This is a genomic window from Flavobacterium sp. UBA7680 (genome assembly GCF_002482975.1).
Classification (GTDB): Bacteria; Bacteroidota; Bacteroidia; order Flavobacteriales; family Flavobacteriaceae; genus Flavobacterium.
Map to the genome: position 1 here is coordinate 1 of NZ_DLHA01000015.1, position 42320 is coordinate 42320.

Here is a 42320-nt window from a genome sequence, read left to right on the forward strand (position 1 = left end):
ATCTTTTATAATCTGGTTTCTGCTATTTGTATCGTCAAGTTCTAACTTCGCTCCTATCTGTTTATAATTAAATGGCTTATTGGCATTTTGCGATAAAATCTTAAGGATCTTCCCAGAGAAATCTTTCTCTTTTTTTATCGGCTTTCTAATTTTCTTACTCATATATCTTTTCTTATAAGGTTTAAAATTACAAATAAGAAATCAGATAATTCTTTTTAACAAATAGAATTATTAAAAATATAACTTTTCGTATATTTACAAAAAGACCTCATATGGAAAGCTTTAAGACGATCGCCGTATTCAATTATCTGCACGAAACAGTGGTTCTCAAACACTTACTAGAACAAGAAGAAATCCCATATTTTTTTGAAAACGAAATGACACTTTCTGTTATGCCGCTTTACTCAAATGCCGTGGGCGGAATCAAACTCAAAGTTCATCCAAACGATTTCGAAGAAGTTCAGCAAATTCTGGACAACCTAAACAATCCTCTTAAAATCGTTTAAATCTCTTCTTTTTTCAAACTCAAAAATTTTTTTTTCCTTTTCAACTTTAATAGTTTTCAACATATATTAAATACAACAAAAAAGAAATTTTAAATTTAATTAATTTTTGATGGTTATTATAGCTTGTTAATATGTCGAATAAATTTATTTTTAAAAGTATTGAAATGAAGTTTCTCTTAGTTATTGGGAGTTATCAACATAGTTATATTTAGCTAAAAGATTAATTTATAAGACTTTTTGTATTTTAATTAACAACGGTTGACAACCAAAAATGAATTCATTTTGTAGATAAGTTCATATGCTGCTATTTGTTGAAAATGGCATTTTTTATATTGATAACTTTTCCAAAAATTACTGAAACTTTATTAGGATTTTTAATTCCAGTTTTGGATTAGGCTTTTTTTTGACACAACCAAAAAAAACTTCTAATTTTCTATCTCAACTTATTAACAAATAATGTTAACTTAAAGTTAATTGAATATCAACGAATTACGATTTGGTATTAACATTCTAAAATTTTAACAAATATTCTGTTTATTCTTTATTGATTATGAGATAGTTATGTAGTTGGTAAAAATGTTGATAAGTGTTAAGGTTTTGATATGATGTGAGTTATAAATAAGCCAGTATTTAGTGGATTTACCACAAAGCACACAAAGTTTTTACGCAAAATTTATAAGTTGAAATTTGGATAATCTTGACTAAATTGTTGCTGCAAAAGAACACAAAGTTTAGTTTTAAAGGATTAAATTATTGTAAACAAACTCAATTTTTATTTTTTAAAACACAGTAAAATGTTAGTAAGCAAAAAATTAGTGAAAATTAATGAAATTCGTGGCGAACATTTATTTATTAAGTAAATTTGCATAACACAACTTAATAGTATAGAAAAATGAAAATTTCGATAGGAAACGACCACGCAGGACCAGAATATAAAAAAGCAATTGTGGCAATGCTTGAAGCAAAAGGATATGAAGTAACGAATTATGGAACAGATACTGATGCTTCTGTTGATTATCCAGATTTTGGGCATCCGGTTGCAAATGATGTATCTGAAGGTAAAGCTGATTTTGGAATCGTTATCTGCGGAAGTGGAAACGGAATTGCAATGACGGTTAATAAGCACCCAAAAGTGAGAGCTGGATTATGCTGGACTAAAGAAATTGCGTATTTAACTCGTTTACATAACGATGCTAATATTGTGAGTATTCCGGCGCGTTTTACTTCTATTCCGCAAGCGGTTGAAATCGTTGAAACTTTTTTAACGACTGCATTTGAAGGCGGAAGACACCAAAATAGAGTTAATAAAATAGCTTGTTAATAAAAGTCACAAAAAAATCGGGTGCTTCGCACCAAATAAATAGAAACACACCGGGCGGATTTTTAAAATCCATCCGGTTTTTTATTTAATTATCTAAAATACAGTTAATTAAGTTAGATGTAATCATCAAAATTTAGGTTATTAACAATGTTAATATCTATCTTTTGTTAGTTAAGTAGAGATAAACTAAACCAGCCTGTATCAAAAAAATTAGCGAGAATTTGACAATAAATGAAGTTTTACTCGTTTTATGTCTGTAGAAAAACATCGCTGTTAATAAACCTGGTGTTCCTCCAATTGCTTCAAGAAAAAACAAAGTATTTTCGGGGATTCTTCGTTTATTTTTTCGGGCTAGATATTTATCATAGCCGGCAAGAATAAAAACGATGATATTTATAAATAAAAAATAGAGTAAAAAAATTTCCATTGGCATAATATTCAAAACAAAGATATTATTTTAGCCGAATCATTGATTAATTTTCAAATTAATTTTAACAAGTAAATTATATCAATTTATAATTAAGAATTTATTTCATTAAAGTATGACTAATATTCAATTCATTGCAAAGTCTGTTCAGGCACCTGCAGTTAGTATTCAAAACACTGTAAAATTATTAGAGGAAGATTGTACGATTCCGTTCATTTCGCGTTACCGAAAAGACGTTACCGGAAATCTTGATGAAGTTGTAATTGAGCAGATTGCAAAATTACAAAAAGATTATGATACACTTGTAAAACGTAAAGAAGCCGTTCTAAAATCTATTGAAGAACAAAAAGCGCTTACGCCAGATTTGAAGAAAAAAATTGAAGAAAGTTTTGATTTACAAGAAATAGAAGATTTTTACCTTCCGTACAAAAAGAAGAAAAAAACAAAAGCCGATGTTGCCCGCGAATTTGGTTTAGAACCTTTAGCGAAATTGATTATATCTGAAAGTGACGTTGATATTGATTTCCTTTCTACACAATATATCAATGATAATGTTATTAATGAAGAAGCAGCAATTCAGGGCGCAAGAGATATTGTAGCGGAATGGATTAACGAAAATATTTATGTTCGTAAACAGCTTCGTAGATTGTTTCAGCGAAAAGCAGTTATTGGAACTAAAGTCGTAAAAAAGAAAGCCGAAGAAGAAGGTGCGCAAAAATTCAGTCAATATTTTGATTGGGAAGAGTCTTTGACAAAAGCGCCAGCGCATCGTTTACTAGCAATGCTTCGTGCAGAAAATGAAGGTTACATCAAAATGAAAATTGATGTTGATATCGATGATGCTTACGATGTTATTGATGAAATTATCATTAAAAAACAAAATAATACAACGGCTCATTTGCAATTAGCAATTGAGGATAGTTACAAACGTTTATTGAATCCGGCAATTGGAAATGAAACTTTGCAGGAAGCAAAGGCAAAAGCCGATGCTAATTCGATTCAGGTATTTGCTAACAATTTAGGACAGTTGTTATTGGCTCCGCCTTTAGGAGAAAAACGAATTTTGGCAATCGATCCAGGATTCAGAAGTGGTTGTAAAGTAGTGTGTCTGGACGAAAAAGGCGATTTATTATACAACGAAACGATTTATCCGCATGCGCCTCAAAATGAGGAATCGATGGCTATCAAGAAAATCCGTTCGATGGTAAACGCTTATCAAATTGATGCGATTTCTATTGGAAACGGAACGGCTTCAAGAGAAACGGAATTTTTCATAAAAAAAATCGCGTTTGACAAACCAGTGCAGGTTTTTATTGTTTCTGAGGCTGGAGCTTCGGTATATTCGGCTTCAAAAATTGCGAGAGAAGAATTTCCAAATTATGATGTAACGGTTCGTGGTTCGGTTTCTATCGGAAGAAGACTTTCAGATCCGTTGGCCGAATTGGTAAAAATTGACCCAAAAGCAATTGGAGTTGGACAATATCAACACGATGTTGACCAAACTAAATTAAAAGAAGAATTAGATAGCACGGTAATTCGCTGCGTAAACTCGGTTGGAATTAATATCAATACGGCAAGTAAACATTTACTAAGTTATGTGAGTGGAATAGGAGAGAAGCTTGCTGAAAATATTGTGCAATACCGCTCTGAAAATGGTCCTTTTGAAGACAGAAAACAGTTGAAAAAAGTGCCGCGTTTGGGTGATAAAGCGTATCAACAAGGAGCTGCATTTATTAGAATTACAAATGCTAAAAATCCGTTGGATAATTCGGCGGTACATCCTGAGGCTTATCCGGTTGTAGAAAAAATGGCAAAGGATTTGAATCTTTCGTTAAATGACTTAATTGCGAATAAAGAGAAAACGGCGCTTATTAAGCCCGAAAAATATGTAACGCCTGAAATTGGTTTACTTACGCTGAAAGATATCATAAAAGAGCTTGAAAAGCCTGGATTAGATCCAAGAAAGTCGGCGAAGGTTTTTGAATTTGATGCAAATGTAAAATCGATCAAAGATTTGAGAACTGGAATGATTCTCCCGGGAATTGTTAATAACATTACCAACTTTGGCTGTTTTGTTGATATCGGAATCAAAGAAAGCGGATTGGTTCACATTTCGCAGTTAAAAGCTGGTTTTGTAAGCGACGTAAACGAAGTGGTAAAATTACATCAGCATGTTGATGTTAAGGTTACTGAGGTTGATGAGGATAGAAAGAGAATTCAGTTGACGATGGTACTTTAAAAATTTCAAAAAAGAAATTTCAAATTCCAATTGGAGATAAAACAAAAAAATCCCAGACTACAATTTGTAATCTGGGATTTTTAATAACTTTTACGTTATTATTTTGTTTCTTCCTCTTCTTTTTTAGCAGGAGCAGGTTGATCGTCTTTAGCAGCGTTTTTAAATTCCTTAATTCCACTTCCTAAACCTTTCATTAATTCTGGAATTTTTTTACCTCCAAAAAGTAATATCACAATACCTACGATAACAAGGATTTCTGTAAGACCTAATCTTCCCATGACTATTATATTTAATGCCGAAGCAAATTGATTTTTTATTTTCACCGCAAAGGTATATAGAATATACGAACAAGAATGGTTTTTGGATTAAAAAATTTCTTTTTAAGTGCGTTAAATATTTTATAAAATCATTATATTACTGCAAATGCTCATTTTTCGCAAGCATTAACAATGCGATTAATTACTATATTTGCTCATATAAATAACCAAAATGGCTAAGAAAAAAAGGAATTTTAGGAAAAAATTATTCATCAAAAACCGACTGGTAATTTTGAATGAAGATACTTTTGAAGAAATTTTTTCCTTCAGACTTACGCTAATGAATGTGTTTGTAATGTTTACTTTAGGTGGAATATTTCTTATTCTGGTTACTACTTTCATTATTGCTTTTACACCTTTGCGTGAATTTATTCCCGGTTATTCTTCTTCTCAATTAAAAAGAAATGCGACAGAATTGGCCATAAAATCAGATTCATTAGAAACGGCGCTCAAAAAAAATGAAGCTTATATAAAAGGAGTTCAAAAAGTTTTAAGCGGTCAGCTTGAATATGCAAAATTTAATAAAGACTCTATTATAGGTGAAGCTGATGAACCTTCAGATTTAAATATGAAAGCTTCTGAAGAAGAAATTAAGCTAAGAGAAGAAGTGGCAAAAACAGAGAAGGAGACAAGCCAGCAAAAGGGCAAGAAAAACAAAAGTGACAAAAAATAATACCACAAAAAATGTCAATTAAATCGATAGCAGCAAAAATATTTGCGCGCAAAATATACAACCAAACACTTTTCTGGGCCAATAAGCCAGTTGAAACTCAACTAGAAGTTTTTAAAAGCCTGATCGAAAATGCGAAGGAAACCGAATTTGGAAAAGACCACCATTTTGATAAGATAAAAACATTTGAAGATTTTCAAAAAAATGTTCCCATTCGCGATTACGAAGATTTAAAAAATTATATCGAAAAAGTTAAGGTTGGTGAAGAAAATATTTTGTGGAAAGGAAAACCCATTTATTTTGCCAAAACATCCGGAACAACTTCTGGTGCCAAATATATTCCACTTACAAAAGAATCAATGCCTACGCACGTCAATGCCGCGCGTAATGCAATTCTACATTATATAAACGAAACCGGAAATGCGGATTTTGTTGATGGTAAAATGATCTTTTTACAGGGAAGCCCCATTTTGACTGAAAAACACGGAATTAAATTTGGAAGACTTTCTGGTATTGTAGCACATTTTGTTCCGAAATATTTGCAAAAAAACCGAATGCCGTCTTGGGAAACCAATTGTATTGATGACTGGGAAACCAAAGTAAATACAATTGTAGGCGAAACGATTAATGAAAATATGTCTGTGATTTCCGGAATTCCGTCCTGGGTACAAATGTACTTTGAGCGTTTACAAGAAAACAGCGGCGGAAAAAAGATAAGCGAAATTTTTAAAAACTTTAATTTGTTCATTTACGGGGGTGTTAATTACGAACCTTACCGCGCGAAGTTTGAGCAAATGATAGGTAAAAAAGTAGACAGTATTGAGTTGTTTCCAGCTTCTGAAGGATTTTTTGCGTATCAGGATTCCCAAAAAGAAAAAGGAATGCTTTTATTGTTGAATTCCGGAATTTTCTATGAATTCATTAAAGCCGATGAATTCTTTACTGAAAACCCAAAACGTTATACAATTGGCGAAGTAGAACTGGAAGTAAATTATGCTTTAATAGTTTCGACGAATGCCGGACTTTGGGGTTATAATATTGGCGATACTATTCAGTTCACCTCTTTAGCTCCGTATCGTGTCATAGTTTCAGGACGTATTAAACATTATATTTCTGCTTTTGGCGAACACGTAATTGCAAACGAAGTCGAAAACGCAATGAAAGAAGCAACGGCCGGAACTAATATTGTAATAAACGAATTTACTGTCGCACCTCAAATCACGCCAGCAAACGGATTGCCATATCACGAATGGTTAATTGAATTTGAAAAAGAGCCGGAAAACATAGAAACTTTTGCAGAAGCGATCGATGATTCGATGCGAAAACAAAATATTTATTATGACGATTTAATTACCGGAAACGTTTTGCGAAAGGTCGTTATCAGTAAAGTTTCAAAAAACGGATTTCAGGAATACATGAAATCGCAAGGCAAATTAGGCGGACAAAATAAAATTCCGAGATTGTCGAATGACAGAAAGATTGCGGATAATTTGAAGTAGATTTGTTAGTTTGAATTAAGATAGGATGAATTTAAAAATAAAAGCAAAATATTTATCATTGTATTTAATATTAAATGCAATAGGTATCTTATTAGCTATCAGATATTGGTGGACTGATCCATTAATTCTCTCAGGTTTAAATAAATATACTATCATTTTGTTACTTTCTGTTGGAATATGCTGGATAGGAATTTTATTTCTCAGCATAATGTTAATTAGGCTTTTAATAGTTAAAATTGATAATTATAAGTTTATTTCTCCATTAGATTTAACAAACAACAAATATTATGCTTCAGAAATAGGGGTAGATAAAGCTAAAAGATTCGAGAAAGCAATTACTTTTATTGGATTTCCAATGTTGTTTTTAACAATTTTTTCATTTAGATTTTTAATAGAAATTTATGAAAATAATGAACTGAAAACCAATGGAGTGATCGAAAAAATTGTTGTAAAAAAATTAAATAAAGACATAAAAAATAATAGTTATGTTTTTATTGAATATGAAAATAAAAAGCATTCAGTAAATCTTCGATCGGATTATTTAAGATTGAATGATACAATTACGATTATTTATTCGAATAGAAATCCAGAAATTGTAAAAATTTTTAATGAATATAAAGAAAACCAATGAGATATGTTTTCTAACAATTTTTTAAATTAAAATTCATTAAAGTATTAAGTATAGTTTCTACTTTCGTTTATCGAAATATTCTTACCTTCTTTAAAAATGAAGAAGATTTTTTTTAATTAAAAGAACATGAAAGAAACCAAACATATATCAAGATCAAGAGCTCAGGAATCATCTGCAGCAATAGAAAAAATGTACATTACAATGCGCCATTTATTCAACCGTGGTTTTTACAAACCAATGGGAGTTTCTGGTGACAGCTTACGCGAATCATTGTTGGCTTTACGTCCGGAAATCTACGGAAATATTGCTGAAGAAAAAGTAGAACTAAACGGGCTTTTGTACGTTATAGAACGTCTTCCGATAGGAATTGAACAATGTCGATTCATCAACTTAACTTCAGACGAAGGATATTCTAAATCGCATTTCCAGCCAATTGTTCCTCCAAAAAGAAGGAGAAATTGCTACAGAATTGACGAAGAACAAATGAATGTTGAAATCACGCGCGGACGTTCAGATATTTATGATATCCTGACGCATTTGACTTTTATTTTCATCGAATCTCATAAAATTAAAAATAGAGTTTTAATTGACGACGGCGGAGAAGTTTCACGTGATTGGTTAAAATTAGAACAAGCCGTTACGCAGACAAAAAAGCTTTCGCAGATTGAAAAAGAAAAAGCAATTTCGCACGTTGCCAATATTTTAGCCAGAACTTTTGAAGAAGTTTTAGATATATACGACGCCTTTGGTTCAGAAAATGCACCAGATCGTTTCCTGCATGTTATCTATTGGTTAGGAAAATTAGCGATTGAAGAAATTGTAGAAAACAATAAACGAACGATAACTTTTAGTCCGGTTTTACGTGAACGTCTTGGACATCATATTCACGGAGAAATCTGGGCAACAAATATCAAGGAAGTTTTAAAAGCAAATGATCTTTTAAAACGTCCAATTCACGTAATAAGTGCCAATATGCACAGCGTGATGAACTCGATTTTTGCAACGCCGCTGTTAACATCAAAGTACAAAGGCAAAACAGATTTCTTTATTTATGAAGAATTAAGCGGCTCGGGTTCAAAAGAAATAAGAAATCAGGTTGAAGAACTAGCATTGAAAAACGGAATGATTTCGCTTCCAGATACATCGGGAACAAATATCGACGTTCAAATTTTTGATACAGCCAAAATTGACTGGTCAAAAACGGCATTTTCATACGCTAATATCGACGAAGATAAACCGGTAATTATTGTAATGGATTATGCTTTTGGAGAACAGGCTTATGAAACAATCGACGAGCTTTTAAAACCATTTAAAAAAGAAACATTACTAAATGTAAGATCGGTTTCTATTATGGGTAAAGCCGGAATTTTGGAAGGAGGAAAAGGTGATATCATGATTCCTTCGGCACATATAAATGAAGGAACGGCGGATAACTATTTCTTCGAAAATGAATTGACAGGCGCAATGTTCGAAGGAAACGACATCGACGTTTACGAAGGTGCAATGGTTACTGTTTTAGGAACTTCATTACAAAACAGAGATTTGTTGAAATTTTTCCACGAATCGACTTGGGGTGTAATTGGTCTTGAAATGGAAGGATCCTATTATCAAAAAGCAATTCAGTCGGCATCAAAAATTAGAAAAAGCGTACCGCACGATATAAAGGTTCGTTATGCATATTATGCATCAGATAATCCATTAGAAACAGGAAGTACATTAGCTTCGGGCGGATTGGGAACAACAGGTGTAAAACCAACTTATTTGATCACAATTAAGATTTTAGAGCAGATTTTCAACATCAAATAAAAACCAAAAATGAGTACAAACGTACCACAAAATAATACAGATCAAGAAATTGATCTGTTTCTGATTTCAAAAAGTATCGGTAGATTTTTCGATAGAATAAACACGGCTATTTTTAGATCGATTCAGTTTTTAATTCGAAATAGGATCATTGTTGTAACATTACTTTTATTCGGATTTGGATTGGGGTGGTATTTGGATTCAAGCAAGAAATCATTTCAAAATGAGATTATTGTAACACCAAATTTTGGAAGCGTTGATTATTTGTATTCGAAAATTGATTTAATTGATGCAAAAATTAATGCAGGTGATACCGTTTTTCTAAAAAAAGTTGTTGGAATTTCTCATCCTAAAGCCATTAAAAAAATTGAAATTAAACCTATTTCTGATGCTTTTAAATTTGTAGAAGATAGAGAACAAAACTTTGAACTTATAAAGTTAATGACTGATGATGGTGATGTTAACAAGGTTTTAATTGATAATGTTGTAAGTAAAAATTATACTTATCATACAATATCTTTTATTTCAAGTGAATTAGTTGATGAAAAAGATTTTATAGAACCGTTATTAAAATATTTAAATTCTTCAGAATATTTTGATTCTGCCCAAAAAATAGGGTTTAAGAGTATGAAACAGCAAATTGCTCAAAATGATACTATTATTGCTCAAATAGATAATGTTTTAAGCGGTTTTTCGAATACAGTAAAAAACACGAATAAAAATGATAAATTGGTTTATTACAATGAAAATACCCAATTGAATGATCTTATTAAAACCAAACAATATTTAGTTGTTGAACAAGGAAGAAACAGACTAAAATTATTAAGTTTTGATAAAACGATTAAAGAAATCAATTCTACTTTAAATATAAAAAACACAAAATCACTTAACGGAAAATTAAAATTTATATTCCCTGTTTTGTTTCTTTTCTTGTTTCTTTTCTTAAATTTTCTTTTTAAATTTTATAAGAAGCAGTTATTAAAGGAGAAATTAATTGAACCATAAAATAAGTTAGTTTAATGATTTACTTATGAATAAGTTGAACTGATAAGAAAAAGAATAGATTCTATTATTGGTTATTAATTGTATTTATAGACCAATTTGCTAATAATGAAAAAAAATACAATAATAGATTATCTAACGTATGGTTCAGGTCAGTTAATAAACTTAATTGCACCATTATTAGTTGCTCCAAAAGTCATTTCTGTATGTGGCATTGAAAATTGGGGAAAGATTGGCGTTGCATTATCTGTCTTTACATTACTGGGATTGTTTATTGATTTTGGCTCCAATATTCTTGGAGTTAAAGAAGTCAGTATTAATAAAGATAATTTTCGCAAAATTCAGGAATATTTAAACACTTCGTTTGCGATTAAAATCATCAACTTTTTTATACTATTTCTAGGTATATTTTTGATAAGTTTGATTTTTAATAATATTGATAAAAAGCTTTATTTACTAGCTCTAACACTTTTATCTGGTCAGTTTTTTAATATTACATGGATTTATCAAGGACTAGAGAAATTTGGCATTATAAATAGACTTATATTCTTTTCAAAAATAATTTACGTCTTAATAGTTTATCTTTTAATTCGAGAGAAGGAAGATTATTTTCTAGTTTTATTTATACTAGGAACATCAAATACATTAGTTTATTTGTTTTTTTTTATAAAAATATGGAAATCATATCAGCTGTCTCTTTTCGATGTTAAAGTAGATACAGTTATAAAACAATTTAAAAATGAATATCCCATACTAATATCTAACTTTTCTATTGCCGCATATGTACAAAGCCCCATTTTAATAATTCAATATTTACTTGGTGATTATTACGCCGGAATTTACAAAATTGGCGATATGATTCTCAATATTTTTAGAAGCTATTTATCGGTTTTCTTTAATGTTAGTTTTCCTAAATTTTGTGAGAGTTACAGTAAAAGCAGGAAAGAAGGAATTTTATTTTTAAAAAAAATAAACAGCATTAATATTTCACTATTAATTTTTGGAGTTGTAGTGATTATAACTGGCGGTGTTATTTTTATAAATAACTATGCAATAGAGGATAAAATTTATAACCTTCTGGGTTTTTATTCAGGTTTTATAATAGTGCCAATTATTACGGCTTTAAATATTCCTTTTTATCAATATTTAATTTACAAAAATGAACAGAAGTTATTATCTAAAATTTTATCTTTCGGCTGTGTAATGATGTTGATTTTAGGTTATTTTTTGACCTTATTTTTTAAATTACAGGGAAGTTTGACTGCCGTTTTTTTGATAGAAGGATTGATCACAACTTTGATAATATTATTTTGTATCCAGAAATACAAAATTAAAGACAATTAAAATTAGCGGGTAAGCAATATGCAAGAATCTTATTTAGATAAAGAAAAAGGATATTTTTCAAATATTAGAAAAGATATTATTTCTTTTATAGGTACATCAAAAGATCAAACGATATTAGAAATTGGTGCCGGCACCGGCGCGACTTTATTAGAATTAAAAAATAAAGGCGTTGCAAAAATAATAATGGGATTTGATATCGTTGATGTTAACCAGAATAAAGAAAAATTTGATTCTTTTATTATTGGAAATATCGAGCAGGATAATGTTCCTTTCGAATTAGATTTTTTTGATAGTATACTATTGCCAGATGTCTTAGAACATTTAGTAGAACCACAAAAAACAATTCAAAAACTAATTCCACATCTAAAAAAAGGAGGACATTTTTACATCAGTTTACCTAACATAAGAAATTTTGAAGTTTTTTATAAAATCTTTATCAAAGGAAGTTTTGAGTATACAGACGAAGGAATTTTTGACAAAACACATATTCGTTTTTTTTGCAAAAAAGACATGCTAAAACTAATCACTTTATTTCCTGAATTAGAAGTGCAAAAAATAGAATCAAATTTAAAACACCTTTCTTCAATGAAATCAACTTTGAACAAAATTACTTTAGGTGTTTTTGAGCCATTTTTAAGTACACAATACTTTTTGAAAGTTAGGCGAAATTAAAACATACAACTCTGTTAATGAATAAGAAGGTATATATTGTTCTTTTAAATTATAACAACTCTGAGGATTCTATTGAATGCTTAGAAAGTATTTTGAAATTACATTATATCAATTATCAAATTATTATTATTGATAATAGTAAAACATTACAATATTTTGAAGAGTTGCAATCATGGGCAGAAGGGCAATCTTCATCCTTTTTAAGTATTGATGAAAAGGATTTTTTATTAGAAAGTAAAAAAGAAAAAATACTTTTTGTAAAAGCTAAAGAGAACAAAGGTTTTGCTGCAGGAAATAATTTAGCATTACAATATATTTTAAACCAAAAAGAACAAGATTCCTATATTTGGCTCTTAAACAATGATACTGTTTTAGAAAAAAACAGCCTTGCAGATATTGTTTCTGAAATTGACAAGCAAGACATTTCAAACTCAAAAGTTATTTATGGAACAGCTTTATTAGAATATGTTGATCCAACAAAAGTTCAATCTTTAGGGGGTTTGTATCATCCAAAAACAGGTTTGACATCACATTTGGGAGAAGGAATTTCGATTAATGAAGCAATTTTAAATTTTGAAAAAATAGTTGAAAAAGCAAGTTATCCCATCGGGGCTTCTATGATAATTAAGTATCATGATCTGGAATCAATAGGATTATTATCAGAAGATTACTTTTTATTTTATGAAGAACTTGACTGGGTTTATCGAGCAAAACAAAATGGCGGAAGTTTAAAAATATTACCGGTTTTTGGAATTTATCACAAACAAGGAAATAGTACAAAGTCAAAAATTAACGAACAAAAATCTGAATTTATAGACTTGGTTTCAATGAATAGCCGCATTACTTTTGCTAAAAAGTATAATCGAAAAAACCTTGGATTTATTTATCTATCGATTTTAACTTTAACCATTGGAAATAGAATTTGGCAGAGAAATTTTAAAATAATTCCAAAGATTTTAAAAATGGTTTTTAGTAAAAGCAAAAAATTAAAGCAATCAAATGAAAATTGATATTAGAAAAGTTTTTTTAGTGTTTCTGCCTTTTACTCAGGCACTAACATTGAATATTTTTTTTCCACTCAAAATATCTGAAATTGCTCTTGTAATTTTGCTGCTGTTCTATATTAATAAAAAAACGATCTCAAGAGACACTATTTGGTTTTTTAACAACAATCTTATCATTGTATTAGTAGCAATTTTAGTCACGTTATCGTTTATCGTAAATATATATTGGAATTATCCTTATCCACCAAAAGAATTTCCGTTTCGAATAAATAGGGTTGGAGATAGTTTTATTAGAGTTTGTTATTTTTATTTGTGTCTGGCAGCTTATTTTGTATCTTATAGATTATTCACAAAAGATATAAAAATTTTAGAAATATGGATTTTTGGAGCCATAATAGCAGCAGTTTACGGATGGTATTTATTTTTATCATCAAAATTAAACATACCTTATTTTAAGCTTCCGGGAATCGAGGAACCACAAATGTTAGAAGGTTTTATCAGATCCAGTACTTTCAAAGAAGGTAATTATTTCGGATTGTTTTTATTACTATCGGCATCCATTGCATTTTATTTAAAAAAAATGACTCATGGCTGGTTTTTACTTTTTAGTGTGATTGTTTCAATGTCTACGATTTCAATACTTTCGGTATTTATCTTTATTTTCTTTTTTTATAAAAAAAAGCTTCTGCGATTAAACTTTCTTCTTAAAGTTATTCCAGTTGTAATCATAGGTATATTAATATTTATTCAAACGGAATTCTATCAAAAATATGTATATGGAAAACTGTTTGATCCAACAAAAACACTTACTCAAAATAATTTTTCAAAAGCAGACAGGATTATTACCGCAAATGTTGCTTTTTATTCTGGAATAGACAATCCTTTTTTTGGAGTTGGCCCTGCAAATTATGGACTTCATTATGATCATTATAATAAGTATAAAAAAATTGTGGTGAATAGAAATGCATATTTTGACCATTTTGCACAACGAAAAAATGAACGAGCGATACCCAATAATGTATATTTAGAGGTTTTCTCAGAATATGGTTTAATAGCTTCGGTGCTATTTCTACTGTTTCTGTTTTTAATTTTAACGAAAGCATATTATTTAAAAGAAGATTCTATTACAGCAGGCATAATTTGCATCATTTTATCTTTTAATGCATTTCCGTCCTTTATTATGCTTTTTATTTGGGTTTTTCTGGCGATACCTTTTGCTATTCATAGAAATAAATTAAATCAACAAAAACTGATAACAAATTAATTTTGTCCATCAAAAAAACAGATTATTATGATTCAAGATATCTTTAAGAAATTTAAAATAGAATTAGTTTGTTTATTTTTCATAGCATTCTCTTTTGTGTTTAAAATTTCTTTGGCCACACCAGCTATTTTGCTATTATTACTTTTGAATGTTTCAAAAATGAAAAAGCAGGATAATAATTTAACAGTTAAGTTATTGAGCTTATTGTTTGGATCAATTTATGTTTTATACATTTTATCTTTCCTTTTCAATTTTGACTCTTCCTCCAAATTAATTGTCAGATCGCTTGGTTTTATATTTATTTCGGGAATGTTTTTAGTTAAAAAATTTAGTTTTGAGGAAATTAAATTTTTTATTTTTTCCTTTTTATTTTTTCAGTTAATACATTTATTATACGTTGATTTTATTGTATTACAATATCAATTTTTTTCGGACTCTAAAAGCTTTGAGAATTTTACAGCTTTAGTAGAAAACAAGTTCATATTAGAAAGACCCTATTTCTCTTTAAATTGTCTATTATCTATTTTTTGTATTAAGTTTTTATTAGACAATACAACTATTAAAAAAGGACTTCTTTATATATTTATTGGTTTAATAATATTTACGTTGTTTATTATTGCGGCAAGACTTGCAATGGGAGTTTCAGTTTTGCTTTGCTTTTTTATCTTTTTAAAACAAATAAAAATTGTTTACGTTGTAGGATTTGTAAGTGTCTTGTTTATTATTGTATTTACTAATCAATACATAATGCAAAGATTAACTGTTGAAAAAGGAGAACCAAGAATTGTAATTTGGAAATGCGCTAAAGGAATAGTCGATGAAAAAGCGTTTAATTATTTTGTTGGAACTTTTAGCAGTGAGCAGGTTGATCAAAAATTAATAGATTGTTATAATTCAAAAGAAGTATTGAGCGGTCCATATTGGTGGATTGGAAAAAAGAATTTTAAATACAATACCCACAATCAATACATTTGGTACTTTGTTACGTATGGTTTCTTGGGGCTTACTTTATTTTTAGGGATTTTTGGTGTTCAATTTTGGAACTTTATAAAAAATAAAAATGTTTATTCATTTTTTTTCATTTTCATTTTTTCATCCCAAAGTTTATTTGAAAACCTTTTAAGCAGACAACTCGGAATATATTTGTTCTTATGGTTTTGTTATCTCTTCGTAATTCGAACTGAAAACACTATTCAAGATGCGTAATAAAATAGTAGTCAATGGTCGTTTTTTAACTCAAAAAGTTACTGGGGTTCAGAGAGTAGCTACAGAAATAAGTAAAAATCTGCAGCAGCATTATAATAAAGAAATAGTTTTTCTTTGTCCAAATAAACCCTTCTTAAACCCAGTTTCAGAATCATTAAATTGTAAAAAAATAGGCTACTTTTCAGGTTATTTTTGGGAACAAGTTGAATTACCTCTTTTTTTATTTCGGAATAAAGTTTCCTTATTAATTAATTTTTGCAATACAGCTCCCATTCTTTTTAAAAAGAACGTGATAGTTGTTCATGACATGGCTGTAAAAGAAAATAAAGATTGGTTTAATTGGAAATTTGCCTTTGTTTACAACATATTGTTTTATTTCAATTTAAAAAAAGCTTTAAAAATAATTACGGTTAGTAATTTTTCTAAAAATGAAATTTTAAAATTTTATCCAAAGATTGAGCCATCAAAAATAGACGTTGTTTATCTTGCAAGTTTTTTTAGCCCAAATGAAGACGCAAATCAAAAACACGATTATTTTATTGCCGTAAATTCATTAAATCCCAGAAAAAATATTAAAGTAATTTTAGAAGCTTTTAAAACATTAGATCTACATCAATTTAAATTAAAAATTATTGGCGGTTCATTTAATACTATATTTAAAAATGATCTTTTAGAATCAGATAGTTTAAATGTTGAATTTTTAAATGATGTTTCAGATGTTGAATTAAAAAAAGAAATGGAAGGAGCAAAGGCACTTATTAACGGTTCTTTTTACGAAGGATTTGGGCTTTCTGCACTTGAAGCAATGAGCGTTTCTACTCCATGTATTTTGTCAAATATTCCGGTATATAAAGAATTATATAATGAAACAGCATTATTTTTTGATCCTTATAAACCTTTAGAATTAGTGCAAAAAATAAAAGATTTAATTGATTTAGAAAACTATACCGATCTTTGTAAAAGGTCATTTGAACTATCTCAAAAATTTAACTGGGAAATAACGTCACAGCGTTATATTTCCATAATTGAAAATTTGAAAAACAAATAAGAACAACTTTGAAAAAAGCACTAATTAACGATTGGTATTATGTAAATGGAGGTGCCGAAAAAGTAATTCATTCCATTAACTCAATTTGGAATAATTTTGATCATTTTGCTTTAATAGATTTTCTGAATGATGAAGATCGAAACTTCATTCTTAATGGAAAAAAAGCCAAAACGAGCTTCATTCAAAAATTACCAACAGCAAAGAAAAACCACCGTAAATTTTTGCAGTTATTTCCAATTGCAATAGAACAATTTGATTTAAGCAATTATGATTTAATCATTAGTTCATCATCAGCTGTAGCAAAAGGTGTTGTAACAAAACAAGAACAATTACATATTTGCTACTGTCATTCGCCTATGCGTTATGTGTGGGATTTACAAGAAGAATATTTACAAGACGCCAATTTAAATAAGGGCATAAAAGGGATTTATGCTAAACATGTTTTAAATAAAATAAAAAAATGGGACGTTGCAAATTCTAAGAATGTTGATTTTTTTATTGCAAATTCAAATCATATTGCCAAAAGAATAAAAAGGATTTATAATAGGGAATCAATTGTGATTTATCCGCCTGTTGATGTTGATTTTTTCCAATTAGAAGAACAAAAACAAGATTATTATTTTACGGCATCGCGTTTAGTTTCCTATAAAAAAGTTAGATTAATTGTAGAAGCGTTTAATGAACTGCCTCATTTAAAATTAATTGTTGCAGGAGATGGACCGGAATTTAAAAAACTGCAAAAAATAGCAAAAAGCAACATTAAACTTGTTGGTTTTGTTGATTATGAAATGCTTAAAAATTATATGCAAAAGGCAAAGGCATTCGTTTTTGCTGCTCAGGAAGATTTTGGAATAATTCCTGTTGAAGCACAAGCTTGCGGAACTCCTGTTATTGCTTTTGCAAAAGGAGGAGCTTTAGAAACTGTTGTTGAAAATGAGACAGGGATTTTCTTTAATGATCAATCATGTAAAAAGATTAAAGAAGCTGTAATTGCTTTTGAAAAGACAGAATTTGATCCCAAAAGAATTCGAGAACATGCAATGAAATTCTCTAAGCAGCGATTTGAAAATGAAATGAAAACTTTTGTTGAAACAAAGTTTAAAGAACACACTAAGCTTTTATAAAAAAACATTTTATAATTTTTTCTTTAAAAAGAAATATCCTTCAAACTACTGATAGTCAAAAAATAAATTTTTAAACACTTCAACAATTCATTTAATTTAGAAGTTTAGCTTAAAAACTAAACAATAAAAATTATGTTAAATATTAAGTTAAAAATATTTTCTAAAAAGACTAATTTTAATAGTAAAACGATTATTTTTAAAAAAAATTAATCTTAAAATTTTAAGCATGAAAAAAATATTTTCAATATTAACATTTTTTATTTCTGTAATGTGTTTTTCACAAATCTATGTGCCTTATGGTACTATATATCCTACTACTAATTCCAGTACAACAAGTAATATAGGAATTGCTGTCGCTGATCCAAACGAAAAATTAACAATTGATGGAAATATAAATCTTATAAATCCGGTAAATGTGTATCGAAAAATTGGATTTACAACAACAGATAGTTTTTCAAATTCTCAAACAAACAATATACCAATAGCAAATTATGGTATGACGATGAGTAGATTTGATAGTTCTAGCCCATCGCCAACAGTCTCATTCTCTGGATGGAATGGAATTAATTTTTATACAAATACTGCAGAAAGAATGAAAATAAGCAGTTCTGGAAAAGTAGGAATTGATGTAACTACTTTTCCAACAAATCCACTTTATACCAACTATAAACTTTTTGTAAAAGGAGGTATTTTAACAGATGAAATCCGTGTTAGTTTAAGTGCAAATGGAACTTGGGCTGATTATGTGTTTTTTGATAATTATAAATTAAAACCTTTATCTGAAGTAGAAGCTTTTATAGCTGCTAATAAACACTTACCAAATGTTCCTTCTGCCAAGGAAGTGAAAGAAGATGGAATTAACGTATCAGATATGCTTAGAATTCAGCAAGAAAAAATAGAAGAGTTAACGCTTTATATGATTGCTCAAAATAAAAAAATTGAAGCTTTAGAGAAAAAATTAAATGCAAAATAACAATTCATTTAATATACTTAACAATAATTTTCAAACCAATGAAAAACGTATTTTTTGCAATCACTTTATTTGCTACTAGTTTGTCTTTTGGACAAATTTATACACAAAATGGGATTATACTAGCAACAACAACTCCTAATAATAATGTTGGTGTTGGAATTATAGATCCGGCTTCTAAATTTCAGGTAATTGGAGATATCTGCAGCTCAGGAGCTAATCAAAAAATTGGGTTTGACACAAATGATAAATTTACTGTTACATCTGGTACGGTTGCCCGTTATGGTATGTCTATTTCAAAAAATCAGTTTAATGAACCAATAGTATCGCATTCCGGTTACTTTGGAATTAATTTTTTTACAAATGATGTAGCAAGAATAAAAATTGATATAGGTGGAAATGTGGGAATTGGTTCAGTAAGCCCGGATGAAAAGTTAACTGTAAAAGGTAAAATTCATGCTGAAGAAGTTAGAGTAGATTTACTAGTGCCTGCAGATTATGTTTTCGAAAAGTATTATAGCGGATCATCAGTTTTAAAAGCAGATTATACAATGCCAACACTAGCTGAAATAGAAAAATACACAAAAGAAAACAATCATTTACCAAATGTACCTTCAGCCCGGGAAATTAAAGAGAAAGGATTACAATTAGGGGAAATGAGTAATATTTTGCTTCAAAAAATAGAAGAACTAACGCTTTATATTATAGAACAGAATAAAAAAATAGAAGCACTTGAAGTGATAGTAAATTCTAAAAAATAGTATAAAAATCGATCTCTTTTTGAAGATCGATTTGATTATAAAAAATAGCTTTTATATATTAAATAACTGCCTAATTAATTTTAGGCAGTTTTGTTTTTTATAATAGTCCTATAATTTTCAAAACGCTTACATTTGCGTTGTATAAATAATCATTATGAAAAGAATACTTATTACCGGAGCAGCGGGTTTTTTAGGATCACATTTGTGCGATCGATTTATCAAGGAAGGTTATTTTGTTATCGGAATGGATAATTTGATTACCGGAGATCTTAAAAACATTGAGCATTTATTCAAATTAGAACATTTTGAATTTTACCATCACGATATTACAAAATTTGTCCACATACCGGGCGATTTAGATTATATTTTACATTTTGCTTCACCGGCAAGTCCTATAGATTACTTAAAAATTCCAATTCAAACTTTAAAAGTTGGTTCTTTGGGAACCCACAATTTGCTCGGATTGGCAAGAGTTAAAAATGCAAGAATTTTGATCGCTTCAACTTCTGAAGTGTACGGAGATCCTTTAGTACATCCTCAAACAGAAGAATACTACGGAAACGTAAATACAATTGGACCTAGAGGAGTTTATGATGAAGCCAAACGCTTTCAGGAATCTATAACAATGGCATATCATACATTTCATGGTGTAGAAACCAGAATCGTGCGTATTTTTAATACTTACGGTCCGAGAATGCGTCTGAATGACGGACGTGTTATTCCAGCGTTTATTGGTCAGGCACTTCGCGGAGAAGATTTGACGATTTTTGGAGATGGTATGCAAACTCGTTCGTTTTGTTATGTAGACGATCAGGTTGAAGGTATTTTCAGATTATTACACTCAGATTATGTATATCCTGTAAATATTGGAAATCCCGATGAAATTACAATTAAAGATTTTGCAGAAGAAATCATAAAACTTACTGGAACAAATCAAAAAGTAGTATACCATCCTTTACCAATAAATGATCCGTTGCAGCGTCAGCCGGATACAACAAAAGCAAAAGAATTATTGGGCTGGGAAGCAAAAGTAAGCCGTTCAGAAGGAATGAAAATTACATACGATTATTTTAGATCACTTTCTAAAGAAGAACTTTCTAAAGAAGAACATAAGGACTTTTCGAATTACATAAAATAGTATTTAGAAAGAACAATTTATGACGGTGGTTCAAACAGGAAGATACTCAAAATATATAAGGCCAATCAGTATTTTAATAGATCTGATGGTAATTGCTATTTTGAGTTTTTTTGTTTTTAAGGAATTAGTTGCAAATACTTTATTATTTGTCTTTTACCAATATTTAGGATGGAGCTTAATTGCTTTTTCTATAAAATTTTACGATGTATATCGATTCACACCACCAGTTGTAATTGCTTCAAAAATATTCCAGCAAATAATTCTGTTTCTTTTAATTGTAATTGCTTTTTTTCCATTTTCCAGGCACGCAATTTTTGAACAAAGAGCCATTGCAATATTTGCATTTTCAATCATAGTATTGATAAGTATTTTTAAGTTTTTGTTGTTTTTTTATTTAAAAAAATACAGAATAATAACTGGAAGTAATTACAGAAATGCTATTATTATTGGGTTTACGCCAGAAGCAATTCGGTTAAAAGATCTATTTGAAACAAGAAAAGATTATGGTTATCGTTTTTTGGGATTTTTTTCAGATAAAAAAGAAAATCAAGAGATTAAGGGTAAATTAGAGGATTTAAAACCTTTTGTACTAGCAAATTCTGTTGATGAAATATATTGTTCTTTACACGAAGTATCAAACAATTATTTAAAAGAACTAATTGATTTTGCTTACGAAAATAATAAAGGCATAAAATTTATTCCAGATACAAAAGAGATTTTCTCAAAAAATCTAAAAATAGATTATTACGATTTATTTCCCGTGCTTTCGCTGAAGCAAACAATATTGAACGAGCCCGCAATTAAAATTTTAAAGCGTTTTTTTGATATTTTATTCTCTATTTTAGTTATTGTTTTTTTATTATCATGGATATATCCATTATTAGGAATTTTGATAAAATTAGAATCAAAAGGACCAGTTTTTTTTAAACAAGGAAGACCAGGCATAGATGAAAATGAATTTATTTGTTATAAATTCCGTTCTATGAAAATGAATAAAACAACAGAAAAAGAAGCTTCAAAAGATGATCCGCGCGTTACAGCAATTGGTAAATTCATGCGAAAAACAAGTATTGATGAACTTCCGCAATTTGTCAATGTTTTATTAGGAGATATGTCAGTTGTTGGACCAAGACCACACCTTTGGTCACAGAACAAAGAATACGGAAAGAAGTTAAAAAAATACATTATCCGTCATTCTGTTAAACCAGGAATTACAGGATTAGCGCAAGTAAGCGGTTTTAGAGGAGAAATTACAACAGAAAGAGATATGGTAAATAGAATAAAATTTGATGTTTTTTATATTGAAAACTGGTCTCTTATTCTTGATTTGAAAATAATTTCGCAGACTGTAATAAACATATTTAAAGGCGATAAAAAAGCATATTAATGAACGATTTAGTATCTATTTTAACACCGACCTATAATACTGAAAAGTTCATTAGAGCCACTATAGAATCAGTTCAAAATCAGACGTATCAAAACTGGGAAATGATTTTGGTTGACGATGCATCCACTGATGAAACGGTCAAAATTATTTCTGATTTTGCAGAAAAAGACAGCCGAATAAAACTCTTTAAATTACCCAAAAATTCCGGAAATGGTTTTGCCAGAAATGTTGCTTTAGAAAAAACTTCAGGAAAATATATTGCTTTTTTAGATGCCGATGATTTATGGTTTCCTAGTAAACTCGAAAAGCAAATTCAATTTTTAAAAACAAACAATCTGCCCTTTACGTTTAGTTTTTATGATTGTATCGATGAAGAAGGCAGTAATTTAAACAGAAGGGTAGAAGCACCTTTAAATTTAACGTATAATCAGTTATTCTTCTGCAATTACGTTGGCAATTTAACCGCGATTTATGATGCAGATTACTTCGGAAAAATTGTAATTGAAGCTACCCAAAAAAGACAAGACTGGCGTTTGTGGCTTACGATTTTAAAACAAATCAAAGAAACAAAACCAGTTCCAGAGCCTTTAGCTTTTTATAGAATTAGAAAAGATTCTATTTCATCTTCAAAATTTAAATTGATAAAACACAATTTTGGTGTTTATCGAGATTTTCATGGATTTAATTTCGTGTCTTCTGTTTTATTGATGATACGATTTCTATTTACTCAGTTGGTTATAAAACCAAGATATATAAAGAAAATTTAAATATTCTTCAAGGTCGCAAATTGCGACCTTGAAGAATCGCGATTAGAATTGGAGATCACAATTTGTGATTTCCAATTTTCAAATTAAACTGTTTTAAGATGAAATCTTCGCAAACTTGATGTCGCAATTTGCGACTTCAAGTTTTCAAGGTCAGAATTGGAGGTCGCAATTTGCGTCCTCCAATTTAAACATAAAATATTTGCAAAAACTTGAAGTCACAATTTGTGATATCAAGTTTTAAGGTCACAATTTGTGACCTTAGAGAATTAGTAAACTATTTTTATAAAAAATTTTCACTCTTTAATTCTAACCCAATTTATAAATAAGATTTAAACTGTTTTAATTTCCCCCGATTGGTTCTTTCTAAAACAGATTTTCTTGTAAAAGTGAAGTTTAAATTTGGCTCTAAATATAAATCGATAGCTTCTTTTATTTTTTGAATTTGTGCAGAATCTAATTCTTTTTCAGCAACATATTCAATTTCAAAAGTATCTAATTGCATTTGTTTGATGATAAATTCTTTTACGTTTCCATCATCTTCAATAATGCTTTTGGTTACATAATAGAACGTCAAACCAGGAGATTTTTTCCCGCTTGGTAAAATGGCAACGTCATTTGTTCTGCCAATTAATTTTTTTAAGATTGGTTTTTGAGGTGTACTTTTTTCATCGAGAATTCCGATGTCGCCAATTTCATATCTGATAAAAGGATTTGCTTTATTAAATAATGATGTAATCACAATTTTTCCTTCCGTTCCATGTGGAACAACATTATTGTTTTCGTCTAAAATCTCTACAAAAAGAGTTTCAGCATTTACCTGCCATTCGCCTTGAGGGTTTTCAAAAGCAATTAAATCCAATTCAGACGCACCATATTCGCTGATAATTGGAATGCCGAATTGTTTTTCCAGAAGTTTTTTATCCTTTTCAAAAAGCATTTCCGAAGTCACAAAACAAGCTTTTAAGGTTGGACAGATTTCATTTAGTACGATGTTTTTCTGTTCTAAAAATTTAGCAAATAAAACAATAGAACTTGTATAACCGTTGATATAATCGAATTTTTTCGTTTTAAATTTCTGCAGAAATTTTTCGAGAATTTCATCAGATAAATCAAAAACCGGAAAACGAAAACGATGCGTTAGGAAATCTTTGAAACGCTCTTTTTGATATCCAATAAAATCCATTGGAATGCCATAAAAACGGGCTTGGTACGAATGATTAAAATCAATGCCAAACCAACCAAAACGCATAATGTTTGAAGCCCATGTCAAGGCGTGCGAATATTTATCTTTAGCAAAAACAAAAGGAGTTCCGCTTGATCCTGAGGTTTTGTTGAGGTAAATATTGCTTTTTGAATAACCATTTGAAAGTCTTTCTTCAAGTGGTTTTTGCAGATTTTGTTTGTTTAAAATCGGTAAATCTTCCCAGTTTTCGACAGTTGTATTTCCAACTAATTCTCTATAAAAGGAGTTATTCTTCAAATGAAAATCAACAATTTCTTTCTTTTTATCTTCGAGAAAAGAAGCATATTCTTCTTCTGAAAAATGAACAATTTTATCCAATTCGGCTTTGGCTTTCTTTATCGGAAAACCATTTAATTGAAGGGAAAGATCAAAAAGACGAATCATTTTTAGGATAATTTTCGTCAAAAATAATATTTACCAATTACTAACAGCGAAGAATCAACAAGTTTTTAAGATTTAATTATTTTTTACGTGTAAAAGCAATTATTTTTGCACCACAACTAAAATACAACAACACATGACAATTTTATTATTGGGATCAGGCGGAAGAGAACATGCTTTTGCGTGGAAAATGATTCAGAGTCCGCTTTGCGAAAAACTTTTTGTTGCACCAGGAAATGCGGGAACAGCTGCAATTGCTGAAAATGTGGCAATTGCTCCAACTGATTTTGAAGCAATAAAAGCATTAGTGCTTAAAGAAAACATCAGCTTAGTAGTCGTAGGGCCAGAAGATCCGTTGGTAAAAGGTATTTATGATTATTTTAAAAACGACGAAAGTTTAAAAAATATCCCGGTAATTGGGCCGTCAAAATTAGGAGCGCAGTTAGAAGGAAGTAAAGAATTTGCAAAAGAATTCTTGATGAAACATAATATTCCGACTGCGGCTTACGATAGTTTTACTGCCGAAACGGTTGAAGAAGGATGTAAATTTTTGGAAACATTACAACCTCCATTCGTTTTAAAAGCAGATGGTTTAGCAGCAGGAAAAGGAGTTTTGATTATTCAGGATCTTGAAGAAGCAAAAACGGAATTAAGAAATATGCTGGTTCACGAGAAATTTGGGGCAGCAAGTTCAAAAGTGGTTATCGAAGAATTTTTGGACGGAATCGAATTAAGCTGTTTCGTTTTAACTGACGGAAAAAGCTATAAAATTCTTCCAACAGCAAAAGATTACAAAAGAATTGGTGAAGGCGATACAGGATTAAATACAGGCGGAATGGGAGCAGTTTCTCCAGTTCCTTATGTTGATGCTGTTTTGATGGAAAAAATTGAAACTCGTATTGTAAAACCAACAATCGAAGGTTTCCAGAAAGACGGAATCGAATATAAAGGATTTGTATTTATTGGTTTGATCAATGTAAAAAATGAGCCAATCGTAATTGAATACAATGTAAGAATGGGAGATCCAGAAACTGAAGTTGTGGTTCCTAGATTAAAATCTGATTTAGTTGAATTGTTCCTTTCAGTTGCAAATCAAAAATTAGATGAATTCGAATTAAAAGTTGATCCAAGAAGCGCAACTACAATTGTTGTTGTTTCTGGCGGATATCCTGAAGATTTCGAAAAAGGAAAAGTTATTACAGGTTTAGAAAATATTACTGATTCGATAGTTTTTCACGCCGGAACAAAATTAGATGGCGAAAATGTCGTTAGTAATGGAGGACGTGTTTTGACTGTGACATCATACGGAGATGATTTCAAACAGGCCATAAAAAAATCTTACCAAAATATAGATAAACTAAATTTTGATAAGATGTATTTTAGAAAAGATATCGGCTTCGACTTACTTTAAGAAAGAGTGAGCTGTAGTATCTTGGTTTTCAGTTCCGGCATCATCAAAAATGCGTAATTGTTTAATCCAATAAACGATTGCGCATGCGCAGATGATCATAAAAATCCAGTTGATCGTGTTTGCACCAAACCATGTTTTTAATTCTAAATGACGTAAAAAGTCAAGTGGAGCAAATAAAATGTTAACGAATAAGTATTGTATTCCTTCAAAAAAAGCTTTCATAATTTATAAAATTATATGTTATTATTGTTTTAACGCCTTGAAGCAAAATTCAAACTGAGAATCTTTTTTCAACTTGTTGGTTTTCCTTTTTAAACAAGTATTATATTTACAGTCACAAAAGTATAAAATATCCTTATGATAACAAGTGTTTTTAAAAAATCTACACCATTAAATTATTCGTTGGTTGTAATTTTGATACTGGTTTTCTTCTTTATGTTTCAAATTCGAGAAACGTCTTGGATAAATTCTTATTTTACGATATTTCAAAAAGTAAGTTTACTGTGCTTTATTTTTGCTTCATTTTTCATGGTCAATTTTATTGTCAAGAAAAACGGGCTCAGTAAAGACAACGGCTACGCGATATTTTTCTACTTATTATTCATATTGTTTTTCCCAACAATATTCAACCATCCAAATGTTGTTTATGCCAATTTCTTTATATTATTGGCACTTCGCAGATTGATTTCCCTTCAGTCTTTAAAAGCATCAAAAGAAAAAATATTCGACGCTTCTTTTTGGATTTTTGTAGCTTGTTTATTTCAATTTTGGAGTATCCTTTTTGTAATTTTAGTTTTTATATCGATAATTTTTCACGTTTCGAGAGATTATAGAAACTGGGTTTTGCCATTTATTGCACTTTTGGCCGTGTCAATCGTGTTTTATATGGTTTCATTAATGTTCCATATTGATGCTTTTAAATTTGTTCAGGAACGTGCGGTAGTCGATTTTAGAATAGATTATTTTAAAAATAATTACGAAAATGGAGCACTTTCTATATATGCAGCGGTTGTCGTATTTTTTGTGTTTTCAATGTTAACAACCTTGTCAAACAGACCGCAGATTGTACATACGTCGTATAAAAAAGTAGTAGCCTGTTTTTTTATTGCCGTTCTTGTTTTCCTAATTTCGCCAGATAAAACTAACGATTTATTATTGTTCAGCATTGCACCATTATCAATGATGGCTGCAAGTCACGTAGAATATATGCAGCAAAAACTCAACAACGAAATTGTATTTTATATTTTGATTTTGGTGAGCTTATTTACTTTTTTCTCTCAGTTATAATTTACTTCCGTACGCAAGATCGCCGGCATCACCAAGACCGGGAACAATGTAATTTTTCTCATTTAATTTTTCATCTAAAGAAGCAACCCATAAATGACAATTTTCGGGAAGGTTTTTTTCAAGATGTGCAATTCCTTCCGGTGCAGCGATAACCACAACAATATGAAATTCTGTTGGCGCAGCATTTTCAATCAGTTTTTTATGAACCGCTACAATAGATTGTCCCGTTGCAAGCATTGGGTCAAGAAGTAAAACAGTTTTATTGTTTAAATTTGAAATAGCCTGATATTCAACTAAAATTTCAAAATCGTCACCACCATTTGGATGAAATCTGCAGGCAGAAACAAAGCTGTTTTCCGCATGGTCAAAATAATTTAAAAAGCCATTATGGAGCGGTAATCCGGCTCTTAAAATTGGACATAAAACCAAATCCGTTTCAATTTCAGTTGTTTTTTTGATACCAAGTGGCGTTTGAATTTCAACACTTTTATACGGTAAAGTTTTGCTTAATTCATAAGCCATAATTTCGCCAATGCGTTCAATATTTCTTCTAAAACGCATACTGTCGTTCTGCACATTTACATTTCTAATTTGTCCTAGAAAATGATTTAGAACACTATTGTTTTCAGATATATAATGAATTTTCATGATGATTTTTTAATTTATTAACGAACTATTATATAAAAACAAAAAATAATTTCTTTTTTTCGCAGCATAAAAGTATAAAAAGTATCTTTGTATCTATAAAAAATAAAGACATGTTTTCAAAATTAGCATATTCTGTTTTCGAACAAAGCATTAAAGATTATCATCAATTTGATAATGTTGACCAGCCTATAAACAATCCGTTTCCAAAAGATAAATTCGAACATTTATTATATTTAAAAAACTGGATTGATACTGTTCAATGGCATTTTGAAGATATTATTCGTGATCCGCAAATTGATCCTGTAGCCGCTTTGACTTTAAAAAGACGCATCGACGCTTCAAATCAGGAACGTACTGATATGGTTGAATATATCGACAGTTACTTTTTGCAAAAATACAGCCATGTAAAAGCAAAAGACGGAGCAAAAATCAACTCTGAAAGTCCGGCTTGGGCATTTGACAGATTGTCTATTTTAGCTTTAAAAATTTATCACATGAATGAAGAAGCGACTCGTGCAGAAGCGACTCAGGAACACAGAGATAAATGTCAGGAAAAATTAAATATTCTTTTAGAGCAAAGAACAGATTTATCTACAGCAATTGAAGAATTATTGACTGATATCGAAAATGGAGAAAAATTCATGAAAGTGTACAAACAAATGAAAATGTACAACGACGATGATTTGAACCCGGTTTTATATCAAAATAAAAAATAATTTGGCAGAGTTGTCTAACAGCCAAATCAAACATATAGCCGTCATGAGACTTTCCGCAATGGGAGATGTCGCCATGACGGTTCCTGTTTTACGTGCTTTTGTAAAGCAATATCCAACGGTAAAACTAACCGTTATTTCGCGTCCTTTTTTTAAACCTTTTTTTGACGGAATCCCGAATCTTGAGTTTTTTGCTTTTGATGAAAAAGAAAGACACAAAGGTTTTCCAGGACTTTTACGTTTATTCAGAGACGTGCAACAACTAAAAATTGATGCTTTTGCAGATCTTCATAATGTTTTACGATCTAAAGTGGTGAGTTTGCTTTTCGCTTTAAGCGGAAAAAAAAGAGTAGCTGTAGATAAAGGACGAGAAGGGAAAAAAGAATTGACAAGAGCTGAAAACAAAATTTTCAAGCAATTGCCAACTATGTTCGAAAGACATGCAAAAGTGTTTGAACAACTTGGTTTTCCTGTAAATTTATCAAATCCTGAGTTTCCTAAAAAAGCGGTTTTTGGTGGAGAAATCACAGATTTGGTTGAAGAAAATTGTGAAAAACTAATTGGAATTGCCCCTTTTGCCCAATACGATTCTAAAGTTTATCCTTTAGATTTAATGAAGGAAGTAATAACAAAACTAGCAGAAAATAAAGATTATACGATTTTACTTTTTGGAGGAGGAAAAAAAGAAATTGAAATTTTAAATTCACTTTCAGAACCTTTTAAAAATGTAATAAATGTTGCCGGAAAAATTAAGTTTCAGCAGGAATTAAAATTAATAAGCAATCTGGATGTAATGCTTTCTATGGATTCTGGAAATGCACATATTGCTGCAATGCTTGGTGTAAAAGTAATTACACTTTGGGGCGCAACGCATCCTTATTCCGGATTTTTACCTTTCAACCAAAGTTTAGAAAACGCCTTAACTTCAGACAGAAATCAATATCCAAAATTACCAACTTCTGTTTACGGAAACAAAATTGTAGAAGGTTATGAAGATGCAATGAGAACAATTTCTCCAGATGAAGTTGTTTCTAAAATTAAAAATCAATTATAACATATTATTGTCAGACTGAGCGAAGTCGAAGTCTTCTCAGCATATAAGCCTTTCGACTTCGTTCAGGGTGACAAAAGCAATAAAATGTCAATAAAAAAAATTCCAAATCCCAATTGTAAAAGTTGGAATTTGGAATTTTTTTTTATTGGAATTTCTTATAAATCCAAAAGAAGATATCCTATTGCTTTCTTTTTGTTTTTATCAACTACAACTTTAACAAAATGATTTTCTTTTTCAGTAGCTAATAAAATGTGTTCAAAATCATTGGTTGAATTTCTGTAAACTTTATGTATCAATTCAGATTCTTTAATTTTTTTCGATATAATTTTAGCTGCTTTTAGTTCACTTACATAAGGCCAAATATTAAAAAAGCTATCATTTGAGATTGATATTTCTGTCATTCCCTCATTCTTTGAGCAATCATACTTTTCTTTTGAAAGTAGTTTAGGAGCTTTTCTGTTTCTTCTTTTTTTGATTACGAAGTAGAGACAAAAAAGAGAAGTTATTACAAAAAGTAATATAAAAGTTAGACGAAGGTAGTGATGCATTGCCATAATATTGAATGTTTTAAAAACGTGTTGACAAGTCTTAAGTGCACTACTAATATACTAAATTTCCAGCATGTTTTTTAAAAATAACCCAATTATTTAAATGCTTTTTTGTGTATTTCTTAAATTTGAAAAGTATACTTTCCAAATTTTAAAACTGATAAAAGAAATAACTCACAAAAAAAATTCCAAATCCCAATACTAAAATTGGAATTTGGAATTTATATTTTAAAATTTAGAAAACTAAACGTCGTCGTAATCTACATAAATAGTATCCGAAGTTGGGTGCGCCTGACAGGTTAAAATTAAACCTTCGGCAATTTCACCATCTGTTAAAATAGAATTTTTTGTCATTTCAGCAGTTCCGGCAGTAACCCTTCCTAAACAGCTGCTGCAAATTCCGCCCTGACAAGAGTAAGGAGCATCAACGCCATGTTTTAAAGCAGCATCAAGAATGGTTTGTTTTTTAGACATTTCAAAAGTAACTTCTTCATCATCAACTAAAACAGTAATTTTAGTATGTCCTTCCTGAGAACCTTGAATTACGTGTTCTTCAGAAGAAGTAGTAAAAAGCTCAAATTTAATAGCAGATTCTTTTACGTTTTTCTCTTTCAAAACATTCGAAACCGTATTGATCATTTCTTCAGGTCCACACAAATAAAACTTATCAAATTCTAATTCTTTGTGTTTGTTGTTCAATACAAAATTTACGGTCGATTTTTCGATTCTTCCAAACAATGCATTTTCAACTTTCGCCTGGCTGTAAACATAATGCACGAAAAAACGGCCCACATATTGCAATTGTAAATCGTGTAATTCCTGGTGAAAAATAGTTTGTTCTGGAGTTCTGTTTCCGTAAACCAATACAAATGAACTTTTCGGCTCATTTTTTAAAACTGATTTTAAGATAGAAAGTACCGGCGTGATTCCGCTTCCGGCAGCAAACGCAACATAATTTTTTTGTCTTTCAGCATCTGGTTCAAAAGTAAATTTTCCTTCTGGCTGACCCACTTCAAGAACATCTCCTGCTTTTAGTATTGTGTTCGCAAATTGCGAAAACAAACCGCTCTTTACAGCTTTAACCGCAATTCGCAATTCACCGCTTTCTGGTGCAGAGCAAATAGAATATGCACGACGAATTTCTTGATTATCAAGAGTTAATTTTAAGTTTATGTATTGTCCGGCTATAAATTTATAGTCCTGTTTAAGTTCTTCGGGAACATTAAAAAGTACTGAAACTGCATCGGCAGTTTCACGTTTTACCTCTTTAATTATAAGTTTTAAAAATGAAGGCATGATTTAATTTTTTTGCAAAAGTAGCAAACGATAAGTAATTGACACTTACTAAAATATTTTTTTTAACTTTTTTTGTAACGTTTTCCTACATTTGATCTCTTATTACTAAAATCAAAACCAGTTAACCATGATTAAAAAGTTTATTTATCTCGAATGGAAGGCCTTTATCAGGTCGGCATCATTTGGTAAAAATGTGGCTATGAAAATTCTAATGGGATTTTTAATGATCTATTTTTCATTAATTTTTATTGGAATGGGCGTTGGAGCATTTTACATTCTTAAAGAAATGCACCTTGAACCATTTGTAACCGTAAACCGGTTTTTGATTTATTACTTTCTTTTTGATTTAGTAATTCGTTTGCTATTACAATCAATTCCGGTTTTGAATATCAAACCCTTATTGGTTTTGCCTTTTAAGAAACCTGTAATTGTTCATTTTTCATTAGGCAAAACAGTTTTGTCTTTTTTTAATTGGGTTCATGCTTTATTTTTTGTTCCGTTTTCTATTGTTTTGGCAATAGAAGGATATGATATAACAGCCATTATTTTCTGGAACCTGGCAATGCTTTCTTTTATATACATCAACAATTTTTTAAATATAATTTTAAGTAATATCGATAAATTATTTGTTGTTTTTGTTGGATTAATTCTTGTTTTAGGCGGCGCGCAATATTACAAATTGTTTGATATCACAATTTTTACAACTCCTTTTTTTCAAGGACTTTACAATATAAAAGGATTATTTTTAATTCCTGTTTTAGTATTGGCAGGTTTGTATATTTTTAGTTTTAAATTCCTCAAAAAAAATCTATATCTCGATGCCGGACTTTCTGTAAAAGAAGATGTTGCAACAATAGAGAATCTTTCTTGGCTAAATCAATTTGGAACCGTGGGAACTTTTCTGAAAAACGATATCAAACTTATAAAAAGAAACAAAAGGTCGAAAACGACTATTTTTATGAGCTTTTTATTTTTGTTCTACGGATTTTTATTTTTCTCCGGAGGAATTGAAACCTACGACAAACCAGTAATGCACCTTTTAGCAGGAATTTTTGTTTCGGGCGGATTTTTATTTGTCTTTGGACAATTTGTGCCAAGCTGGGATAGTTCATATTATCAATTAATGATGACACAAAATATCCCGTATCGCGGTTATATTATGGCAAAATGGTGGCTGATTGTTATTGCCACAATTATTTCTACAATTCTGGCTTCGTTTTATATTTATTTTGGATGGCAGATTTATTTAACGATTGTTGTTGCGGCAATTTATAACATTGGAGTCAATTCACATTTAGTGTTATTGGGAGGTGCTTTTACTAAAACCCCAATCGATTTAAGTAATGCCGGCGGTGCTTTTGGAGATAAAAAAGCGTTTAATGTAAGTGCAATGTTATTAACACTTCCAAAGATCTTACTGCCTTTGGCACTTTATGGAGCAGGAATTTATTTTGACAATAAAAACCTCGGATTAGCATTAGTGGCCGGCGCGGGCGTTTTAGGTTTTATTTTTAAAGACAAGGTTTTTTCTTTAATCGAAAAAAGATATAAAATCGAAAAGTACAGTACAATAAATGCTTATAAACAAAAGAGTTAATTAGAGAATTTGTCAATTTGATAATTAATCTAAAATCAACAATCTAAAATCTAAAATTACAAATGATACAAGTAAATCAACTTTCAAAAAAATATAACGGTACTACAGTTTTAAACATTCATAATCTTGAAATTCCAAAAGGACAGAGTTTTGGATTAGTGGGTAACAACGGAGCAGGAAAAACTACTTTTTTTAGTTTGCTTTTAGATTTAATCCAGCCTTCGACAGGAGATATAAAAAGCAATGATATTCAGGTAAATAAGAGCGAAAACTGGAAATCTTTTACAGGTTCTTTTTTAGATGAAAGTTTCCTGATTGGTTATCTGACTCCCGAAGAATATTTTTATTTTATTGGAGATTTACGTCATCAAAATAAAGCCGATATTGATGCATTGTTAGCCAAACATGAAGAATTTTTTAACGGAGAAATTTTAAACAACAAAAAATACCTTCGCGATTTATCAAAAGGAAATCAAAAGAAAGTTGGAATTATTGCAACACTTATAGGAAACCCTGAAGTAGTAATTTTAGATGAACCTTTTGCAAATTTAGACCCAACAACAGTAAGCAGATTAAAGAAAATTATTAAAGAATTAGCTGAAAACCCAAATGTTACCGTTTTGGTTTCGAGCCATGATTTACAACACACCGTTGAGGTTTGCGATCGAATAGTGGCACTTAATAAAGGTGAAATTGTAAAGGATATTCAAACCTCAGAAGAAACCTTACAAGAATTGGAATTGTTTTTTGCGGTATAACCCTCTAAAGTTTCAAAAAAGAAGTGTATTTTTACAAGTCATTATACTAAAAATGCTTTTTAGAAGTTAATGCTTTAAAATCAGTTCTATTGAAAAAGAATACTCTTAAATATAGTTTTTTTCTCACGTTTTTTCTCCTTTTGATAGCATGTTCTACCAAGAATAATACTTTTGTGAACAGAAATTCCCATGCATTAAGTACAAAATATAACATTTTGTACAATGGAGGAATTGGTCTTGACAAAGGACTGCTAGCTATTCAGGCCAATAATCAGGACAATTTCTGGAAAAGGCTTCCTATTGAAAAAATGCAGTTTGATGAAAATTTTTCGGAAGGATCAAAAACAAAAAATCCTGACTTTGAAAAAGCAGAAACAAAGGCAACAAAAGCAATTCAAAAACACTCCATGAATATTGGAGGAAGAGAAAGAAACTATCAAATTGACGAAGCATATTTAATGCTTGGAAAAGCCAGATATTATGATCAGCGTTTTATTCCAGCCTTAGATGCTTTCAATTACATTCTCTACAAATACCCAAACAGCAGTAATATTTATACGGCAAAAATCTGGCGCGAAAAAACCAATATGCGTTTAGGAAATGATGCGATTGTAGTTAAAAATATCAATCAATTATTAAAGAAAACAGATTTAAATAAACAGACATTTTCTGACGCCAATGCTTTATTGGCGGAAGCTTTTCTGAATTTAGAAGAAAGGGACAGTGCCGTTGCTAAACTTAGAATTGCAGAAGAATTTTCTAGAATAAATGAAGACCGTGCCCGTTATAAATTCATCCTGGGGCAGATGTATCAGGAAGTTGGAAACAAAGACAGCGCCACCTATTATTATGATGGCGTTATCGACATGAATCGTAAAGCCAACAGAAAATACATGATGCACGCTTACGCAAAAAAAGCGCAGATGTACGATTATGAAAAAGGCAACGATACCATATTTTTAAAAATCTATAATAAGTTAGTTGCAGATCGTGAAAACAGACCTTATTATGATGTTCTTTTTTATGAAATGGGAGTTTTCTATGATAAAAAGAAAGACAAAGAAAATGCATTAAAATTCTACAATAAATCGTTAAGAAGAAAATCTACAGATCCTTATTTAACGGCATCGGCTTACCGAAACATTGGAAACATGTATTTTAAAGATACAGATTACACGATGGCTGCTAAATATTATGACAGTACATTGACCAAGTTAGACCCAAAAACAAGAGAATTTGTTTTAATCGAGAAAAATAGAAAAAACCTTGACAACGTAATTAAATACGAAGGAATTGCAAAACGAAATGACAGTATTATTAAAGTCTACGGATTGCCTGATGCTGACAGAAAAATTTATTTTGAAAGTTACATTGCTGAACTTAAAAAGAAAGACGAAGCTAAACGAATTATAGCAGAGAAAGAAAAAGAGAAGTTAGCTAATATTGACCGAAATACAAATGCGTCGAATGCGCCGACAGCAATAAACCCGAATTCATTAGGAAAACCTGCAGATCCTGATGACGGAATTAGACCTCCATCTGGAAATGACGCAACAGCAAGTACTTTTTACTTTTACAACCCAACAACAGTTGCCTACGGAAAACTACAGTTTAAAAAAATGTGGGGTAACAGAACGATTGGCGGAAACTGGAGACTGGCTACAATAAAATCTGCAAATGATGCAGCAATGCTCAATGACAGTATAAATGAAGTGGAAGCAGCGAAGTTAAAAGATACGGTTGTTATTGAAAAGTATACCACTGCTTTTTATGAAAAACAACTTCCGAAAACGCAAACTGCAATGGACAGCATTGGTAAAGAACGCAATTTTGCCTATTATCAATTAGGCCTTATATATAAGGAGAAATTTAAGGAATATAAACTAGCAAGTGATAAACTAGAGCAATTACTTAAAAATAATCCAGAAGAAAAATTAGTGCTTCCATCGAAGTATAATTTGTATAAAATATATCAAATTACAGATCCGGAAAAAGCAGCAAGAATTAAATCAGATATAACGACAAATTATCCAACGTCGAGATATGCTCAGATTTTAAACAATACAAATGCTGATGATATAGCTTCGCCTGAAAAAGAATACCAAAAATGGTATAAACTATTTCAGGAAGAGAATTTTGATGTTGTGTTAGATAATATTGATAATTTAATCAATCAATATTCTGGAGAAGAAATTGTTTCTAAGTTTGAATTATTAAAAGCAAATACTTTAGGAAAAGTCAACGGACTGGATGCTTATAAAAAAGGTTTAGAAAACGTGGCAGATAATTATCCAAATAGTGAAGAAGGAAAAAAAGCAAGAGAAATTTTGGAGAAAGATGTCCCAGCTTTAGAAAGACTTAATTTTACAACTGTAGATAATAAAAACTGGAAAATTGTATATCTGGTTTCTAATACGGATACTAAAACAGTTAAAAAAATTGAAGAAGCAATTAGAGTATTTTTGTTAGTCGAAAATTTTGAAAGATTAACAACGTCTTTTGATAAATACAACAGAACCCAAAGTTTTGTGTCAATTCATGGTTTAAAATCTGAAGCTTATGCCAGAGATGTGGCAGGAGTTTTGAGAGAAGACGATAAATATAAAATTGCGCATCCGTCAATTATTATATCAGCAGATAATTACAAAGTGGTTCAAATTAAAAAGAACCTAGACGCCTACCTCGCCCCAAAAACCCCATAATATAATGTTTGACAAAGTAAAAAAAAACGGAACAGAACTTTTAGGAAAAACAAACCGAATTGTTGAAGGAACTTCTATTGTAGGAGATATTGTTTCAAAAGCCGATTTTAGATTAGACGGCGAATTGATTGGAAATTTCACCTCGCAGGGAAAATTAGTGATAGGCGCAACAGGCGCAGTAAAAGGAGAAATCATTTGTAATAATGCTGACATTGAAGGAGAATTTCATGGAAAAATTAAAGTTCTTGAAATTCTTAATATCAAAGCCGCAGCAAAAATTCACGGTGAAGTTGCCGTTGGAAAACTTTCTATAGAACCAGGCGCAGAGTTTACAGCAACTTGTACCATGCTGGCAAATTCAAATCCAGTAATTATGTTAGAAGATGGAAAAGGACCCGAATAAAAAACAAAATAATAAATGGATAGCCCTCATAAATATTCCTATTCAAATGGGGGTTATTATTTTTTTGTTTTCTTATTTAGGAACTTGGTTAGACGAAAACCATCCAAGTGAAAAGATATACTATAATAAGGTATTAGTTATGGTTGGAGTTGCAATTGCATTATATAATGTAATTCGTCAGGTAAACGAAATCAACAAAACAAAGTAAAATAAGTTTTAAAAACGGCTTGAATAAATATTGCATCTTTGCAAAAAATTGTTCGGAATGTTTTTAAAAAACTACAAACTTATTCTTCATCTGCATATTCTTGCAGTTGCTTCCTATATACTACATAAGGGAGTTTTTTATATTTTTAAAATTAATGATCAAAACTTTCATTATAGTATAGAAGTATTGTATTTGATCTTTTTATTTTTTTCTGCTTTACTATTAACACTAACAGTAAAATTCAAAAAAGATAAGTTCGACAGCATCGGAATGTTTTTTATGCTTGGAACTTTTATTCAAATGTTTGTGTATTATTTTGTTTTGCGGCCGATTTTATCCGACAAGATTCACAACATCCGTGTTGAAAAAATCAATTTTTTTGTAACATTTATTCTCTTTTTGTTATTTCAAACGATTTTAACTGTCCGATTATTAAATGAAAAGCGTTAAAATGCGGATTCTTTAAAACAAGGTTCAAAAATAATTTTTCATATCCTTTTGAATATTAATAAAAAATGTACCTTTGCACCAAATTTTAGAAACATAAAAAATAAGAATTTCCACAGATATGGTGATTTCAAACAAACCACTCAGATTTATTCTTGCAGCTTTTGTAGCTTGTCTTCCACTAATGAGCTTTTCTAATTCAGAAAAAGACTCGGCGCATGTTCAAACTGAAACAGCTCACGAAGCAGCTTCTGAAGGGCACCATGCAGAACCAACTGATGTAAAATCTAAAATTAAGGCTTTCATTGGCCACCACGTTTTGGACTCTCATGATTTTACTTTTACACAAGATGATGAGACTGGTAAATATTATGGTTTTCCATTACCGGTAATTATTTTGGATAATGGTCTTCAAATTTTTTCTTCTTCAAAATTTAACCACGGTCATGCAGTAGCAGAATCAAATGGAAATTATTACGTGATTAATCATCATGATGGTAAAATCTACAAAACAGATGCTGCCGGAACAATTACTGAAGATGAAAAAACAGGTCATCCTACAAATGTTCGTCCGTTAGACTTCTCAATTACAAAAACAGTACTTTCTATTTTTGTAGCAGCATTATTAATGTTCTGGTTATTTACAAGCTTAGCAAAATCATATGCTAAAAATGGAGGAATTGCTTCTGGAGCAGGAAGATTTTTTGAACCGCTTGTAGTTTTTATTCGTGACGAAGTTGCTATTCCTAATATTGGAGAAAAGCACCATAAAAAATACATGAGTTATTTATTGACAATATTTTTCTTTGTATTGTTTTTAAATATCTTCGGATTAACTCCACTAGGAATTAATGCTACAGGTAACTTAACAATTACATTCTCGTTAGCAATCCTTACTTTCTTAATTACAAACCTTACTGCAAATAAAAACTACTGGGGTCACATTTTCTGGATGCCGGGAGTGCCAAAACCAATGAGAATTATTTTGGCTCCAATTGAATTGTTAGGAGTTTTCATCAAACCATTTTCATTAATGATTCGTTTGTATGCAAATATCTTCGCAGGTCACATTGTATTAATGAGTATCATCGGATTAATGTTTATCTTTAAGAGCTGGATTGGAAGCAGTCTATCTTTCGGATTATCATTTGCACTTTCTATACTAGAGATTTTAGTTGCATTTTTACAAGCCTATATTTTTACAATGCTGTCTGCACTTTATTTTGGTTCAGCAGTAGAAGAGCACCACCACGAAGAGGAGGGGCACCACTAAAAATTAGATTTCAGAGTTTAGATTTCAGATTATTTCAATCTAAAAATCTACATTCAAAAATCTAAAATCAAAATTGAATGTTTAATTTTTAATATATACATATATGAACGGTTTAAATTTCATTGGAGCAGGATTAATCGTAATCGGAGCTGCTTTAGGTATTGGTAGAATTGGTGGTTCAGCAATGGACGCTATCGCTCGTCAACCAGAAGCTTCAGGAAAAATCCAAACAGCTATGCTTATTGCTGCTGCACTTATTGAAGGAATTGGTTTCGCTGCGTTATTCGCTGCTTAATTAAAACACAAAAAACAATAGTTGCAACGGTTGGTTGTAACTATTGTTTTAAAAATAAAACATTAAAATTGCCTTGTGCAGTTAAAAAGACATAATTTAAAATTTATAATCATATATAATGGAAAAGTTAATAAATCAGTTTGAGTTCGGTTTGTTCTTTTGGCAGATTCTAATATTTGTTGGATTAATATTTTTATTGAAAAAATTCGCTTGGAAACCAATTCTTGATGCAGTAAATGATAGAGAGCAAGGTATTAAAGATGCATTACTTTCTGCTGAAAATGCTAGACAAGAAATGCAAAACTTACAAGCAGACAATCAAAGAATTTTGAACGAAGCTCGTGCTGAACGTGATGCTATGTTAAAAGAAGCTCGCGAAATGAAAGAGAAAATGATTGCTGATTCTAAAAACGAAGCACAAACGCAAGGTCAAAAAATGATCGAGCAGGCTAAAGCGGCTATCGAAAGTGAAAAAAATGCTGCAATGGCAGAATTGAAATCTCAGGTTTCAACTTTATCATTAAGTATTGCTGAAAAATTATTGAAAGAAGAATTATCTAACAAAGAATCTCAAGCTAAATTAGTAGAGAAAATGTTAGGTGACGTAAAGTTAAACTAAGATTATGGCAAGTACAAGAGCAGCAATTCGTTATGCAAAAGCAATTCTAGACTTAGCAAACTCTAAAGGTGTTGCCGAAGCTGTCAATAACGATATGAAGTCAATTGCTTTGGCAATTGAGACAAATGCAGAATTGAGTACCTTTATTCAAAACCCAACTACAAAAGTTGAAGTTAAGGAAAGTGCTCTTTTAGAAGTTTTCGCAAATGTAAATGGCGTAACCAAAGGTTTATTTCATTTATTATTTGAAAACAAAAGATTTGAAATTCTAAATGCAATTGCATTAGAATACAGCAAACTATTTGATGAAAGTAATGGTATTGAAGTAGCAAAAGTTACAACTGCAATTCCTATGGATGCTGCATTAGAAGCTAAAGTTTTAGCTAAAATTGCAACTTTGTCAGATAAAAAAATTACAATTGAAAATATCGTAGATCCTTCAATCATTGGTGGATTTATTTTAAGAATAGGTGATAATCAATACAATGCATCTGTGTCAAACAGATTACAAGTATTAAAAAGAGAGTTAAGTAATTAGTTTTATTACACATAAAAAGTGTCTAAATTATAAATTAAGATGGCGGAAATCAAACCTGCTGAAATTTCAGCAATATTAAGAAAGCAAGTAGAAGGTTTTGAATCTGGTGCTACGCTAGAGGAAGTAGGAACAGTACTTCAAGTTGGAGACGGTATTGCTCGTATTTACGGGTTATCGAATGTACAATATGGTGAGTTAGTTGAATTTGATAACGGACTTGAAGCTATTGTATTGAACCTTGAAGAAGACAATGTTGGTGTGGTACTTTTAGGACCATCAACAGGAATCAAAGAAGGATCAACAGCAAAAAGAACACAACGTATTGCTTCTCTTAAAGTAGGTGAGCAAATGGTAGGACGTGTAGTTAACACTCTTGGTTTTCCAATTGATGGAAAAGGACCAATTGGTGGGGACTTATACGAAATGCCTTTAGAAAGAAAAGCTCCAGGAGTTATCTTCCGTCAGCCAGTTACTGAGCCATTACAAACAGGAGTAAAAGCAGTAGATGCTATGATCCCGGTTGGACGTGGACAACGTGAGCTTGTTATCGGTGACCGTCAAACAGGTAAATCAACTGTTTGTATCGATACTATCTTAAATCAAAAAGAATTTTACGATGCAGGAAAACCTGTATTCTGTATATATGTTGCAATTGGACAAAAAGCTTCAACTGTAGCAGGAATCGCAAAAATGTTAGAAGAAAAAGGAGCAATGGCTTATACAGTTATCGTTGCTGCAAATGCTTCTGACCCAGCTCCAATGCAAGTTTATGCTCCTTTCGCAGGTGCTGCAATTGGAGAATATTTTAGAGATTCAGGTCGTCCGGCACTTATTGTGTATGATGATTTATCTAAACAAGCTGTTGCTTACCGTGAGGTTTCTCTTTTATTAAGAAGACCACCGGGACGTGAGGCTTACCCTGGAGACGTTTTCTACTTACACTCTCGTTTATTAGAGCGTGCTTGTAAAGTAATTGCTGATGATGGAATTGCTAAAAACATGAACGATTTACCAGATTCTATCAAGTCTATCGTAAAAGGTGGTGGTTCATTAACTGCTTTACCAATTATCGAAACTCAGGCTGGTGACGTTTCTGCATATATCCCAACAAACGTAATCTCGATTACAGATGGTCAGATTTTCCTTGATGGAGATTTGTTCAACTCTGGAGTTCGTCCTGCTATTAACGTAGGGATCTCTGTATCTCGTGTTGGAGGTAATGCTCAAATTAAATCAATGAAAAAAGTTTCAGGAACTTTAAAATTAGACCAGGCTCAATTCCGTGAATTAGAAGCTTTCGCTAAATTTGGTTCTGACTTGGATTCAGTTACATTAAACGTAATTGAAAAAGGAAGAAGAAACGTTGAAATCTTGAAACAAGGTTTAAATGATCCTTATCCTGTTGAAAACCAAGTTGCTATTATTTACGCTGGTTCTAAAAACTTATTGAAAAGTGTTCCTGTAAATAAAGTAAAAGAATTTGAAGCTGATTTCTTAGCTTACTTAAACAGCAAACATAAAGATACGCTTAACGCGTTGAAAGCTGGTAAGTTAGATGACAACATTACTGATGTTATCGAAAAAGCAGCAAAAGAAATTTCAGCAAAATATATCTAATTAGAGAATTGGTAAATTAGATAATTAAAAAGTCTTTGAAGAATTTTCTAATTATCTAATTTTCAAATTGTCACATTTTTTTAATCGACAAATGGCAAATTTAAAGGAAATCCGAAATAGAATTACTTCCGTTTCATCGACGATGCAAATTACATCGGCAATGAAAATGGTTTCTGCTGCAA

At 30.7% G+C, this 42320-nt stretch carries 41 protein-coding genes and 1 pseudogene; 35 read left to right on the forward strand and 7 right to left on the reverse strand.

Annotated elements, in window-relative coordinates; translation table 11 throughout:
* Window positions 1-272: 272 nt before the first annotated feature.
* Together B3C18_RS02335 and rpiB are read left to right on the forward strand one after the other, a co-directional pair.
* Window positions 273-506: a putative signal transducing protein gene (locus tag B3C18_RS02335; protein WP_073484127.1), complete on the forward strand. Its 234-nt coding sequence runs from the start codon at window positions 273-275 to the stop codon at window positions 504-506.
* Window positions 507-1398: 892 nt separating this feature from the next.
* The gene (rpiB, locus tag B3C18_RS02340; protein ID WP_073484123.1) at window positions 1399-1827 is read left to right on the forward strand and encodes a ribose 5-phosphate isomerase B; all 429 of its coding nucleotides are present in this window, start codon (window positions 1399-1401) and stop codon (window positions 1825-1827) included.
* A gap of 157 nt (window positions 1828-1984) precedes the next feature.
* Here rpiB and B3C18_RS02345 read toward each other — a convergent pair whose 3' ends face one another.
* Window positions 1985-2260, reverse strand: coding sequence for a DUF1294 domain-containing protein (locus B3C18_RS02345; protein WP_349680552.1), 276 nt, complete (start codon window positions 2258-2260; stop codon window positions 1985-1987).
* Between the two features lie 109 nt (window positions 2261-2369).
* On the opposite strand from B3C18_RS02345, the gene B3C18_RS02350 reads away from it, so the two are divergent.
* Entirely contained in the window at window positions 2370-4493 is a 2124-nt protein-coding gene (locus B3C18_RS02350) for a Tex family protein (protein WP_291141772.1), read from the forward strand.
* Between the two features lie 98 nt (window positions 4494-4591).
* On the opposite strand, the gene B3C18_RS02355 is transcribed toward B3C18_RS02350, so the two are convergent.
* A complete protein-coding gene (locus B3C18_RS02355) occupies window positions 4592-4771 on the reverse strand; it encodes a Sec-independent protein translocase subunit TatA/TatB (protein WP_068841718.1) in 180 nt (59 codons plus the stop codon).
* 211 nt (window positions 4772-4982) lie between these two features.
* Between B3C18_RS02355 and B3C18_RS02360 the strand changes: the two genes are divergently transcribed.
* The 17 genes from B3C18_RS02360 to B3C18_RS02440 all read left to right on the forward strand — a co-directional run bounded on the left by B3C18_RS02360 (window position 4983) and on the right by B3C18_RS02440 (window position 23100).
* Window positions 4983-5483 (forward strand): peptidase, encoded by a 501-nt coding sequence (locus B3C18_RS02360; RefSeq protein WP_291141780.1) that lies wholly within the window; start codon window positions 4983-4985, stop codon window positions 5481-5483.
* 11 nt (window positions 5484-5494) lie between these two features.
* The gene (locus B3C18_RS02365; RefSeq protein WP_291141782.1) at window positions 5495-6979 is read left to right on the forward strand and encodes a GH3 auxin-responsive promoter family protein; all 1485 of its coding nucleotides are present in this window, start codon (window positions 5495-5497) and stop codon (window positions 6977-6979) included.
* Between the two features lie 25 nt (window positions 6980-7004).
* A complete protein-coding gene (locus tag B3C18_RS02370; protein WP_291141785.1) occupies window positions 7005-7610 on the forward strand; it encodes a hypothetical protein in 606 nt (201 codons plus the stop codon).
* 126 nt (window positions 7611-7736) lie between these two features.
* The gene (locus B3C18_RS02375) at window positions 7737-9416 is read left to right on the forward strand and encodes a DUF6909 family protein (protein ID WP_291141788.1); all 1680 of its coding nucleotides are present in this window, start codon (window positions 7737-7739) and stop codon (window positions 9414-9416) included.
* Window positions 9417-9425: 9 nt separating this feature from the next.
* A complete protein-coding gene (locus tag B3C18_RS02380) occupies window positions 9426-10418 on the forward strand; it encodes a hypothetical protein (RefSeq protein ID WP_291141791.1) in 993 nt (330 codons plus the stop codon).
* 105 nt (window positions 10419-10523) lie between these two features.
* A complete protein-coding gene (locus tag B3C18_RS02385) occupies window positions 10524-11759 on the forward strand; it encodes an oligosaccharide flippase family protein (RefSeq protein WP_291141794.1) in 1236 nt (411 codons plus the stop codon).
* Between the two features lie 18 nt (window positions 11760-11777).
* Window positions 11778-12431, forward strand: coding sequence for a class I SAM-dependent methyltransferase (locus B3C18_RS02390; protein ID WP_291141796.1), 654 nt, complete (start codon window positions 11778-11780; stop codon window positions 12429-12431).
* Window positions 12432-12448: 17 nt separating this feature from the next.
* The gene (locus B3C18_RS02395) at window positions 12449-13441 is read left to right on the forward strand and encodes a glycosyltransferase (RefSeq protein ID WP_291141799.1); all 993 of its coding nucleotides are present in this window, start codon (window positions 12449-12451) and stop codon (window positions 13439-13441) included.
* Complete coding sequence (locus tag B3C18_RS02400; protein ID WP_291141802.1) at window positions 13431-14699, forward strand: O-antigen ligase family protein; 1269 nt, start codon at window positions 13431-13433, stop codon at window positions 14697-14699. Before B3C18_RS02395 ends, B3C18_RS02400 begins: the two co-directional genes overlap by 11 nt.
* Before the next feature lie 747 nt (window positions 14700-15446).
* Window positions 15447-15905 (forward strand): hypothetical protein, encoded by a 459-nt coding sequence (locus tag B3C18_RS02405; protein ID WP_291141805.1) that lies wholly within the window; start codon window positions 15447-15449, stop codon window positions 15903-15905.
* The gene (locus B3C18_RS02410; RefSeq protein ID WP_291141808.1) at window positions 15898-16953 is read left to right on the forward strand and encodes a glycosyltransferase family 4 protein; all 1056 of its coding nucleotides are present in this window, start codon (window positions 15898-15900) and stop codon (window positions 16951-16953) included. Before B3C18_RS02405 ends, B3C18_RS02410 begins: the two co-directional genes overlap by 8 nt.
* A gap of 8 nt (window positions 16954-16961) precedes the next feature.
* Window positions 16962-18077 (forward strand): glycosyltransferase, encoded by a 1116-nt coding sequence (locus B3C18_RS02415; protein ID WP_291141812.1) that lies wholly within the window; start codon window positions 16962-16964, stop codon window positions 18075-18077.
* A gap of 226 nt (window positions 18078-18303) precedes the next feature.
* Window positions 18304-19050, forward strand: coding sequence for a hypothetical protein (locus B3C18_RS02420; protein ID WP_291141815.1), 747 nt, complete (start codon window positions 18304-18306; stop codon window positions 19048-19050).
* Between the two features lie 38 nt (window positions 19051-19088).
* Complete coding sequence (locus B3C18_RS02425) at window positions 19089-19808, forward strand: hypothetical protein (RefSeq protein WP_291141818.1); 720 nt, start codon at window positions 19089-19091, stop codon at window positions 19806-19808.
* Window positions 19809-19962: 154 nt separating this feature from the next.
* Entirely contained in the window at window positions 19963-20946 is a 984-nt protein-coding gene (locus B3C18_RS02430; protein WP_073484087.1) for a UDP-glucuronic acid decarboxylase family protein, read from the forward strand.
* Window positions 20947-20965: 19 nt separating this feature from the next.
* Window positions 20966-22333: an undecaprenyl-phosphate glucose phosphotransferase gene (locus B3C18_RS02435; protein ID WP_291141822.1), complete on the forward strand. Its 1368-nt coding sequence runs from the start codon at window positions 20966-20968 to the stop codon at window positions 22331-22333.
* Window positions 22333-23100, forward strand: coding sequence for a glycosyltransferase family 2 protein (locus tag B3C18_RS02440; protein WP_291141825.1), 768 nt, complete (start codon window positions 22333-22335; stop codon window positions 23098-23100). Before B3C18_RS02435 ends, B3C18_RS02440 begins: the two co-directional genes overlap by 1 nt.
* A gap of 316 nt (window positions 23101-23416) precedes the next feature.
* On the opposite strand, the gene B3C18_RS02445 is transcribed toward B3C18_RS02440, so the two are convergent.
* The gene (locus tag B3C18_RS02445; protein ID WP_291141828.1) at window positions 23417-24727 is read right to left on the reverse strand and encodes a phenylacetate--CoA ligase family protein; all 1311 of its coding nucleotides are present in this window, start codon (window positions 24725-24727) and stop codon (window positions 23417-23419) included.
* Window positions 24728-24860: 133 nt separating this feature from the next.
* Between B3C18_RS02445 and purD the strand changes: the two genes are divergently transcribed.
* Window positions 24861-26135, forward strand: coding sequence for a phosphoribosylamine--glycine ligase (purD, locus tag B3C18_RS02450; protein WP_291141831.1), 1275 nt, complete (start codon window positions 24861-24863; stop codon window positions 26133-26135).
* On the opposite strand, the gene B3C18_RS02455 is transcribed toward purD, so the two are convergent.
* Window positions 26127-26357 carry a DUF6341 family protein gene (locus tag B3C18_RS02455; RefSeq protein WP_144216374.1) on the reverse strand — a complete coding sequence of 77 codons (231 nt, stop codon included), beginning with the start codon at window positions 26355-26357 and terminating at the stop codon, window positions 26127-26129. The genes purD and B3C18_RS02455 overlap by 9 nt on opposite strands.
* Before the next feature lie 135 nt (window positions 26358-26492).
* Here B3C18_RS02455 and B3C18_RS02460 point away from each other — a divergent pair, with 135 nt between their 5' ends.
* Window positions 26493-27422, forward strand: coding sequence for a DUF6427 family protein (locus tag B3C18_RS02460; RefSeq protein ID WP_291141837.1), 930 nt, complete (start codon window positions 26493-26495; stop codon window positions 27420-27422).
* On the opposite strand, the gene upp is transcribed toward B3C18_RS02460, so the two are convergent.
* Window positions 27417-28070 carry a uracil phosphoribosyltransferase gene (upp, locus tag B3C18_RS02465; RefSeq protein ID WP_180857018.1) on the reverse strand — a complete coding sequence of 218 codons (654 nt, stop codon included), beginning with the start codon at window positions 28068-28070 and terminating at the stop codon, window positions 27417-27419. The two genes, B3C18_RS02460 and upp, sit on opposite strands and share 6 nt — an antisense overlap.
* 110 nt (window positions 28071-28180) lie before the next feature.
* On the opposite strand from upp, the gene B3C18_RS02470 reads away from it, so the two are divergent.
* Both B3C18_RS02470 and B3C18_RS02475 read left to right on the forward strand, forming a co-directional pair.
* Window positions 28181-28786 (forward strand): DUF4254 domain-containing protein, encoded by a 606-nt coding sequence (locus tag B3C18_RS02470; RefSeq protein ID WP_291141843.1) that lies wholly within the window; start codon window positions 28181-28183, stop codon window positions 28784-28786.
* 43 nt (window positions 28787-28829) lie between these two features.
* Window positions 28830-29837: a glycosyltransferase family 9 protein gene (locus tag B3C18_RS02475; protein ID WP_291141847.1), complete on the forward strand. Its 1008-nt coding sequence runs from the start codon at window positions 28830-28832 to the stop codon at window positions 29835-29837.
* A gap of 155 nt (window positions 29838-29992) precedes the next feature.
* On the opposite strand, the gene B3C18_RS02480 is transcribed toward B3C18_RS02475, so the two are convergent.
* Together B3C18_RS02480 and B3C18_RS02485 are read right to left on the reverse strand one after the other, a co-directional pair.
* Window positions 29993-30391, reverse strand: a complete 399-nt coding sequence (locus B3C18_RS02480; RefSeq protein WP_291141849.1) for a hypothetical protein — start codon at window positions 30389-30391, stop codon at window positions 29993-29995.
* A gap of 237 nt (window positions 30392-30628) precedes the next feature.
* Window positions 30629-31681, reverse strand: a complete 1053-nt coding sequence (locus B3C18_RS02485) for a ferredoxin--NADP reductase (RefSeq protein WP_291141852.1) — start codon at window positions 31679-31681, stop codon at window positions 30629-30631.
* Window positions 31682-31808: 127 nt separating this feature from the next.
* Here B3C18_RS02485 and B3C18_RS02490 point away from each other — a divergent pair, with 127 nt between their 5' ends.
* From B3C18_RS02490 to B3C18_RS02540, 11 genes and pseudogenes are all read left to right on the forward strand, one after another.
* Window positions 31809-33278: a DUF5687 family protein gene (locus tag B3C18_RS02490; RefSeq protein ID WP_291141854.1), complete on the forward strand. Its 1470-nt coding sequence runs from the start codon at window positions 31809-31811 to the stop codon at window positions 33276-33278.
* 62 nt (window positions 33279-33340) lie between these two features.
* Window positions 33341-34036 (forward strand): ABC transporter ATP-binding protein, encoded by a 696-nt coding sequence (locus B3C18_RS02495; RefSeq protein ID WP_291141857.1) that lies wholly within the window; start codon window positions 33341-33343, stop codon window positions 34034-34036.
* 89 nt (window positions 34037-34125) lie between these two features.
* On the forward strand, window positions 34126-36738 hold the full coding sequence (locus B3C18_RS02500) for a tetratricopeptide repeat protein (protein WP_291141860.1): 2613 nt from the start codon (window positions 34126-34128) through the stop codon (window positions 36736-36738).
* Window positions 36739-36742: 4 nt separating this feature from the next.
* A complete protein-coding gene (locus tag B3C18_RS02505) occupies window positions 36743-37141 on the forward strand; it encodes a bactofilin family protein (protein WP_291141863.1) in 399 nt (132 codons plus the stop codon).
* A complete protein-coding gene (locus B3C18_RS02510; protein WP_053472989.1) occupies window positions 37122-37349 on the forward strand; it encodes an AtpZ/AtpI family protein in 228 nt (75 codons plus the stop codon). Before B3C18_RS02505 ends, B3C18_RS02510 begins: the two co-directional genes overlap by 20 nt.
* A gap of 568 nt (window positions 37350-37917) precedes the next feature.
* Window positions 37918-39069, forward strand: coding sequence for a F0F1 ATP synthase subunit A (atpB, locus tag B3C18_RS02515; RefSeq protein ID WP_291141869.1), 1152 nt, complete (start codon window positions 37918-37920; stop codon window positions 39067-39069).
* 103 nt (window positions 39070-39172) lie between these two features.
* Entirely contained in the window at window positions 39173-39364 is a 192-nt protein-coding gene (atpE, locus tag B3C18_RS02520) for an ATP synthase F0 subunit C (RefSeq protein WP_053472986.1), read from the forward strand.
* 118 nt (window positions 39365-39482) lie between these two features.
* Complete coding sequence (locus tag B3C18_RS02525; RefSeq protein WP_291141874.1) at window positions 39483-39983, forward strand: F0F1 ATP synthase subunit B; 501 nt, start codon at window positions 39483-39485, stop codon at window positions 39981-39983.
* Between the two features lie 4 nt (window positions 39984-39987).
* Window positions 39988-40521 carry an ATP synthase F1 subunit delta gene (gene atpH, locus B3C18_RS02530; RefSeq protein ID WP_291141878.1) on the forward strand — a complete coding sequence of 178 codons (534 nt, stop codon included), beginning with the start codon at window positions 39988-39990 and terminating at the stop codon, window positions 40519-40521.
* A 39-nt stretch (window positions 40522-40560) separates the two neighbouring features.
* Window positions 40561-42138 (forward strand): F0F1 ATP synthase subunit alpha, encoded by a 1578-nt coding sequence (gene atpA, locus B3C18_RS02535; RefSeq protein WP_291141882.1) that lies wholly within the window; start codon window positions 40561-40563, stop codon window positions 42136-42138.
* 67 nt (window positions 42139-42205) lie between these two features.
* Window positions 42206-42320, forward strand: a pseudogene (locus B3C18_RS02540) (F0F1 ATP synthase subunit gamma); the annotation flags it as partial.

Excerpts from the sequence above, each read along its gene's own strand:
- B3C18_RS02335 (WP_073484127.1), top strand. The coding sequence starts at position 273 with ATGGAAAGCTTTAAGACGATCGCCGTATTCAATTATCTGCACGAAACA.
- rpiB (WP_073484123.1), top strand. The coding sequence starts at position 1,399 with ATGAAAATTTCGATAGGAAACGACCACGCAGGACCAGAATATAAAAAA.
- B3C18_RS02345 (WP_349680552.1), bottom strand. The coding sequence starts at position 2,260 with ATGCCAATGGAAATTTTTTTACTCTATTTTTTATTTATAAATATCATC.
- B3C18_RS02350 (WP_291141772.1), top strand. The coding sequence starts at position 2,370 with ATGACTAATATTCAATTCATTGCAAAGTCTGTTCAGGCACCTGCAGTT.
- B3C18_RS02355 (WP_068841718.1), bottom strand. The coding sequence starts at position 4,771 with ATGGGAAGATTAGGTCTTACAGAAATCCTTGTTATCGTAGGTATTGTG.
- B3C18_RS02360 (WP_291141780.1), top strand. The coding sequence starts at position 4,983 with ATGGCTAAGAAAAAAAGGAATTTTAGGAAAAAATTATTCATCAAAAAC.
- B3C18_RS02365 (WP_291141782.1), top strand. The coding sequence starts at position 5,495 with ATGTCAATTAAATCGATAGCAGCAAAAATATTTGCGCGCAAAATATAC.
- B3C18_RS02370 (WP_291141785.1), top strand. The coding sequence starts at position 7,005 with ATGAATTTAAAAATAAAAGCAAAATATTTATCATTGTATTTAATATTA.
- B3C18_RS02375 (WP_291141788.1), top strand. The coding sequence starts at position 7,737 with ATGAAAGAAACCAAACATATATCAAGATCAAGAGCTCAGGAATCATCT.
- B3C18_RS02380 (WP_291141791.1), top strand. The coding sequence starts at position 9,426 with ATGAGTACAAACGTACCACAAAATAATACAGATCAAGAAATTGATCTG.
- B3C18_RS02385 (WP_291141794.1), top strand. The coding sequence starts at position 10,524 with ATGAAAAAAAATACAATAATAGATTATCTAACGTATGGTTCAGGTCAG.
- B3C18_RS02390 (WP_291141796.1), top strand. The coding sequence starts at position 11,778 with ATGCAAGAATCTTATTTAGATAAAGAAAAAGGATATTTTTCAAATATT.
- B3C18_RS02395 (WP_291141799.1), top strand. The coding sequence starts at position 12,449 with ATGAATAAGAAGGTATATATTGTTCTTTTAAATTATAACAACTCTGAG.
- B3C18_RS02400 (WP_291141802.1), top strand. The coding sequence starts at position 13,431 with ATGAAAATTGATATTAGAAAAGTTTTTTTAGTGTTTCTGCCTTTTACT.
- B3C18_RS02405 (WP_291141805.1), top strand. The coding sequence starts at position 15,447 with ATGCAAAGATTAACTGTTGAAAAAGGAGAACCAAGAATTGTAATTTGG.
- B3C18_RS02410 (WP_291141808.1), top strand. The coding sequence starts at position 15,898 with ATGCGTAATAAAATAGTAGTCAATGGTCGTTTTTTAACTCAAAAAGTT.
- B3C18_RS02420 (WP_291141815.1), top strand. The coding sequence starts at position 18,304 with ATGAAAAAAATATTTTCAATATTAACATTTTTTATTTCTGTAATGTGT.
- B3C18_RS02425 (WP_291141818.1), top strand. The coding sequence starts at position 19,089 with ATGAAAAACGTATTTTTTGCAATCACTTTATTTGCTACTAGTTTGTCT.
- B3C18_RS02430 (WP_073484087.1), top strand. The coding sequence starts at position 19,963 with ATGAAAAGAATACTTATTACCGGAGCAGCGGGTTTTTTAGGATCACAT.
- B3C18_RS02435 (WP_291141822.1), top strand. The coding sequence starts at position 20,966 with ATGACGGTGGTTCAAACAGGAAGATACTCAAAATATATAAGGCCAATC.
- B3C18_RS02440 (WP_291141825.1), top strand. The coding sequence starts at position 22,333 with ATGAACGATTTAGTATCTATTTTAACACCGACCTATAATACTGAAAAG.
- B3C18_RS02445 (WP_291141828.1), bottom strand. The coding sequence starts at position 24,727 with ATGATTCGTCTTTTTGATCTTTCCCTTCAATTAAATGGTTTTCCGATA.
- purD (WP_291141831.1), top strand. The coding sequence starts at position 24,861 with ATGACAATTTTATTATTGGGATCAGGCGGAAGAGAACATGCTTTTGCG.
- B3C18_RS02455 (WP_144216374.1), bottom strand. The coding sequence starts at position 26,357 with ATGAAAGCTTTTTTTGAAGGAATACAATACTTATTCGTTAACATTTTA.
- B3C18_RS02460 (WP_291141837.1), top strand. The coding sequence starts at position 26,493 with ATGATAACAAGTGTTTTTAAAAAATCTACACCATTAAATTATTCGTTG.
- upp (WP_180857018.1), bottom strand. The coding sequence starts at position 28,070 with ATGAAAATTCATTATATATCTGAAAACAATAGTGTTCTAAATCATTTT.
- B3C18_RS02470 (WP_291141843.1), top strand. The coding sequence starts at position 28,181 with ATGTTTTCAAAATTAGCATATTCTGTTTTCGAACAAAGCATTAAAGAT.
- B3C18_RS02475 (WP_291141847.1), top strand. The coding sequence starts at position 28,830 with ATGAGACTTTCCGCAATGGGAGATGTCGCCATGACGGTTCCTGTTTTA.
- B3C18_RS02480 (WP_291141849.1), bottom strand. The coding sequence starts at position 30,391 with ATGGCAATGCATCACTACCTTCGTCTAACTTTTATATTACTTTTTGTA.
- B3C18_RS02485 (WP_291141852.1), bottom strand. The coding sequence starts at position 31,681 with ATGCCTTCATTTTTAAAACTTATAATTAAAGAGGTAAAACGTGAAACT.
- B3C18_RS02490 (WP_291141854.1), top strand. The coding sequence starts at position 31,809 with ATGATTAAAAAGTTTATTTATCTCGAATGGAAGGCCTTTATCAGGTCG.
- B3C18_RS02495 (WP_291141857.1), top strand. The coding sequence starts at position 33,341 with ATGATACAAGTAAATCAACTTTCAAAAAAATATAACGGTACTACAGTT.
- B3C18_RS02505 (WP_291141863.1), top strand. The coding sequence starts at position 36,743 with ATGTTTGACAAAGTAAAAAAAAACGGAACAGAACTTTTAGGAAAAACA.
- B3C18_RS02510 (WP_053472989.1), top strand. The coding sequence starts at position 37,122 with ATGGAAAAGGACCCGAATAAAAAACAAAATAATAAATGGATAGCCCTC.
- atpB (WP_291141869.1), top strand. The coding sequence starts at position 37,918 with ATGGTGATTTCAAACAAACCACTCAGATTTATTCTTGCAGCTTTTGTA.
- atpE (WP_053472986.1), top strand. The coding sequence starts at position 39,173 with ATGAACGGTTTAAATTTCATTGGAGCAGGATTAATCGTAATCGGAGCT.
- B3C18_RS02525 (WP_291141874.1), top strand. The coding sequence starts at position 39,483 with ATGGAAAAGTTAATAAATCAGTTTGAGTTCGGTTTGTTCTTTTGGCAG.
- atpH (WP_291141878.1), top strand. The coding sequence starts at position 39,988 with ATGGCAAGTACAAGAGCAGCAATTCGTTATGCAAAAGCAATTCTAGAC.
- atpA (WP_291141882.1), top strand. The coding sequence starts at position 40,561 with ATGGCGGAAATCAAACCTGCTGAAATTTCAGCAATATTAAGAAAGCAA.